The following is a 57,671-nucleotide window of genomic DNA, read 5'->3' on the forward strand; positions in this document are numbered from 1 at the left end:
CATCACCGCCGATGGATGTGCATTATAGATGAATTCCCATCGCTTGCAAGCCCTGTTTTTTGTTTTTAGCAAAAATAGCGCTTATATGAGCAATATTTAATCAACAATTCTAAACTTTGTCGTATTCTTAGCCAAAATTAGCAGTATGTTTATTTTTAAATTTTAGCTAAACTATTTTTTGATCTATTTTAATGTTGTGTTGAGATGACTCGAACTTTTAAAAAAAAAATAATTTTACTGTCATTCATAGCAATTTCAGCCCCTACTTTACATGCAGCACCACCTCCAAGTGTGTACAGCACCACATTTTCAATTTTGGCTTATGCTAAATGGCGACTAGACACGCCTAAACTCTGTGTTGTGGATAACACGAGTGTTGCACAACATTTTAAAAACTATGCATCTGCACATCATAAATACGATATTCATGCCATTCAAACGCATGCTATTAAGCAGAATGATTGTCAAATTTTGATCTTTTCAACTCTATCAGCCATTGAAGAACAGCAGATTTTAATTCATCAAGTCGATTTTCCTGCACTTTCGATTAGCTTGAATAATGTGGACTGTGAAACAGGCAGCGCTTTTTGTTTATATAAAAAGAATCAAAACTACGCTTTTAAAGTCAACTTAGAAAGCTTAACTCAGTCGAAAGTGCATATTGATCCACGAGTGTTATTACTTGCAAAACCAACGGAGCCTAACTCATGAAGCAGTTATACACTCCTATTACCTTGCATCAGTTATTTACGCGCTCTCAACTCACTATTTTTATACTGACCTTTTGTATTTGTTCTGGAATTTTTTTGGTCATTTCGACTTACACCATGAACACCTACGCTAAAAATAGTCTGCAAAATTTATCAACCACATTGAATGAACGTATTCAACCTGCAGTTGTATTTAACGATCAGATCACTTTGAATGAAATCTTAACTGAACATACACAGCGCCATCCTGTCCGCTCCATTGAAGTGCTTTCAGCCCAACAAAAGCGTATGGCATTTATTGAACAACAAGACCTTGACCGATTTTCAATTCAAGCCTTGTTAGATTATTTGTTTTTCCACGACCCTGTTCGTCTGAGTATTAATCACGATCAACAAAAATATGGCGAACTGCTAGTCTACGGTAATTCGAGCGACCTGATCAGCTTTTTGCTCAAAATTGTTCTTGGGCTAAGTTTTGGTTTTATTTTAATGTTGATGGCCGTGTTTTGGTCGATTAATTCAATTTATCAATATCTCATGCAATCCTTAACCTCAATTGTTGATTCTGCACGTGATATTAGCACGCAACAAAATTACAAAATGCGTATTTCTGGTTCAGATATTCAGGAATTGCACGAACTCAGTTATGCCTTTAATAGTCTATTAAAGGAAATTGAGCAATCGCATAAGAATTTAACTTCAGAAAACAACAAATTACAACATCAATTTCAATATGACAGTTTAACTCAACTGCCAAATCGACATTATTTTTATGAAACACTTTTCAAACTGTATAATGGTTCAACTACCAGTGCTGCAGTCTTATTTTTAGATATCAACAATTTCAACCAAATCAATAATCAATTTGGTCATTTAATTGGTGATGAAATTTTACGTGATTCTTCACACTGTCTTATCGATATTTTGCCCGAGCATGCTTTTGTTTCACGATTAGGCGGAGATGAATTCGCAGTGATTCTGACAGGTTCATATACACAGGCTGAATTGGAAAATTTCTGTGAAAAAATTCACAACTGTTATGCAGCCACATTTACATACGAACAGCAGCAAGTCTCATTAAATGTTAGTATTGGTGTGGCATTAACTGAATATGCCAAGACACCAGAAAATTTAATTGCTGATGTAGATCGTGCCATGCTTAAAGCGAAACGCGATAAAATAAAATGGTATATTTCACCTCAATCAAACATTGACTTCCTCACCTCCCTAAACGGAGGTGATTCCTACTGCTAGACGCTTAAGCCCAAGCGCAAGTATGTTCTTAGAACTATTTAAATCCCGATCATTGGTATTTAAACAGTTTTCACATTCCCATACTCTTATTCGCAAATCTGCTCTACCTTTCGGACTGCTTGCGGTGATCTCACCACAGCACGAACACATTTGGGTTGTGAAACTTTCGTTGACTTCCTCAAACAATACACTTGCGTTCTCGCATTTATACTTGAGCATTGTTTTGAATGCTGAAAAGCCTGTATCTAAAACAGATTTAGCCATTTTAGTTTTTACAAGTTTTTTTGCACTCAGGTCGCCAACAATAATCAGTGCATTTTCTTTTACAAGCATGGTGCTTGCTTTGTGCAAATGATCTTTACGACAATTTGCAATCTTGGCGTGTAATGCACGAATACGCTTTTTATTCTTCGCTCGTTGAGCTATACCTAGTTTTTGTTCATATTTACGATACAACTTTGGATTTGAAATCACAGTGCCATCAGAACAGGTGGCTATATCTTTTAAGCCTAGATCAATGCCAATGGCTTTAGTTGCAGTTGGTTTGTCTAACTTAGGTGAATCCACGACCAGGCACACATACCAACGCCCACGACTATCCTCAACAAATGAGCCTGTTCTAACACTATATTTGCTTAAACCGTAGCTATCCCATAAGCCGAATTTGGTTTTTCCATACTCAACCCATCCATCAGCATATTTCAGTCCTGATTTTTTGAATGGTATCCAACCAAGCGATCTTCTTGCTGATTTCTTGTTGCTAACACGCCATTTCAGCTTTGCTTTTTTATACTGTATTCTTCGGGTGACAAATTCTTCTCTAATTGCATCAATTGTCTGGCTATGCAATCCACAGAGCTTTGAAGTACCTTTGGTGTACTTTGCCATGTCGAATGCTGAAAAGAAGTGACCTGTTCTTTTTAGGTGTTTAAAACTCAAATCATTCACATAATTCCAAACAAAGTTCACCTCAGATGCTAATTGGTCTAGCACCTTGCAATGTTTGTCTTTTATGCGTAATTTAAGTGTTTTCATGGGCTTATTTTAGATCATGTTAAATTAAAGGTGTTGATTTTTGAAAAACCCAACGACATTTCATGTCGTGTCGCTTACATCTCTGCCCTGAAGGACAGAGTTTTACGCTCCATTTGATAAACAGGTTTCACATGCTTAAAAAGGTTCTGATCACTTCTCTCATTTTAGTTATGGTTTCGCTCAGCGCATGTATGAGCTTAGGCAATGTCAGCTATAAACAAGCACGTATGCTTAAAAATGAAGGGTTTATTTTGAGTGATGATGGCTGGACACTGGCTTTGCCTGAACGTTTATTATTTGGTTTTGATGAATATGCTATCCAAAAACCTCAGCAACAACGCCTGAATCAGCTGGCACAACAACTGCATAAATATGATCTAGATAAACTTAAATTTATTGGACATACCGACAATGTGGGGTTACCCAGCTACAATCAAACTCTTTCTGAAAAACGCGCCCAAAGTGTCGCTCAGATCTTTTTAGATCAAGGTTTTGAACGAAACAATATTCAGGTGATTGGTCGTGGAGCATCTCAACCGATGGTGAGCAACGATACACCAGCAAATCGCGCGATTAACCGTCGGGTAAATGTGACCATAGTACCTTAAAGCCCTACAGAAATTTCAACGGATCATCAAGCCTCAGTCATTGAGGCTTTTTTTATTTCACCTAAAAGATGTAATCAACAAAAGTATTTTTCTAAATTTCAGGCATAAAAAAACCGCTTAACGCGGTATCTTTATCTATTGACCATTTCTATTTTAGAAAATGGTCGGAGCAGTAGGATTCGAACCTACGACCCCCTGGTCCCAAACCAGGTGCACTACCAGGCTGTGCTATGCTCCGTTTATCTCTTAAAGAGATTGGGGTGAATGACGGGATTCGAACCCGCGACAACTGGAATCACAATCCAGGGCTCTACCAACTGAGCTACATCCACCATCATATTTGGTTCTTATATACCAAGCCACCCAAAAATGGCGCGCCTGACAGGATTCGAACCTGTGACCATCCGCTTAGAAGGCGGATGCTCTATCCAACTGAGCTACAGGCGCATGACCGATGATACATAATATCATGCGATACGTTGCCTTGAAGAATTGGTCGGAGCAGTAGGATTCGAACCTACGACCCCCTGGTCCCAAACCAGGTGCACTACCAGGCTGTGCTATGCTCCGATTCATCTCAGCTTTTTGTGTATCGCACATCGTGCGGTACGGTGTGCATTCTAGGCGTGACGCCCGAAGACGTCAACACCTATATTTAAAAAAAATTAAAAAAAAGCTTCAACCGTATATTTATCAAGCATTTTTGATATTTTTCAATCAATTTTAGCGTTTCAGACTCGCACTGAAATTCAACATACGATCTAACGGTAATTTAGCACGTTCTGCAAGCGCAGGCTCAACGAATATTTCTTGATCACCAGTTTGCAACACATGCAAAATTCCATCTAATTCATTCATTGCCATCCACGGGCAATGTGCACATGAGCGGCAAGTTGCCCCCTCACCTGCAGTTGGTGCTTCAATCAGAGTTTTATTGGGTACCGCTTGTTGCATCTTATAGAAAATGCCACGGTCAGTTGCCACAATAAGACGCTCGTTCGGCAAGTTTTTCGCAGCTTGAATTAGCTGTGAAGTACTGCCCACTGCATCAGCAATATCAACCACAGCTTCAGGTGATTCTGGATGTACCAAAACTGCAGCATCTGGATACAGCGCTTTCATGTTGGCAATACCGCGCGAACGGAATTCTTCATGCACAATACATGAACCATCCCACAGCAACATATCTGCCCCAGTTTTCTTTTGAATATAGCGACCTAAATGCTGGTCAGGCGCCCAAATGATTTTTTCACCCAAGCTATCTAAATGCTCGACAATTTCAACTGCGCAACTAGATGTCACGACCCAGTCTGCACGTGCTTTTACCGCAGCAGAAGTATTGGCATAAACCACAACAGTATGATCAGGATGTGCATCACAGAAGCGGCTAAACTCATCGACAGGGCAACCTAAGTCGAGTGAACAAGTCGCTTCCAAAGTTGGCATTAGAATAGTTTTTTCTGGTGATAAAATTTTGGCTGTTTCACCCATAAATTTCACCCCAGCCACCACCAATGTTGTTGCAGCATGATCACGACCAAAACGTGCCATTTCCAGAGAATCTGAAACACAACCGCCCGTGTACTCTGCCAATTCCTGTACTTCTGGATCGCAGTAATAATGGGCAACCAAGACAGCATTGCGCTTTTCGAGTTCTGCTTTAATTTGCGCAAATTTTTCCTGCTTGGCCTGCTCACTCAAATGGTGCTCTTTGGTTTCACCCAAGCGATCTAAATGCGCCTGCACAATCGATTTTGCTTCATTGGCAATTAAATTGGTCGCATCATTCATAACAACGTCTTCTCTATCTTCATGCTTGCCCTAACACAAGCGTACTCAAGTCACTGATGATATGGGGGCTATTTGCTCATTCACCAGCCCTTTGCCGATTAAATGCTAAAAAAGCCTCACAACGGAGGCTTTCTCACTCAATTTAAATTTTACGAACGGTAATCCGCGTTGATCTTGACATAATCATAAGATAAGTCACAAGTATAGACTGTATCTGAGGCCTGTCCGCGTCCTAAATCTACACGAATGGTCATTTCAGTTTGCGCCATGACGCCTGCACCTGCTTCTTCGGTATAGTCTGCGGCAGCGCCACCATCTTTACATATTTGCACATCATCTAACCAAACCTGAATTTTTTCAACGTCTAAATTAGGGACGCCTGCGTAACCAATCGCAGCAAGGATACGCCCCCAGTTTGGATCTGAGGCAAAAATAGCGGTTTTTACCAATGGCGAATGTGCAATGCTATAAGCAATATCACAACATTCCTGAGTATTAGCGCCACCTTCAACACGAACCGTAATGAATTTCGTTGCACCCTCGCCATCACGAACAATCAATTGCGCCAAACGCAGCATCACACGATTTAAAACATCCAATAGCACCGCATAACGTGGATCATTATTGCTACTAATTGTCGTACCGCCTGCCTGACCTGTCGCCACTAAAATGCATGAGTCATTGGTAGAAGTATCGCCATCTACGGTAATGCGGTTAAAAGATTGCTCTACACTTTGCTTGAGCAATTGTTGTAATACATCACGTTGAATCGGGGCATCGGTCGCAACATAGCTAAGCATAGTCGCCATATTCGGACGAATCATGCCTGCGCCTTTAGAAATACCAGTCATGCTGTATGTAATACCATCGAGCTCAAATTGCTCAGACGCACCTTTTGGTTTGGTATCTGTGGTCATAATGCCTGTGGCGGCATCATGCCATGCATCATCACGCAACGACGCCAAAGCTGGTGCTAAACCTGCGACCAAACGCTCAATAGGTAATTGTTCACCAATCACCCCTGTAGAAAATGGCAAAACTTCTTGTGCAGATACACCCGCCAATTCAGCCAATTTGGCACAGGTGGTTTCTGCATTTTGCATACCCAATTTACCCGTACCCGCATTGGCATTACCTGTATTAATCACCAAATAACGTGGATTAGTTTGTGCTAAATGTGCTTTAGAGACATGCACAGGCGCAGCACAGAATGCATTTTGGGTAAATACACCCGCAACATTTGAACCTTCTGCAAATTCAAAAATAACCAGGTCACGTCGGTTCTGATAGCGCACATAGGCTTCAGCTGAACCAATTTTTACACCTTTGACCACATGCATATGTGGCATAGAGACGTCACCAACTGCCATTTTGAAATTTCCAGTACAAATTTGAGAATGTCACAGCTTAGTGGAAAATGAAGAAAAAATCGAGCATCCGCCTGTGTCGTTTCGCTTTTTGTTTATGTAGGCTCTGAAATATAAAAACCAGCCGTTTAGACTGGTTTTTTTATATTTAAACGTACAGCTGAGCAAGCAGCATCGCTTGCCAGTCTGCTTTAAAACTTATTGTGGATTGGTTGCCACAACTGCTTCGCCCAACAATGCCTGTTTGGCACGTTCTTGGCTTGCTGCAGACAGTGCTGGATTTGAAGCCACAATACGATTTACATTAGCAGCATTCGCTGGTGCAATCGCAGCAGTATGCAACACAATTGGACGTTGATCAGGATTGGCAAAGGTATAGCGGATACCTGTACGTGGACTTGCCACTGTTACATGACCATTATCTACTTGAGCCTGTGCTGTAGTGGGTCCTACAGCAGCCTGAACTTTTGCAGCAGTGGTCGTTGTCGCTGTAGCATTCGCAAAGGTCAACGTTGGCAAGCTAAGTGCGACAATCATTAAAGGTTGTAATACTTTTTTCATTTTTTGTTCCACGTATGGATATATTGCATGTGCAACTAAATAGCATTTAATTCCAAAATCTGCAAATGCTATACACATCTTGCAAAACTATTGCTACAAAGTTTTAAGCCAAAATGCGATAAAAAAGCAGAACCGAAGTTCTGCTTTGCAAAGTTCATCAAACTTAAATTTTACCGTGACACTGCTTGTATTTCAGTCCTGAACCACATGGACATGGTGAGTTACGGCTTGCAGGTGGTACCACCGCTTGATCAGCAGCTACCGCTTGCGGTTCTGATTCAAAGGTTTCACCCGTTAAGCCGTCTACATCTGCATGAGAAAGGTTCAACTGCATGGCTTCGGCCTGTGCCTGTTGTTGCGCTTCCATGGCAGCCAATTCTTCAGGCGTTGGGACGTGTACACGTGATAAATCAGTGACCACATCAGCTTTAATCACACCCAGCATGTTCACAAATAAGTTAAATGCTTCTTTTTTGTATTCTTGCTCAGGGTTCTTTTGCGCATAGCCGCGTAAATGAATACCTTGACGTAAATAGTCCATTGCCGCCAAGTGATCTTTCCAGTGGCGATCTAATGAGCTGAGCATAAAGTGACGTTCTAACATGGCTGCAGATTCATCACCCATTTGCTCACGACGTGAACGGTAACGCGCCAAGATTTCATCAGAAATACGTTCAATCAACGCTTCTTCGTCTAGGCGACGATCTTCTTCCAACCATTGATTAATTGGCAAGTCGATGCCCAAGTCATCACGTAAGGCACGCTCAAGCCCGTCAATATCCCACTGATCGTGAATCGATTCAGGTGGAATATAATTGGCGATCATGCCTGTGACCACTTCACGATGCATTTCTTCAATATAATCTTGCAGGGTGTTTTCTGCTAACACGTCATCACGTTGTGAATAAATGATCTTACGCTGTTCATTATTCACATCATCGTATTTCAGCAAGTTTTTACGAATATCGAAGTTACGTGCCTCAACTTTGCGCTGTGCATTTTCGATGGAACGAGACACCATTTTGTGCTCAATCGCTTCATCTTCCTGCAAGCCCATAGCGCGCATCATTGCCACGACACGGTCACCTGCGAAAATACGCATCAAGTCATCTTCAAGTGAAAGATAGAAACGTGACACACCTGGGTCACCCTGACGACCTGCACGACCACGTAGCTGGTTATCAATACGGCGTGATTCATGGCGTTCAGAGCCAATAATATGCAAACCACCTGAACTTAACACCATGTCATGGTTTTGTTCCCACTCTGCTTTTAAGCGAGCTTCGTCTTCAGGGGTTGGATTTTCAATTTTGGCAAGCAAGGCTTTCCAGTTACCACCGAGCAAAATATCTGTACCACGACCCGCCATATTCGTCGCAATCGTCACCGCTCGTGGTGAACCTGCCTGTGCAATAATGTCGGCTTCACGTTCGTGTTGCTTCGCATTTAACACTTCGTGCTGAATACCCGCTTCACGCAGTTTGTCCGATAAAATTTCCGAAGCTTCAATGGTTGCGGTACCAATCAAAATTGGCGCTACACCCGCTTCATGCACACGCTGAATTTCTTGAATAATTGCGTTGTATTTGCCTGCACGGTTTAAATAAATCAAATCGTTCTGGTCATTACGAATCATTGGGCGGTGGGTTGGAATAATCACCACATCCAAACCATAAATTTCTTTCATTTCTGCAGCTTCAGTATCTGCAGTACCCGTCATACCCGATAATTTTTTGTATAAACGGAAATAGTTCTGGAAAGTTGTGGTCGCTAAAGTTTGGTTTTCAGGCTGAATTTCTAAGCCTTCTTTGGCTTCTACCGCTTGGTGCAAGCCTTCTGACCAGCGACGACCCGGCATGGTACGACCTGTATTTTCGTCAACAATAATCACTTCACCATCATGAATAATGTAGTGTACGTTGCGTTGATACAAGAAGTGCGCACGAATGGCAGCAGACACGTGATGCACCAAATTCAGGTTAGATGCAGAATAAAGACTTTCGCCCTCTGCCAGCAATCCCATTTGAATCAATTCATCTTCTACAGTTTCATAACCAATTTCGGTCATTTCCACCGTTCGTTGTTTTTCATCAATCCAGAAATGCCCACCATCTGCTACTTTTTCTTCTTTTTGCGCATGCAGTTTTGGTGGAATGGTATTGATTGCAGCATACAATTGAGATGAATCATCACTTTGACCCGAAATGATCAATGGTGTACGTGCTTCATCAATTAGGATCGAGTCCACTTCGTCAATGATGGCATAGGTCAAACCACGCTGTTTTTTCTCAGCGAGAGAAAACACCATGTTGTCACGCAAATAGTCGAAACCAAATTCGTTATTGGTACCGTAAGTGATGTCTGCGCGATAAGCTTGTGCTTTTTCAGTCGGGTCTTGCATCGAATAAATAATGCCAATACTTAAACCCAAAAACTCAAACAAAGGACGGTTGAGTTCAGCATCACGCTGTGCCAAGTAGTCATTCACAGTAATGACATGCACGCCCTGACCACTCAAAGCATTCAGATAACAAGCCAAAGTTCCCATTAGGGTTTTACCTTCACCTGTACGCATTTCTGCAATTTTACCTTCGTGCAAGGTAATACCACCAATCAACTGCACGTCATAGTGACGCATGCTCATGACGCGTTTGGCCGCTTCACGACATACCGCAAATGCTTCTGGTAATAATTTATCTAAACTTTCGCCTTTGTTATAACGTTGTTTGAATTCTTCGGTTTTTGCAGATAAGTCTGCATCGCTTAAGGCAGATATCGTCGGCTCGAGCGCATTAATCTTGTCTACGATTTTACGCATGCGTTTGAGTTCGCGCTCATTTTTAGTACCGAAGATTCCTCCGATCAGACTTGCCAACATGAATAAACTCTCTAAATCTTGCTTGTCAAATAAATAGGTTTTTCTTAGTGGTTATTATGGTGCTAGAAATTTGAAGTACAAGGGTTTTGCACAAAAACCTATTAAAAATTCCAATCTCTACTTGCCATTTCTCGCTGCTAAGTGGCAGTTAATGTAACAAATTTCGAGCGGCCGATATATAGCAATAGCACATGAATCTATTTTGAAAATGCAATAAAAACCACATCACTTATTCTATTTATTCATAAGGACATACAAAAACACTATTTATTTTTGCAAAAGAAATAACGCATAGTAGTGTTCATTCAACCTACAACACAAAACATTAGAGGCACAGCATGACCATTCGCTTAGGTGACACCGCACCCAACTTTACACAAGATTCAAATGAAGGCCAGATTGATTTTTATGAGTTTTTAGGTGACAGCTGGGGGATTTTATTTTCACACCCTGCCGACTATACCCCTGTCTGCACCACAGAATTGGGCTTTACCGCAAAACTTAAAGATGAGTTCAGCAAACGTAATGTTAAAGCGATTGCGCTTTCTGTAGATGATGCAGAATCTCACAAAGGCTGGATTCAAGATATTAACGAAACTCAAAATACGACAGTTAATTTCCCAATTCTTGCCGACCAAGACCGTAAAGTGTCTACTTTGTATGATTTTATTCACCCAAATGCCAGTGAAACACTGACTGTACGCTCACTGATCATTATTGATCCGAATAAAAAAGTACGTTTGATCATCACTTATCCTGCATCTACAGGGCGTAATTTCCATGAAATTTTACGTGTGATTGACTCATTGCAACTGACTGACAATTATAAAGTTGCAACCCCTGCTAACTGGCAAGATGGTGAAGACGTGGTGATTGTGCCATCTATTCAAGATGAAGCTGAACTTAAAGAACGCTTCCCAAGCGGATATAAAGCCATCAAACCGTATTTACGTTTGACCAAACAACCAAGTCGCTCTTAATTTTAGTTCTACACTGAATTCACAAGTTAGCAGAATGATTAAAAACGCCTATCTTCGGATAGGCGTTTTTAATGTCTAAATAAATAGCGTGTAAAAAGGATTTAACCAAATGATTAAATCCTGTTTAAAGACCACAACTTTATAAAAAGAATTAGTTGCGTTTCTCTAACGGCACCCAGTCAATTACCCATGCCGACTTCATATTCAAACTAGGGTCAGCCGTGATTTTTTTACGAGTGGCGTCTGCAGCATCACGATCTTTAGATGGCCCTACCATAATCCGCACACCTTTAGAGGTTGGACTTTGTGTGACTTTATAACCTTTGGCTTTTAATTTAGCTGCCAAAGCATCGGCATTGGCTTGGTTGGCTGCCAAAGCCACTTGTACCATCCACTGCTTATCGCCTTCTTCCAGAAGCTTACGTGCTTTTTCTGCTTCAGCCTTTTTCTTAGCGGCTTCTTCAGCTTTACGCTTTTCATCTGCTTTACGTTTTTCTTCAGCAGCCTTACGTTCTGCTTCTTTTTTCGCTTCTGCCGCTTTGCGCTCTTCTTCCGCTTTACGTTTTGCATCGGCTTGGCGTTTTTCTTCAGCCTTGCGCTTCTCTTCCGCAATTCGTTTTTCTTCAGCTAGTCGTTTTTCATCTGCAGCTTTTTTCTCTGCGGCACTACGCTCTTGTGCTGCTTTTTGCTCTGCAGCTTTCTTGGCATCTGCTGCCTTTTGCTGCTCTAACTTCTTTTGCTGAGCGGCTTTTTCATCAGCCAAACGTTTTTGCTTGGCCTGTTCATCTTCTACCAGTTCAGGTGGAATATTGTCTGAGCTTTGCTGCTGACCTGAACGCAGGGCATTTAAAGCTGCGTATTCTTCTGCTGCTTTACGTGCTGCTTCAGCTTCAGCCTGTTGCTGCATTGCCAAAAATTCGGCTGCACGCGCTTCTTGCTCTGCTACCGCTTTTTCACGTGCACGGCGCTGCTCTTCTAGCAAACGCTGCTCGGTTTCGACATCTACAGTTAAAGGCTGCAATTGCACCATTTCTGCTTGATTGGCATTTTTATTCTGAACTTGTTCAGCTTGGCTTGGGGTTTTGACATTATTTTGATGTATTTCTTCTTGCCCTTTTAAAAGCAATGCTGCCAATAAAACACCACCACCTAATAAAACAACGCCACCCATCCAGCGTTGTTTGTTATTCATTGACATTCTTCCAAATACTCCCATACCGCTTCTAAGGTATGAAATGATCCACATACCAAGATCAGCTGATTATTTTTTGTTTCATCCAGCGCTGATTTAAAAGCCAATTGCACACTGTCGAAGTGTTGTACTGTTTCGCCTTGCAAAGCTTGATCTAAAACCGTGATCTCTGCCGCACGTGGCACATTTAATGCGGCAATTTTCCACATTAACACCGCATCTTTCAATAACTCAACGACAGAATTTATATCTTTATCTGCCAGCATTGAAAAAACACCAACCACTTCTGTGTACTGTTTATTGTAATTTAAGAAATTGCGCAATTGCTTTAACAAAAATTCAACGCCATGCGGGTTATGCCCTGCATCAAAAATCACGGTTTTACCCTGAATTTGACGAATTTCAAAACGTCCTGCCAATTTAGCGGCTTGAATCCCTTCTGCAATTGCCGTTTGAGAAACCGCAAGGCCACTATTTAATACAGCTGCCACTGCGGTAGAAATATTATCTAATGCCAAGCTACCTGTCGGGAGTTTTAAGGTACAACCTGAAGATGCAAACATCCAAGATTCGCCATCGTCAGAATCACGATAAAAATAATCACGATTTAAGACCAATAACGGCGCATTGCACACTGTTGCTTTGTCTTGAATAGCTTGTGGTAAATCTTGCTGACCTGCAAAAATCACTGGAATGTTCGGACGAATAATCCCTGCTTTTTCATAAGCAATTTTTTCGATGCTATCGCCCAACCAATCCACATGATCCAACCCAATATTGGTAATCACTGCCACATCTGGGTTGACCACATTCACTACATCTAAACGTCCACCCAAACCGACTTCAAGCACCCAAACATCACAGTCACGTGCTTTAAAAATCACAAAGGCAGCCAACGTGGTCGCTTCAAAGAAAGATAAACTCAGATCACAGGCGCGTCGAGCTTGATCTACCTGCACAAAGGCATCAATCAAGCTTTGATCATCAACTTCGTTTCCTGCTAATTTGACCCGCTCATTAAAGCGGTAAATATGTGGCGATTGGTACAATCCTACCTTATAGCCTTGGGCATTTAAAATTGCTGCCAAAGTGGTAGTGGTTGAACCTTTGCCATTGGTTCCTGCAACCGTAATGACTTTGGCATTTGGCTGAGTCACACCCAGTTTTTCGGCAACGGGAATCACCCGCTCCAAACCTAAATCAATACCCGTAACGTGAACATGGCTCCAATAATTGAGCCATGTATTTAAATCATCGGTTGCAAGCGGTGCTATGTTCAAGGCAAATTCATCAGTTTCGACACAATGCGATAAACTGTATCACGTAATGCATGACGATGGACAATTTGATCGACCACGCCATGATCAAGCAAGTATTCTGCACGCTGGAACGGTTCTTCCAGTTTTTCACGTACAGTTTGCTCAATCACACGTTTACCTGCGAAACCAATCATCGCTTTAGGTTCAGCAATGTGTACATCGCCTAACATTGCCAATGATGCTGTTACACCGCCATATACAGGATGAGTCAACACCACGATGTATGGCAAGCCTGCTTCTTTCATACGCTGAATCGCTGCAGAGGTACGCGCCATTTGCATTAAAGACAGCATGCCTTCTTGCATACGTGCACCGCCAGATGCAGCAAAGCAAATTAGAGGTTGTTTCTGTTTAATAGCACGTTCAGCCGCTTGAACAAAACGGTCACCAACAACAGTACCCATTGAGCCGCCCATAAAGTCGAACTCAAATGCACAAGCAATTACTGGCATTTCTTTGAGTAAGCCTTGCATTACCACCAAAGCTTCAGTTTCCCCTGTTTTCTTTTGTGCTTCAGACATACGCTCAGGATAAGCCTTACTGTCTACAAAGTTCAGCGGGTCTTTGGCAGAAAATTCTTGACCTAATTCTTGTTGAACTTGATCTAGGAACCAAGTTAAACGCTCACGCGCTTTCATACGTAAATGTTCGTCACATTGTGGACATACATACGCATTAAAAGACATTGCGGTACGGGTGACTAACGCATGACATTCAGGACATTCAATTGTTGGTTCAGTGAAAATAGCTTTTAAGGCTTGTTGTTCATCTGGTGTTTCAATACCAGGCACACCACGTTCAGTCCACGGCGTCGATGGGCTTAGAATTTTCCCTGTTTTCACTTCTTGATTCATACTAACTCATCGAGCGCAGCTCGAAGCTCCTTCACTTTATTAACCGTTGCAATGACGGCTTGTTCTGGGGCAAGGCTCGCAAATTGTTTTACAAAAGCACTTCCGACAATGACTGCATCGGCAGCTGCACCCATTGCTTTGGCAGAGGCAGCATCGCTGATACCAAAACCTACGCCAACCGGCACATTTGTAACAGATTTAATTTGTTGTAAGCGTGTTGCTGCTTCTGCAACATCAAGTGTTGCTGCGCCTGTCACGCCCTTCAAGGAAACATAGTAAATAAAGCCACTGGCTTGATTTGCCACAAACTGAATACGCTCTGGTGTCGATGTTGGTGCCAACAAGAAAATTTGATCCATCTCATATTTCTTTAAGATGTTGTCAAAATCTTGAGCTTCCTCTGGTGGTAAATCCACCAAAAGCACACCATCTACACCACAATCGTTAGCATATTCAACAAACTTTTCATAACCAATCACTTCTACAGGGTTTAAGTATCCCATCAACACAACAGGGGTTTCCTGATCTTTTTGACGAAATTCTTTGACCATGTCTAAAGCCTTTAGCGTACTGGTACCACCTGCCAAAGCACGCTCTGCTGCAAGGGCAATCACTGGACCATCGGCCATTGGGTCTGAAAACGGCAAACCTAATTCAACGACATCTACCCCTGCCTCGACCATTTGATGTAACAACGGAACTGTGACTTCTGGATGAGGGTCACCTGCCATAACATAAGAAACCAAGGCCTTACGCTGTTGAGATTCAAGCTGTGCAAATCGTGTGGCTAAACGTGACATAGGGTTGTATTTTCCTTGAATGATTAAAACTGAGACATTTGCTATTGTAGAAATACAAATCGACCCATTGTAACGCTATTTTTTACACAATGAATAGCGCACTGGCATGGGTTGCTGTATTTCTGTTTGCAAAACGATTTATTCAGAACAACCGCGAGGCTACATTTACTAATATTTGCGCTTTTTTCTCAATGATCAAAGATGCCTAATTTGGCCTGCTTATCGGTTTGTACATTTTGCCCAATTTTGCATTTAAAGTTTTAAAAAATGATATAAACAAAACACTTAGCTTCTAAATCATTCATTTCACAACCTTGCAAAAGCTGATTTAAATCGATTGATCAGCGCTATTTTTCCAATGCTATTGTTCCGTGATGCTATGACACATCGGGCTGAAATACAGTGCTTCTTCAGGCTAGAACTTGAATGAATGTCTATCTATTTCTTTTCATACTCGCCCTGCTGTAAAGCCTGTTTGGCTTTAAGCAAAGTTTGCCCAGTGTAGGCCTTATAAGCCCGCGCCAAAGCAGATTGATCTGAATACCCCAATTGTTGTGCAATTTCAGACAGCCCCAGATTTTGTATAAGCAACTGCTCACAGCGCTGCATGCGCTCTTTTTCAATAATCTGTTTAAAGCCTGTGCCCTCTTGTTTAATCTGTCGCTGCAACGTGCGCACCGAACAACACAACACCTGCGCCACAAACTCAATACTGGGGATGTTTTCTTCCTGACGTAAATATTGCGCCACCATTTCCTGAACCTGCTGCAATACGCTATCGACATTCGGTTTTAATGCAATCGCATCTTCAGCTTGCTTGGTTAGCAAATGAATTAAAGAAGGGTCTGCCTGTCGTGGTTGAATCGTTAAACTATCTAAATTTAAAACAATTTGATATTCCGCTTGTTTAAACAAGATTTTACAGCGATAAAAATTTTCATACTGTCGCACAGGCATGCGTGCGGCGTGGGCAAAGTGGATTTCCCGAATGGGTGAATGTTGAAAGTCAAAAATTTGAGTGGCCAGTTGCACCATACAAGCAAAGGTCATTTCATGGATCAAACTATATTTTTCATCGACCAAGGGCCAAGACAAATACAAAGCATCCTGTTGTTGATATAAACGCATGGGTACAGCAGCCGAACCATCCACCACCAAACGGCTAAAGCGCATCATGTACTGAATGGCTTCTGCGACACTGTTACTACGCGAGGCCATATAACCGAGTACACCAAAATGTTCAGGCTGAATATGAGCTGCCAACTCAAAAATCAGCTGGGGACAATTCAAAAAATGGATGCTGTGCTGAATAACCTCAGTAAACAATACATAAGATGACTGTGTATCTAAGGGCAATGACAGGACATGCTGTAACTGTTGCAATTGTGCCGCAGAAAACCCTAGCTGTTCAGGCATTAGACCACGCTCAGAAAGGTAGCGCAGCCATAACTGATAATAGCCATTTGGAATTTGAATTTCGTGAATGTGTGTGCTCATGTTGACATGAATCATTTTCTTTTGTCGTTTAATGTATAAAAACTGGCAAGTTCTGTCAAAACAAATCCGCGAAAGCCCGACATACTGCAAACATGATCGACTCTGCTTAGTAAAATAAAATGAATGCACTTGTCCAATATCATGCTGCGCCTATTGTCCGCAGCAATCTTGATTTTCAGTTAAGCGAAATTCCACGTTACTGGTTTGCGGGTGACCCTTTTCTGACACGTATGTTTGATGCGCTTAGCCTGACCTTTCCTGACGGAGAGCGTTACTTTATTCAATCTGTACGTTTGTTTCGCGATCAAATTCAAGACCCAGACCTTAAACAACGCGTTGCAGATTTTATTCGGCAGGAAGCGCAACACGGCATTGCACATGACAAAATGAATCAGGTCATGAAAGATCAAGGTATGCCGGTAGATCAATTTATTCAGCGTCTGAACAAGATTTTTAAGTTTGAACTGAAATATCGCTCACCTCAATACAACATTGCCATGACGGCGGCGGCTGAACATTTAACAGCACTTATGGCAGAAACATTTTATGGCGAAAAAGACACCCTGAAAGATGCACATCCGTATGTCCGTGCTTTATTTGCGTGGCATGCGATTGAAGAAATGGAGCATCGTGATGTGGCTTTTGATGTGATGCAACAGGTGGGCAATGTGCCTGAACTGACCCGAAAAATGGCATTGGTACTCACCACAGGCTTGATGTTTGGGTTTACCCTTTACCGTGCCAATGTCATGCTCAGATACGATGGTTTTAGCCGCATACAACGCTTAAAGATGAATGCACGCGGGTTGAAATGGCTATTGGGTAAAAATGGAAAATTACGCAAAATGAAACCACAATTTCAAGACTGGTTTAAGCCTGATTTTCACCCTAGCCAACACCCGATTATCGCGCAATACGATGTTTGGCTGCACACCTTAGCTGAAACCAATGATCCAATTCAGGCGGGTGAAGCTTTTTGGCAAGCTGCGAAGTAGTCGTTAAGCAGCACCATGAAAACGCATTTGCTTAAATTATCTCTTAGATTAAAAAATCGCTGCTCTACTCTCAATATTTTAAATATCTGTTCAGTAGCTCAGCGATTGTGATTAAAATTCTACAGGGTTGTGTTTAGTCTAAGCATTACCATTTGGCATAATGCTGTTCAAGCAAACCATATTCATTCAGCAAAATGATCTCGGTATCGCCTTGCTGAATCGTACCACTAATTTTGGCTTGCCATTGGCTAAACTGGCTACCCACCAAACGCAAATTCAGATTTTCATAACGGCGCCAACCTGTACTGACGGTTAAATTCAGCTGATGATCCAATGAGCGAATACTCCACAAATCCTCATCTTCATGTTGGAACAGCACATCTGTTAAGGGGTACAGCACGCCATTGATCCACAAACAGTTTTCATTGCCAAAACTTTCATTCACACCAGAGGCTAAATTCAGCCCCACACGGCGGTTTTCGGTATCCCAAAAATTACACGATAACCAAAACCATGCTGTTTCAGGGCGCAAAAAACCACAGGTATCATCTAGTGAGGCAAAAGTCCGTTCATGGAATTGAATAGTTTGTCCTGTTTTATTGACAAAATACCCTTCACAACCCAACGTGGTCAGTTTTTGGGTATAAGTCCAACCATTAATGCCTGTCGGGCTACACATACTTAATGGGTCTGTACCTGCACAAAAAATACGAGCACTGAGTTTAATTTCGCCATATTTGGTCACACGGATATAGCGCACACCATTGGCATGTTGAATTTCAATTTGAAATGGAGATTTATCAAAATAACTTTGATTGAATAAAGGCTGTTCATCCAACACGGTATTGCGGGATAAAAAATTAATCGCATTCCATTCCTGCACTTCACTCGTCATGTGATTATAAATATAGACAAAGCCATGACCTGCCCATGCAATATCTGCAATAGCTAAACCAATGGTATAGTGCTCATGTTGAATGCTACAAAATTTAAACTTTTTATATTTTAATCGCTTACGCCAACCCGACAGTACTTCACCATACGGTGTTTTGTATTGGTAGGCTTGGTAATCAATCTTTTTGGGAAGTTCACTAAAACGTCCATAATGCGGTTGTCCATTCGCCTGAATTAAATCCATTGAAGACATTCCCTATTGTCTAAAACAATTCATCTTTGGTCGTATTATGCCTACAAATGCATGTACAAAAAACCCGCAGCTTATGATTTTGTTGAAAAACTTATAAAAACATAGATTGTTTTCTTTTTTCGCCACTCAAGTGACTATAAAATCAACAATGCTTGTAAGTACATTCATCAGACTTCGCTCGCGAGTTCAACATTAGTGACTCAACGTGAGTGGTGGCAGTAGCTAAAACTGCCCATAAAAGACAATCTATTTTAAAGTAAAAGCTAATCTAAGAAGATTTAAACATCTGAATCCAAAGTCAGATACGTATTTTCCCAGCGATTAGCTGAAAATGAACCTTCAACCAGTTGCACATAGCGACCGTACACCTGATCAATTACCAAACAATCATCTACCTCTAAAACCCGATCGGTATGCTGTTTTTGCCAGTGCTGGGCAAAATAAGCTTTTCCACATTGCTTTGCCACCATTGGATTTTGCGCCACCACCAACACATAACGATGCAATTCTCCAAATTCACGCGGATCATAGCCACCCAAATTAATTAAATACAGGCGATTTTCAGATTGATTCGGCTGTGCATCTGTGAATTTTAAATAGTAGGATTTGCCTTCAAACTCCACACCGTTGATTTGCGCCCACGCATCAATATGTAAGCCTTTGGGTTCTGCAAACCAAGCCTGCTTGAGTTGAGGATAGGTTTCTTCTAAAGCATCACCCACTGCAAGTACCACATCATGTACTTCGGTATTGGCCCGTGCATGACGCCCACCCAACATGACGATAAATAAACTAGGCATACCCGCCCCCTACATAATTTTTAGCTTTAATGGTTTTAAAGTAGCGAGAATTTTTAAATGAACCAATTAAAAAATCGTGCCGAATTGCTTCAGCACGATTGAATAAAAATTTAGCCTGCTCTATTTCGAGCATGTGGCAATTTACATATCTACCATTTCTACGCCATCTAAACGTGCAACAGTCATTAAGTCTTTATCACCACGACCTGAAACAGTCGCAATAATGATTTGGTCTTTATCCATAGTTGGCGCAAGCTTGGTGACATACGCCATCGCATGTGAACTTTCCAATGCAGGAATGATCCCTTCAATACGGGTTAGGTCACGGAAACCTTGCAAAGCTTCTTGGTCATTGATTGGCACATAATCGACACGGTGCATATCTTTTAAGAAGCTATGCTCTGGCCCTACACCTGGGTAATCTAGACCTGCAGAAATAGAATGGGTTTCAATAATCTGACCTTGCGCATCCGACATTAAATAAGTACGGTTACCGTGCAATACGCCTACGTGTCCTGCATTCAATGGCGCAGAGTGTTTGCCTGTTTCAATGCCCAAGCCCGCAGCCTCAACACCGTACATTTTCACTTCGGCATCATTCAAGAATGGATAGAACAAGCCCATCGCATTAGAACCACCACCAACACAAGCCACAAGTGCGTCAGGTAAACGACCTGCCTGCTCTTGAATTTGACGACGTGCTTCACGACCAATAATAGATTGGAAATCACGTACCAATTGTGGATACGGATGTGGGCCTGCCACAGTACCAATCACATAATACGTTGAATCGACATTGGTCACCCAGTCACGCATAGCTTCGTTCATGGCATCTTTTAAGGTTTTAGAGCCACTTTCTACAGGTACAACAGTTGCCCCGAGTAAGCGCATGCGGTACACGTTCATGGCCTGACGTTTGACGTCTTCTGCACCCATGAACACTACGCACTCTAAACCTAAGCGGGCTGCAATCGTTGCGGTTGCCACACCATGCTGACCAGCGCCTGTTTCAGCAATAATGCGTTTTTTACCAGACAACTTTGCCAGTAATGCCTGACCAATGGTGTTATTCACTTTATGTGAGCCTGTATGGTTCAGGTCTTCACGCTTTAAGTAAATTTGCGCACCACCTAACTCTTTAGACCATCGCTCAGCATAATACAAAGGACTAGGACGACCTACATAGTAGGCGAGATCGCGGTCGAATTCTGCCAAAAACTGCGGATCATCTTTCATGCGGAAATACAATTTTTCTAAGTCTTGTAAAGCCGCCATCAGCGTTTCTGACACAAAACGTCCGCCATGGATCCCAAAATGCCCTTTTGCATCTGGGAACTGGGTATAGTCAATCACTGGATTATTGTGATTTGTACTTTGCTGATCCACGTTGGACTCCTTGCATGAAGTGTTCTATGAGTTGTTGGTCTTTAATACCTTTTGCAGACTCTACCCCGCCACTAACATCAACGGCATAGGCTTGGGTGGTCTGAATTGCATCTTCAATATTGGCAGGGTTTAAACCACCCGCCAATATTAAAGGAATATCGAGTTTGGGGAATTTTGACCAGTCAAAACTGTGTCCTGTTCCACCTTTCAGCTCAGGATGCCACGCATCTAATAATACTGCGCTTGCACCTGCTTGTTGATAGCTTTTTATCGCATCCAACACATTTAAATCAGGTTTGACCTGTATGGCTTTGTACCATCTGCGTCCGACTTGCTGTGCTATTTGCTGACATTGCAATGGTGTTTCATCACCATGAAATTGCAGAATATCTAAAGGCACTTGTTTTAGTACTGCGGCTATGTCGTCTGCACTGGCATTTACAAACAAGCCAACCACTTGCACATAAGCGGGTATGTGTTGCACAAGGTTTTCTGCTTCAGCAATGCTGACATTACGAGGACTCAGTGGATAAAACACCAAGCCAATTGCATCTGCACCCGCATGCACAACACTGTTTATATCTTGAATTCGCGTGATTCCGCAAATTTTGGCACGGGTACGCATCGTTTTGGACTCTAATCCTGATTTTCAATTTTCATTTTGCTGATCTTGCTGTGCGTGACTTTTAAATTGTCTGTTCACACTAACAAAATCAGATATTGGGGCGAATCATTGTAATGCAATTTTAAGGGGTTGAGTGAAGTTCAGGCGGATTATTCTGCATTTCCGTTGTTTAAATGGCATACAGACTTTATACTTCGCGCAAATGCAACGAGTCCTAGCTTTGAGCTTTAGGGAAGTTGGTGAAAGTCCAACACTGCCCCCGCAACGGTAACCATGAAACGTATATCAATTTAAATCTTATGATTTACACCACTGTATGAACAATATGGGAAGGTGGATATACAGCGAAGCAATCATAAATTAGAAGATGCTTGGCACATTGAAGTCCGGAGACCTGCTTGTTGTGCCCTTAACTCAATCATTCACGTGGGGTGAATGTACGGAGCAAAGTCATGTCTACTCTTTTTCAGCCTACTGCTTTAGTGGGCGCAATTGCGCTTGCAATGGGTTTTTCAACTTCAGTTTTTGCTGCAGAATCGCAAGATCAGCGTGTGGTGAATGCTGCTTTAGATACGCTTGTGGTCACGGCAACTCGTTCTGAAGAAAAAATTGGTAATGTGCCTGCGCGGATTAATATTATCGAGCCAAAGATTTTGGAACAGTCGCCAATTGCGTCTTTTCCTGATTTGCTAAAATATGATGCTGCCATCAACATGGTTCAAAGTGGTGGTATGGGGCAACTTGCCGATATTTATTTACGTGGTACTGAATCAGACCATACTTTGATTTTACGTGATGGCATACGATTAAATAATGCATCTTCTGGTACAGCAAATCTTGCTTTTATTGACACTACAGATATCAAACAAATCGAAATTCTAAAAGGTTCTGCGTCTGTTTTATATGGTACGGATGCTATTGGCGGTGTAGTCCAATTGATTTCAAAAAAACCTGAAAAAACAAGTGCTTTTATTACTGGTGAAGTAGGCGAAAATAGAACCTATAAATCTGTCATCGGCGCTGATTTATATGAAGACGGTTTTTATGCTCAAATTCGTGGCCAACGATTAGAATCTGATGCAACAAAAGTAAACAACCAAAAAACCTATAGCAATGAAACTGCTTCTTTTGATCAAAAAGGCTTTAGTACCAAACTTGGTGTAGAAAAAGAAAACTTTGCAACATCAATTGACTACACCACAAATAAAGGCACTAACTTATATGATGCTTATACATTTAATGGTGCATTGCTGAAACAAGACTTTGAAAATGAAATTATCAATCTTCGTGGTCGTATAAACCTGACTGATCAATTTGAACTGAATGCACGTTTATCTCAATTTACGGATGAAGTCGACCAAAAAGATTCAACCGACTTTGCACATAGCAAAACTCAAGAAGCAGAACTCTATAGTAAATGGAACTTCACGCCTCAGCAGACTTTACTTACAGGTGTGACTCATCGCAATCTCGATGGCGATATTCTGTCTTATGGCACACCCTATAACGAAGATGTAGACTCAACTGGATATTATATTCAGCATCAACTTAACGGAAGTAGACTTAACACCCAACTGGGCGTGCGTGTAGAAGATAATGAAAAATATGGGGTGCATACTGTAGGTCAAATTGCTGCTCGTTACCAATTACTGCCTTCAACTAGCGCATATGTAAATGTAGGCACAGCATTTAAATCACCAACATTGAATGAACTTTATAATTCATGGAATGGTAACCCTGATCTGAACCCCGAAGAAAGTACATCTTATGAAATTGGTTTTGACCAAAATCTAGCATATGGCTTGCAAACAGGTTTATCTGCTTACTACACACAAGTTGAAGATTTAATCGCCTTAGACAAAAATGGCAAACTGACAAATATTCAAAAGGCAACTTACCAAGGTGGTGAAGCTTATTTAGGCTGGCAGCAAGATGATTTATTTGCTAAAGCAACCTATAGTTACGTTAAACCTCAAAATGAAGCAACTCATCAAGATTTAAATCGTCGTCCACGTCAGGGGTTTACTTTAACAACTGGCTTACAAAATGAAATATATGGTATTAGCGCATCTTTGGTCGCTAAATCCAAATCTAAAGATTGGGATAAAAACTATAAGAACCCGGGTTATGCAACTGTTGATGTAAATGCGTTTTGGAATGTAAACCCAAATGTCAAACTCTTTACCAATATTCAAAATATCGGGGATGTTGAATACAAGACCGCATACCAAGATAAAGGTTATTACTACATCAACGGCGGCCGCCTCACTTCCGCAGGGGTAACTTTCCGCTACTAAACCTGCATCACAACAAAAACTTTAAAACAGCGCAGTTTATGGATAATGTAATGACCGACATTATCCTTTTTTTATTGCGCCAGCTTTTATTTCTTACGACCAAGTAAACGCAACTTTCACTTTCAAACAAGGAACGATCATGGGCCACCGTTTAAGCAAAATCTACACTCGCACAGGCGACTCAGGCACAACAGGATTGGGCGATGGCTCACGTGTTGCCAAAGATGACTTACGCATTCATGCACTGGGCGATGTCGATGAACTAAATGCCTGTATTGGCGTACTGCGCTCACAAATTACACATAGCAACATTCAAGACAAAAACACTTGGGACAAATCGCTCAGCCTGATTCAGCACTGGCTATTCGATTTAGGCGGTGAAGTCTGTATCCCCAATTACCACCTCGTACAACCGCTTGCGATCGAATACTTAGAACAAGACATTGACCGCATGAATGAAAGCCTGCCAATGCTCAAAGAGTTTATTTTGCCTGCAGGTACATTGGCATGTAGTTATGCACATCAAGCTCGTGCCGTATGCCGTCGTGCAGAACGCAGTTTAATGACCGTACACAACCGTGATCAAAATATCCAGGCACCGTCTTTGCAACTACTGAACCGACTGTCTGACTGGCTATTTGTGGCATCTCGCAGCTTGCAACGTGCCGAAGGAGGCAGCGAAGTATTATGGCAAAAGAACATCAATGACAGTATTGGTAACTAACATTACAAGCTAAAATCGGAAACTAAAATAAAGCCCTGATTTTGCATCTAAAAAATCACGTCGGATGCTGCTTGAAATTTTACATCATCCGACCAAAATAAGAGATGTCATCTCTTTGTCACGTCGTACTTGCAAAATGAAAGCAAACTTTCAATTCATGGGCACATTATGCGCATAATTGGTCATCGAGGTGCGCGTGGCGAAGCGCCTGAAAACACGCTTGGTGGTTTTGAATATATTCAAAATATTGGCATTCGTGCGGTTGAGTTTGATGTGCGTCAACTCAAAGACAATGCCTTAGTGGTTATGCATGATGATCAATTCATTCGTACCACAGGACAAGACAAAGCGCTGTATGAATGTAGTCTGGAAGATTTAAACCATTATAACCACGCAGTGATGTGGTCGGACTGGAATAAAGTTGAAACCACGCCCCTGCTTAATCAAACCATGACCATTATTCAAAATTTTGATCATATTGAGGTTGAGGTTAAAGCAGTTAATTCACATGCCGATGCCGAAAAAATCACTCAAAGCCTAGAGCAACATTTACAGGGCTTTGAACACAACGCCATCATCACCAGTTTTGATCCTAAAATTCATTGGGCATTACAACAACAAAAATCACGCTTTAAACGTGGTTTGTTGGTAGAAGATGATTTGCAATACCAAGCCATTGATCAAGCTTTAGTATTAGGTTGTTGCCAAATTGGCTGGATGAACGAACTCGCCACAGATGCCCTCATTCAAGCGACACAACAGGCCAAACTGAATATTAGTGTTTGGACAGTCAACCAAATTGAACGCGCCAAACAACTTAAAGATTTGGGTGTTCAGGGGTTAATTACCGATTATCCAAAACTGATGATGCAACACTTGTAAAGTGCAGGCTAAGCGCATATATATGTTTAAATAACAGATTTTCTGTGCTGGTTTGGCTGTCATACCGCACATTTTCGTAAAAACCTACAAATACCATTATATTCTGTTACCACCCAGTACAATACAACTGTACAATAATGCTGTGATCGTGAATACGCTCATGCTAATATGCGAAAAAATTAATCCCTATAAACTTTAATACTATGATCATTTCCTTCGGGCAGATCATGATTTTATAACGGATTAAGCGTCTACTTATACCTCCCAAAGGTTCTAGGAGTGCTGTTGGAGATGAATGCTCCCTTACCCAAAGCCCCAATCAACTGGATTGCCATCTTTGCACTGGTTTTCTTACCTATTGTTGCCGTGATTGCAATTCCTTGGTATGCCTATCACCATGATTTTAGCTTAGCCGCTTGGATCAGTATGTTTGTATTACTTGGCGTAAGTAGCTTGGGTATTACAGCAGGTTATCACCGTTTATGGGCACACCGTGCCTACGAAGCTACGCTTCCTTTAAAAATTCTTTTGATGATTATGGGGACTTTTGCCGTTCAGAACAGTATTTTGTTCTGGGGTTCAGGTCACCGTACCCATCACCGCCATGTTGATGATGTCGAAAAAGACCCGTATTCAATCAACAATGGTTTTTGGTTTGCGCACATGGGCTGGATGCTACGTGACTATCCTGCTGCAGAGCCAAACTTTAAAAATGCGCCAGATTTGTTAAATGACAAATTGGTGATGTTCCAGCACAAATATTACGTGCCAATGGTAATTGCAGTGCATGTTGGCATTTTAGTGCCAATTGGCTGGGCTGTTGGCGATATGTGGGGTGTGTTGCTATTGGGCGGTTTAATGCGTCTGATTTTAAGCCACCATGTCACTTTCTTTATTAACTCGCTGTGCCACATGTGGGGTTCACGTCCATACACTGACGAAAACACTGCGCGTGACAACTTCTGGTTAGCCATTGCCACTTGGGGCGAGGGTTATCATAACTATCACCATATTTTCCAATACGATTATCGTAATGGCGTAAAATGGTGGCAATATGACCCAACTAAATGGTTAATTTGGACATGCTCTAAGTTAGGTTTGGCTAAAAATTTACGTCGTATTCCAAGCTTTAATATTAAAAAAGCAGAATTGGCAATGCGCTTTAAATACGCAGAGCAAGACTTGGCAGTTTATGGTCACAATGTGAATGATGACATTGTGCAAGTGAAAAGTCGTATTGCGCAAGAATATGATGCATTTACCCAAACTTTAAATGATTGGGCAAAATTAAAAGAGCAAGAAATTCAAGCGAAAAAAGCGTCAATGGCTGAAAAAATCCACCAAATGGATGACAAACTCAAAGTTGAATTCCAGTTGGTTGAGCAGCGTCTTTCACACCATCGTGAAACATTGAATTTGCTAATGCGTAACTTGAAAAAGAATCCAGTATCACAATAAGAACTGTGTTCTTATACACCGCTAAAGCCCTGACCTGTTCAGGGCTTTATGCATTTTTAGACTACAGTTTTTAAAGCCCAAGTTTGCTATAGTGAACCTCACTTTGTGCCAAACACTCCCCCACTATGCAATTTAATTCACGTTATCCCACACTGCCCGCTCGCCTTTATCATCAACAGCAGCCCCTACCCTTAAAAGGTGCTAAAGCTGGACACTTTAATGCAGCATTGGCAAAAGAGCTGCAATGGAGTAGCGAGGAACAGCAGCACTGGGTAGAGATTTGCAGCGGCCAAACCACATTTCCGGAATTTCCACCTTTGGCAATGGTGTATGCAGGACATCAATTTGGGCAATGGGCTGGTCAACTGGGAGATGGACGAGGCTTACTGATTGCACAAGTGCTAGACACGCAACAGCGTACCATTGACCTACATTTAAAAGGTGCTGGCTCAACGCCTTATTCACGTATGGGTGATGGCCGTGCGGTTTTGCGTTCTGTGATTCGTGAGTATTTGGCAGGCCATGCTTTAAATGCACTTGGTGTACCTTCAAGCAATGCGGTGGGATTCACTTCATCTACACAAGGCGTACAACGTGAAAAACTAGAACTGGGCGCCATGTTATTACGCACCTCTGACTGTCATATTCGTTTAGGTCATTTCGAATGGATCAATCAGTATCAACCTGAACTACTACCTGAATTTGTGCAAAAATGTATTGAATGGCACTACCCTGAATGCTTGACTGCCGAACAGCCTGTACTCGCCTTTGCCACCCAAGTCATTCAGCGTACAGCAGTGATGATTGCGAAATGGCAATTGGTCGGTTTTGCGCATGGCGTGATGAATACCGATAATTTAAATATCACTGGCTCTACTTTAGATTTTGGCCCTTATGGTTTTATGGAGCGTTTTCGCCCGAACTGGATCAATAACCATTCGGACTACCAAGGGCGCTATACCTACCAACAACAACCGAGCGTAGCGCACTGGAACTTATGGGTCTGGCTAAATAATTTAATTCCACTTGAGCAAAACCAAGATCAGAAAGAACACTGGAAACAAGCACTGGCAGCATGTTTAGAACATTTTGAACCAACTTTTTTAGAACATTACAAACTCGGCTTGTGTGAAAAAATGGGACTGCCAAGCTTCCATAAAGACAGTTTTGACTGCGCAACCCACTTCTTACGCATTTTGCAAAGTGAGCAACTGGATTACACTCAAAGTTTTATCCGCCTACAAAATAAACAATACACAGAAATATTGGATGATTGTTTAGATCGTCGTCAGTGGGAAAGCTTTTTGGCACAGTATTTACAGATTCGTGAACATCAAGATACTGAAACTTTAGATGCCGCCATGCAACAGGCCAACCCGCACTATATTTTACGCAATCACATGGCACAAAAGGCAATTGAGCAGGCAGAACGCGATGATTTTTCAGAAGTTGAGCGTTTATTTACCCTACTCAGCCAACCGTATAGCAAACAGCCCGAGTTGGAACGGCCTGAAGATTTAGCACCCTTGCCAAGTGATGTACCTGAAGTGATGGTGAGTTGCTCATCTTAATGCTATTTTTAAGCAACAGGACGTTTAAAACTCCAGCAAAGTTATACACATTTTCTGTGGATAAAGATGTGGTTATCCACAGGATAAACTTTTAAGGCGAAGATGAATGGCACAAACACAGAAATCACTGCATCAACTTGCAGCCAATGCCGCAGAAAAATTACCAGAAGTGAGCTTGAGCGAACCTTTTGGCGATGGCTGTTTGGTGCATAAGGTATTTGATAAAGTGTTTATGCTGAGTCTGTATTTAAATGGTCATGCCATAATCAATCTAAAAGTTCAGCCTGAACATGGCGCCATGTTACGTGATTTTTATCCCTATATCCGTGCAGGTTGGCACATGAACAAACAGCACTGGATTTCAATTTTTGCAGATGAGGACTTAAATGCACAACTGGTACAAGATTTGGTTTTAAATTCTTATGAACTGGTGGTCGCAAAATTAAAGAAAGTAGAAAGACAACGGATTGAGCTTTTGCGTAGCGCAACTTGAGTCAATAAAACATTTAAAAGCTATTTGCTCTGCACTTTTTCAACATAATATCTAACTAAGAAAAACAAAAGCGAATCTTCCAAGATTCGCTTATTGAATTTTTAAACTTATTCTTCTGGATACTCAAAACGATAGCCCACGCCATACACTGCTTGAATCCATTCATGCCGATTACCTGTTTCTGCTGCGTCAGAAATTTTACGGCGTAAGTTTTTAATGTGGCTATCAATCACACGGTCAGCCACTTCAAAACTGTCAGGGTTAATATGATCTAGCAATTGCGCTCTTGAATACACCTGCCCCACATGCTCTAAAAACAGTTCCAATAAGCGGAATTCTGTCGGGGTCAAATTCAAGGTTTTTTGCTGATACCAAATACGCTGCTGCGCTTTATCCATGCGGAATAAATCATTGCTTTCAGGCCCAACTTTGCGTTCTAAGCGACGCAAAACCGCCTGCACGCGCGCGACCAATTCTTTTGGGCTAAAAGGCTTACAAACATAATCATCTGCCCCCATGTTTAAACCCAGCACCCGATCTATTTCTTCTGTTCGAGCGGTAACCATAATAATTGGCACATCGGACTGTTCACGTACTTTTCGGCAAATGGTCAGGCCGTCCATGCGTGGTACCATCAAATCCAAAATCATCAGGCTTGGTTTACGCTGCAAAAAGCTGTCATAAGCTTCTTGCCCATCATGAAACATACTGACTTCAAAACCAGCAGCTTCTAAATAATCTCGCACCAATTGGGCCAGTTCAATTTCATCTTCAACCAGTAAGATATGTTTCATGCACGATTCCTTAAAGTCCATTAAGATTTGATTTTTGGAAAACTTAATTTGCAGCGTAAACCACCCAACGGTGAATGAGCAAAACTTAACTCTCCGCCCAATGCTTTGGCAATTTTGACCGATAAGGCCAAACCTAAACCTGTACCACCTGTCGCCCGAGTGCGTGAATCATCGGCACGATAAAAACGTTCACCCAAACGGGCCAGTTGTTCATCACTTAGGCCAAACGGGCTGTCGTCTACATACACGGTCCACTCGGTTGCGCTTTGACTGGTGTGAATATGCACCTGCCCACCTGCTTCGGTATAGCGAATACTGTTACTCAATAAGTTGAGCATAATTTGTTTAAAACGGTCTATATCTAATTGTAATTGCGTGCCTTCACCAGACACGATCAAGTCCAATTGCGCCTGCTCAAATTTCGGCTTGAAGCTTTCAATTTCCTGTTCAATCACTTGCCAAGGGTCTATGCTTGCAAAATAGCACTTCAATTGCATGGCTTCAGCTTGAGCCAAGTCAGACAAATCCTGCGTCAGTTTTTTCAGACTATTGACCTGATGCATCATGGCTGCCAAATGCTCTGGCGTGGCTTTGCGGATACCATCTTGCATGGCTTCAATTTGTGCCTGCAACACCGCCAATGGGGTTTTCAATTCATGCGAAGTATCTGCCACCCACTGACGGCGTGAGTTTTCATGTTGATCTAAAATCACCGCCAAATGGTTCAGTTCTGTCGATAAATCACCCAACTCATCATTACGATTGACCGTGACCTGATGCTGATAATGGCCTTTGGTCAATTCGCGTGTGCCATTTAATAAACGCTGAATTGGCTTTTTAAAATAGGTCGCCAACAGTAAGGCAGCAATCAAACTGGCCAAAATACTTAAGGCATAAACCAATAATAAATAACGAGTTTGCTTACTAAAGAAGTTAATGCTTAACGCATCTTCCTGCTCAAGCACAGGTTTTAACCCCAAATAGCCCACGATTTTTTCACCGACCATAATTGGACGATAGGAAATCTGAGTTTCCGCAGGCTCACCCACAACAAACTGACGCTGCGCATCATATAAAGATAAACGTGAACTCAACCCCAAACGGTCAGGCATCGAAATAAACTGTTTTTTACCCGAAGCGTCTGTTGTATTGTTCTGCCCTTCGTTTTTACGATCTGAACGGAATGCATTTTGATTGGCGCTTAAAGGAAATACTAACCCCTCAAAAGGCTGAAACTGCGAAGGTAAATTTAGCTCTAACCAACGTAACTCTTCTGCATTGGCTTGACGCTTCATTGGGTCCGGCTCAACCACACTCGGATTTACATTGGCTAAGCTATGTTCCTGAAAATAGCGCTGCTGCAAGGCAATATCATACTGACGACGCAACCACCAACGCGATAAACGGTCATAATCATCGGGTGCGGCTTCGCCTTCTATTTGTAAAATTTGCGCCTGAATGGCATTGCCCCAGTCATGGTACACCGCATACACTTCTGCCAAGTTTTGGATGACCAAATCCAGCTTCTGCATTTCTACGTCGGCCACGTATTTACTGAAGTTACGCTGCATATTGACATGCAATACCCCCAAACTAACCGTGGTGATTAGCAAGGTCGTCAGTAGCACTGTTAAAAACAGGCGTAAGGCGATGGGAATGCGGCGAATTTTCAATAGAACAGTCTCAGAATTTTTTCTTAATTTTGAGCATTGTAACCAACAGCGCTTCAAAAAACTCTCCATTGTTTCTTCATCTTTATTATTTAATCTTAACTTAAGCAAAGTCGGATTCCAGTTAAGGAGATGTAAGATGAAACAGATGACAAAAATCGCGTTACTTGGGGCGAGTGTTTTGGGGATGGGTGCTTTAACGGCTTGTCAAACCAGCAATGACTTAACGGATCGACAACAGACACGTATGATGAAGCATCATGCTGTAGCCGACTCACGTTTTAGCCCAGAACAACGTGAACAGTATCGTGCGAAGCGCGCAGAACACCGTGCTTTCCGTAGCCAGATGCAACAAGCATGTGACAATAAGGCAGCAGGTACAAAGCTGCAACTCAAACTCAGCGAAAAAACAGTTTCGGGCACCTGTACTATGCGCTTTCAGCCAGACCGTCAATCGTTTAAACAACAACGTCAATATATGATGAAACAGCATCAAGCTATGCATGCCAATATGCAGCGCCCGCAACGTGGTGAAGTACTGACCGATGCACAACGTGCTGAAATGACCAAACAGTACGATCAACGATTGGCACAGCGTCAAGCTCATCAACAAGCAATGCGCACAGCTTGTGAAGGTAAAACCCATGGTCAAAAAGTTCAGGTTAAACTAGGCGACCAACAACTCAATGGTCAATGTTTAGTACGTTTTCAGCCAAATCAGCCTATTCAACCTTTAAAAATCAAGCAATCTGCATCACGTTAAGCAATCGTACCAGTCAATTCACACTGTTTTAAAGGCGCTCATTGAGCGCCTTTTTATTGATCTTTTTATCCACTGCACTCAGACATGTCTCTTTACGCTTTTTGACTATTTGTGTCATTTCAAACTCAGTAAAACTGTTTACACTCAAACAACTTAGCCATTTCAAGATAAAAATCTTTGACTTTGCAGTCACTAAGAAATGCTATTTAGATGCTTGTACCGAATCAGAAGATGTTGCACGATTACAACCATTCCAACAGGTCATGTCTGAGAAGGCATGCTTTGAAATCCATTTAAAATATAACGCTGGTCAAACCAGTATTGAGGAAACCGATATGCCACAATACAAAGCGCCTTTACGTGATATGCAATTCGTTTTGCATGAATTATTAAATGCTGAAGAACACTATGCAAAATTACCTGCATTCCAAGAAAACGTAAGCCGTGAATTGGTTGACCAATATTTGGAAGCTGCAGCAGATTTCTGTGAAAATGAATTATCTCCATTGAACCAAGTGGGCGACCGTGAAGGTTGTACTTGGAATGATGGCGTGGTGACCACACCAACAGGCTTTAAAGAAGCGTATCAAAAATATATCGAACTGGGCTTCCCTTCGCTTTCTGCAGAAGAACAATACGGCGGTCAAGGCTTACCAAACTCTTTAGGTATTACCATTTCAGAAATGGTGGGTACAGCGAACTGGTCATGGGGCATGTACCCTGGTCTTTCTCATGGTGCGGTACGTACCTTAGAACACCACGGTTCACAAGAACAAAAAGATGCTTATTTGCCAAAATTAGTATCGGGTGAGTGGACGGGCACCATGTGCTTAACCGAATCTCACGCAGGTTCTGACTTGGGTATTATCCGTACCAAAGCTGAGCCACAAGCAGACGGTAGCTATGCAATCTCTGGCGAGAAAATCTTTATCTCTGCTGGCGAACACGACATGGCAGAGAATATCGTACACATCGTATTGGCACGCTTACCAGGCGCACCTAAAGGTACTAAAGGTATTTCTTTGTTCATCGTACCTAAGTTCAACCTCAATGCAGATGGTTCTGTAGGCGAGCGTAATGGTGTACGTTGTGGCTCAATCGAACACAAAATGGGTATTCATGGCAACGCAACTTGCGTCATCAACTTTGATAACGCTAAAGGTTTCTTGATTGGCCCTGAAAACCGTGGTCTAAACTGTATGTTCACGTTCATGAACACTGCACGTATTGGTACAGCGGTACAAGGTCTTGCAGCATCTGAAGGTTCTTTCCAAGGTGCATTAACTTATGCCAAAGACCGTTTGGCAATGCGTTCACTTTCTGGCCCGAAAGCACCTGAAAAAGAAGCAGACCCAATTATTGTGCATCCAGCTGTACGCAACATGCTTTTAACTCAAAAAGCGTATGCTGAAGGTGGTCGTGCGTTGGTGTACTTGCTTGCACAACATGCAGACATCGTTGAACAAGGTGCAACTGAAGAAGAGCGTAAATTCTCTGACAACATCTTGTCTTTACTGACTCCAATTGCAAAAGCATTCTTAACTGAAACAGGTTCTGAATCTGCAAAACACGGTGTTCAAGTCTTTGGTGGTCATGGCTTCATTTCTGAGCATGGCATGGAACAAATTGTGCGTGACACACGTATTTCTTGCTTGTACGAAGGTACAACTGAAATCCAGTCTATTGACTTGTTAGGCCGTAAAGTATTGGGTACACAAGGTGCAATGTTGAAAGACTTCACCAAAATTATTCACAAATTTGCAGAAGCCAACAAAGACAACGCTGCGATGCAAGAATTTGTTGAACCGCTTGCGGCACTTAACAAAGAATGGGGCGACTTGACCATGCAACTTGGTATGCGTGCAATGCAAAACCCTGAAGAAGTTGGTGCTGCGGCAGTAGACTACCTCTACTTCTCTGGTTATGTAACGCTTGCTTACCTATGGGCTCGTATGGCTTTGGTTGCACAAGAAGCACTAGCTGCAGGTACAACCGATGTAGACTTCTACAATGCTAAAGTAACTACAGCACGTTTCTACTTCAAAAAAATCTTGCCACGTGTTCGTTCACACGTTGATGTGATTGCAACAGGTGTAGAGCCTTTACTTGCATTAGATGCTGAACACTTTGCTTTCTAAGCTAAATATTGAGAATATTTAACTAGATATTCAAAATGTTGTACTCTTGAGTACAGAAATTGAGAAAGGACGGTCATAGCATTGGCAGTCCTTTTTCTTTATAAATAAAGCATTCTTTCGTTTGAGCCACCTACAACATTCATAATTGTAGATTACACTGAACTCAGCGAATCAAGATTCAAACAATAAACAGGTGAAACCACATGCCAATTTATAATGCTCCTCTTGCCGATATGAAATTCATCTTAAATGATGTTTTTAATGCAGAACAATTCTGGCAAAACAATGAAAATTTAGCTCACCTAGATGCTGCAACGGCCGAAGCAATTTTGGAAGAAATGGCAAAGTTTGCCCAAAACGTGACCCTGCCTATTAACCGTAGTGGTGATGAAGAAGGCGCAACGTACAACAATGGTGAAGTGACTACCCCTGCTGGCTTTAAAGAAGCATTTAAACAATATGCCGAAGGCGGTTGGATTGGTTTGGGCGCAGATGAAGAATGGGGCGGTCAGGGCATGCCAAAAATGCTGACTGTTTTGTCAGATGAAATGCTATTTGCTACTAACCCATCATTTATGTTGTATCCATTGCTGTCTGTAGGCGCAGGTATGGCTTTAAACAGCTATGCATCACAAGAGCAAAAAGAAACCTATTTACCTAAAATTTACTCAGGTGAGTGGTCAGGTACCATGTGTTTAACTGAGCCACATGCAGGGACTGACTTGGGTATTATTAAAACCAAAGCTGAACCAAATGCAGATGGTACTTACAACATCACTGGTACCAAAATCTTTATTACAGGTGGTGACCACGACCTTGCAGAAAACATCATTCACTTGGTTTTGGCTAAAACACCAGATGCTCCTGCAGGTTCACGTGGTATTTCTTTATTCATCGTACCGAAATTCTTGGTCAATGAAGATGGTTCATTAGGTGAACGCAACCCAGTTGGCCCAGGTTCAATTGAACACAAAATGGGGATCAAAGCCTCTGCAACTTGTGTGATGAACTTTGATGGTGCCAAAGGCTACTTAGTGGGTAAAGAAAATGAAGGCTTAGCAGCCATGTTCGTCATGATGAACTACGAACGTCTGTCTATGGGTATTCAAGGCTTAGGCGCATCTGAGTTTGCCTATCAAAATGCTGCACAATATGCGACTGACCGTATTCAGGGTCGCAGTGCATCAGGCGTTAAGTCACCGAACAAAGCAGCTGACAGCATTTTGGTGCATGGTGATGTACGTCGTATGCTATTAAATGCGCGTGCCAATAACGAAGCATCTCGTGCATTTGCGGTTTATGTAGGTCAACAGCTCGATATCACTAAATTCTCTACCGATGCAGAAGCGGTGCAGAAAGCCAATAACCGTGTTGCCCTGCTCACACCAATTGCAAAAGCCTATTTAACCGATACCGCATTCCAAGCGACTTTAGATGCTCAAATGTGCTTCGGTGGCCATGGTTATATCCGCGAATGGGGCATGGAGCAATGTGTACGTGATTTACGTATTGCCCAAATTTATGAAGGCACCAACGGCGTACAATCACAAGACTTGATTGGTCGTAAAACCATTAAATGCAATGGTGAATTTATTGCAGAATACATTGCAGAAATCCGTGATTTTGCCAATGGTTTAGACGCAGACCTGAACTTCATTAAAGATGCAACTTTGGATGCAGCGACTGAGGTTGAATCAGTTACTCAATACATTCTTAATGCGGCCAAAGAAAATGTAGACTTCCCGAATGCTGCAGCAGTAGATTATTTGCATGCAGTAGGTTTGCTCAGCTTTGCTTATATGTTCGCGCGCATTGCCAATGCCGCTAAGCAAAAAGATGGCGAGTTCTATCAAAACAAATTGTCATTGGCACTCTACTTTGTACAACGTGTTTTACCAGAACTTGCATTACGCATTACCAAAGTAAAAGCGGGTGCAGAAGTGATTATGAACTTCAGCGAAGATTACTTCACTAATCAAGCTTAACTCGATTGTCTCTAAAAAACGCCTGCATTGTCAGGCGTTTTTTATACCTCTTATTTTTACTATGTTTACGCAGCTTTTCCTGTAGTTGTGCACAGTTTTTGCATGAGTTTTTATCATTCATCAACATCATCAGGAGGAGCAAATGAAAGCACAACATTCCAAAGTAGAAAAAATAGAAACCCTCCTCGACCGACTTGGCAATCTAGCCGTTGAAAGTTTTCACTATATTGCCCTGTTCATCATTGGCTGTATGGTGATCTGGTCTGCTGGTCATACCGTGATCGATATTCTAACCGTCAAACAATATGCCACGATTGATGATATTTTACTGCTTTTCATTTATTTAGAACTTGGTGCCATGGTTGGAATTTACTTTAAAACCAATCACATGCCAGTACGCTTTCTGATTTATATTGCCATTACCGCCCTAACCCGACTGCTGATTTCCGATATTCAACATGATCATAAGGCAGATATGGACTTGGTGATTATTACGGGTTCAATTCTAATTCTAGCCTTTGCAATTCTGGTGGTGCGTTTTGCTTCGTGGAATTATCCATCGGTGATTCGAGATAAACACAGTGAAAAACCATTACCACAGGGCAAGACACCACGCCCAGAAGATGATGAGCTGGCCTAAACTGAAATTGCTTAATTCACTCAAAGCCACTCAAACTTCTGCTATAAAAAAGCGCGTCAGGATAAACCATGACGCGCTTTTTTTTGAAGATTCACCTAATGATATGTTTGGCTCAAATGCTTTTCTTGAACACTTAAGATGATCTAACGATTTTCCACCAAAACATAACGGCCGTGCTCAAAAACCCAATACATACCACGTGGCGGTGCAGGCAAGCCTAAATGCTGCCAATTGGTCACAACCCGATAAGTCGAACTTTCAATATGAGCAGTGCTCGGTTCACCATTCACCCAACTATAGCTTTGGTGGTTATATTGCACCGTACTTGGTGCATTGTATTGAATATTAATACCACTCCGAATAGTTGGCTGCCCCCACTGCGGTGCAGAACGTGGGTGATGCTGCGGGTAATGTCGTGGATAGTACTGCGGTTGAGGATGCTGTGAATAATATGGTCGATGTTGTGGATATGCAGGATGATGCTGCGAAGTATAAGGATGATGATGATAACGCTGAGTATCGACACCTGTATAACCTGCCCAACGATTCGTTTCTGCAAATGCTGGCAGCGTAGTACCCATAAGTAGCATGCCACTCAATGCAGTTAAAATTGCTACCTTCATATCCAACACTCCTCTGGTTATCTTTTGATTTTAACCTCAAATTAAGGATAAACAATGAATAAAAAAACAGCAATTTTATTCATTCCAACTCCGCTCTTACAGAAACAAAGCTGCAGCATACCTGTTTCATTTTCACATTATGCTAAGATACATTTTTTTTGAAATTGGATGAAACCTCGTGCCTGAATTAAATTTTGACCGCCTTCATCAGTTTTTCTGTAAAGTTCCAAGTGTGCAGCAAGCCCGTGTGGATTCTTATGGTTCAGACGGTCAGCATGCATGGTGGTTTAAATTTCAAATAGATGTAGAACACCCACTGGCATGGCAAACTGTACAAGAATTGGGGCATGTCCTGAATTATATTTCCAGAGATGAGCGTTTACCGACCCAATTCTTGCCTGTATCTCCACCGCCATATATGAATGGTGATGCTAAAGATTTTTTATCATGGGTGATTCAATGCAACCATCCAGAATTTAGCCCAGATGTGGTCTGTGACTGGCTAGAAGCCCGTTTGCCGAATCCTGTTGATGATGAAGCACAGTGGAAAATCAAGACTGATATTTCTGAGTTAGATCAGCTGAGTGATAAAGATTTGGATGAAATGGTGCCGCCAAATCCTGAAAAATAATTTTAGAGCTTCATTGTTGTTTTCTAAAAATCCCTCTTTAAACAAGAGGGATTTTTCTAGGAATATTACATCTGACTGAAAAAGTTTAAAGTCAGAATGTCGATAAACCACTCCACTCCATAAAGCGATAAACCACATATTTCCACTTCGACTCATCGGCATACATAGCATAATCCACACTCATATTTTTACCCTCAAGGTTTGACCATGCGGTATTAAAATAATGTTGTGCATCCTGAAATACAGGGGCTTGTACCTGTCCAACCACACGCAAATTGGTTTCTAAATTATAATTTTTAAAATTACGTGCGGTGAAATTTGCAGAACCTAGTGTCAATTCTGCCTGTGTGGCATTAGATTTGATCATCATTTTATTATGACATTGCTCGCCTTGCGTATTACACCAACGCACGCTCACCCCTGCCGCATTCAGTTCGGATGCTACTTGTCGGTTTGGAATACCATTTTTTTCACGACCAAAGGCATCTTTATTCGGGTCTAACAGCACCCGTACCTGTACACCACGTTGTTGTGCAGCAATTAAAGCCTGAATCACTTTACGTTCTGACAAATAAAACATCGCCAAATCAAGATGCTCTTGCTCCTTAGCATTTTCAATCATTGCTAAACTAGCATCCCAAATTGCCTGTTCCGTTAAAACCTGCACTTGAGGGTAAGAATGATCTGCCTCAAACTCACCCACAATCACCCCAGACACATTGCCTTGTGACATACGTGCTACAGCTTGTTCTGTCTGCAAAATATCAACCGCTGTATTGCCTGTGACCACTAAGGCAATATTAGAATGACGCGAACTACCATCATGCGGATTCAATGAGGTCACCAACGCTTTCCAACCTTCGGTGGTATCGACCACAATGGTTTTACGATGGTTGGCTTTAAAATTAAACAGGCTGAAATAACTGCGCAGGGTAATTTTATCTTGCCCGAAAGGACTTGGCAGCCAACCTTTTTCTGCATTATTTGGAATACCCTGACAGCAGAGATACCAAAAACCTGACCACAATGGATTCGATGCCCGTAAAGGCGTTAAATCGGTTTCAATCACATCAATGCCTGCTTGACGTAATTGACGATAATGCTCAGGTGCAATACCGCCATATACTGAGTTAATTGGGTCTGTAATGACCTTAATTTCAATATTTGGCTGCATCTGACGTTTATGAATTAAAGCTTCGGTCAATTGCTGTGTCAGTGGTTGATGCTGTTGTTTAGACGTCCCCACCTCTGCATTAAACAAAAACATATCCAACACAATGGTGGTTTGCGCAGCATCAATTAAACCTAAAATCTCCTTAAAAATTTGGTGTTGCTGCTGCTGAACACCTTGCGCATCAATATAGGTCTGATCAGCAATAAATTTGACAGGTGCATGGCGTAATTTTCCGGTATAATTCAGACCATCTGGTAACGGTTTAAGACTGTGGTAAATAGCCGAGGACAAATAACCCAAAGCCAGTAAACCTAAAACCAGTCCCAAATAAGCCCGAGGCGACCAATTCAATTTTTGGTGAATTCGCTGAAAAATACGCATAACAAAAAACCTAGTCCGATGCGCTCAGACTAGGTTTTATTGTTTGGATTTTCAAGAGGATTTCTGTGTTTTCACACAGACATCCTATAAAGCCCAAATTGAATTTTAGAAACCAAATTCAACGCCCACAGTAAAGTTACGTCCCACTTGTGGAATATGTGACAAGAAAGATGCATGTGAATAGACTTCATCATCTAACAAGTTGTTGGCTTTAAAATACACACGGTAATCTTGTTTATTGGCATAGTTTCCTGCATAAGCTACGCCAACATTGACCATGTTATAGCCTTCTGTTTCTTGTTCATACGCTGCAATTTTGTCTTGCTTAAATACACGATAGTATTCCGCCATACCCGACCAACCATCGGCAAAGTTAGCATCTAGTTTAGTTCCCAAACGGCCTGCAGGTACACGTGGTGCATTTTGGTTATCTATTTCGCCACGAACATAATCACCAAACACACTAAGTTTATAATCAGGGCTAATCTGATACCCTAGCTTAGCTTCTGTACCATAAAACTTGGCTTTGTCTTGTTGATAATCAATTAAACGGAAAGTTTCTATATGGTCGGTGGTTGCACCATAAATATAGTTATCAAACCAGTTATGATAGACATGCAACGAATAATCCAGTTTGTCAGCTTCATAGTGCAAACCAAGTTCTAAATTATTCGATTTTTCCACATCTAAATTTGCATTGCCACGCTCATAAGTGTTTGTTGCAAAGTGGATGCCATTTGCATAAAGCTCTTGTGCCAACGGTAAACGCTGTTGGTGTGAGCCTGTAAAGGATAGTTTATAGTTCGGTGCAAACTGCCAGTTGGCTGCTGCAGAAGCAGATACGCCCGTATCTGAATAATCTTTTTGCTTCGCATCGACATCAATTTTTTGATGTTCAACCCGTGCGCCGAGTTCAACATGCACATCGCCAAATTGTTTATGCTCTAAACCGAACAAACTATATTTTTGCGTTTTCGTATCTGGCATAGGTACGCTTTCATGAAAATGATCGCCATGTTTTTCTTTCTGTCCGGTCAAATCAATTTTTTGCTGGCTATACTGGGTACCAAACACACCTTCCCAACCCGCAATAGGTTGATGCACCAACTCTAAACGTGCATCATAGCCTTTGCTTTTAAAGTTACTGATAACTTTATTTTCTTCCAGTTCATCATGTTCATAATCTGTAAAACTGGCATGCGCACGTAGTTTATCAAAACCTGCAAAAGGCTGATCAAGCTCGGTACGTAAATCATAACGGTGTGATTCTAGATCAACCCATGGACCGCCATGCGCATGTTCATCGTCGTCTCCCTCATGAGGAAGACATTTAATCGTATTTCGATTGTCATGATCTGGTCCACAACCATGATATTCATGGCTATGCCCTGGCAACCCATATTTATCCTGACGATTACTATATGACACGCCCACAAAACCACGATCATGAATCCATGAGCCACCAATATTCACCGTTTGCCCTTCAGCAAAGGTATTCTCTACACGACGTGCTTTATCTAAATGTGTGCCTTCATCATCATGATCATGACCTGGATCATTATGTCCGTGATCATGGTCGTCATGTCCTGCTTCATCATTATGATGTTCTACCCAATAGTTTGGGGTAATGTAATCATTAGCCTTACGCTTAGAACCTTCTATACGCAGCGCAAACTGATCACCAATTGCTGCGGTCACACCTGCGCTGGCCAGTTTTTCATCACTGCCTGTGTTATAACGCAGACCGACTTGTCCTTCTAAACCATTATTTGGCATTTGCGTTGGAATTTTTTGGTCAGTGACATTGACCAAACCACCTACGGTACCCGCACCATAAAGTAAAGTTGATGGCCCACGAATAATTTCAACTTGCTTGGCCAAAATTGGATCTACCGTTACCGCATGGTCAGGTGAAAGTGTAGAAACATCTGCCGTTTCTGAAGCATGTTGCAGCACTTTAACACGTGGACCATCTTGTCCACGAATGACAGGTCGGCTAGAACCTGAACCATATTGGTTAGAATAAACACCTAGCTCATCTGCCATTGCATCACCTATAGTGGTGCCGCGCTCTGCCAACGTTTTCTGATCAATCACATGATCTGCTACAGCGAAATCTGCCGCAGTTTGTACCAAAGGATGTGCTTGTAGCTGAATCGTTTCCAATTGTGTATTTGTAGCATCTGTATTGGCAAATGCTGCTGGACTAAGTACTGCAAAAATTGAAACTGTTATTAAATTCTTATGGAACGCCATGACCCATGCTCAAAGTAGCAAAAAACAATTGTTGTTATAATATAACATTTCAATAGTATTGCAATAAAAAACATTCTCATTCTGTATTTTCAGTTAAGCTACGCCTTCAATTCTGCTGACGTTTATTCTTCTTTTTATTGGTATGCCCTTTACCTTATCTCATGCTGTACTTGCGCCTCCGCTAGCTAAACTCTCAGGACAACGGCTACCCATTGCTGCACTTGCAATTGGCTGTATGCTGCCAGATTTACATCGCCTGTTTACCCTACGCCAAGACCCAACGCCACATTTATGGTCAGCCTTGTTTTATCCAAACTTATTCTTGGGCCTTATGTTCTGTGCACTTTGGTATCTGGTATATCGCCCTGCGTTGTATCGCTTTGTGGGAATACACCACCCGCTAAATTTGAATCATGCAACATCCGTATTGGGCTTTGTTTTGGTGATTATCTTCAGCTTATTACTGGGGAATGCCACACATTTAATTTGGGATGGTTTAACCCATCACGACTTTCGCAGTTTTGCCTTTCAGGATTTTTTAGCACAATCGGTGCAATGGGGTACTCAGACTTACCCGATGCACCGCATCTTGCAAATTGGTAGCTCTATTTTGGCCCTACCTTTTTTATTGTGGATGAGCCTGCATTATTATAAGAAGCATCGGCAAATCAAACCTGTAAGCATCAAAGTTCTGGGCTATGCAGTTGGTCTTATTACACTATCTTTCGCTTTGGGCTGTTTCTCGCTTTGGGATTATGCACGGCATATTCCCGATGCACTTTGGCAGGAGGAACTGTATTACTTTACAGGGCGTGCCATCAATGAGTTTAGCCAAGGGGCATTACTCATGTTCAGTTTAGGTTGTCTGTTATTTTTGTTTTTGGATCGGCAAGGGTAGATAAAATAAAGTCGAAGCTCATCACTTTATCCTGAATCTGGCTGCATTATCCTATTTCAGACACATTCCTTGTAAAAACCCACTGTTTTTACAGCAGGTTCTTGTAGCCACATGCCCAAAGAGGCATAATCCTACCTTTGCTAAAGGCGGTGCGCTGTTTACGTATTCGCTTCCTTAACCCATATAGTTGGATTTTTAACGCTATGATGCGAACTCATTATTGCGGTTCTTTAACCGAAGCTCAAATTGATCAAACTGTTACCCTATGTGGCTGGGTGCACCGTCGTCGTGACCACGGTGGTGTGATCTTCCTAGATATGCGTGACCGTGATGGTCTTGTGCAAGTCGTGATCGACCCAGACACTCCAGAAGCATTTGCAACTGCAGACAAAGCACGTTCAGAATTTGTATTAAAAATTACAGGTCGTGTACGTCGTCGCTATGCAGGCACAGAAAATGCCAATATGGTCAGTGGACAAATTGAAGTTTTAGGCAAGGAAATTGAAGTTCTTGCAGCATCTGAAACGCCTCCGTTCCCATTGAACGACGAAAATACCAACATTTCAGAAGAAATTCGTTTGAAATACCGTTTCTTGGACATCCGTCGTCCAGAAATGTTAGATCGCTTACGTTTCCGTTCTAAAGTCACCAACCTAATTCGTAACTATTTAGACGACCATGGTTTCTTGGATGTTGAAACGCCAATTTTGACACGTGCTACCCCAGAAGGCGCACGTGACTATTTAGTGCCAAGCCGTGTATCTAACGGTAGCTTCTATGCACTGCCACAATCGCCACAATTATTTAAACAATTGTTGATGGTGGGTGGTATTGACCGTTATTACCAAATCGCAAAATGTTTCCGTGATGAAGACTTGCGTGCAGACCGTCAGCCTGAATTTACTCAAATCGACATTGAAACATCGTTCATGAGTGACGATGACATTATGGATTTGATGGAAGGCATGACCGTGAAGATGTTCGATGAACTTCTGGGCGTGAAATTCGACAAATTCCAACGTATGCCATATTCAGAAGCAATGCGTGATTATGCATCTGACAAACCAGACTTACGTATTCCACTAAAACTGGTAGACGTTGCTGACTTGATGCAAGACGTTGAGTTCAAAGTATTTGCAGGCCCTGCGAAAGACCCTAAAGGTCGTATTGTTGCGCTTCGTGTACCTGGCGCGGGTTCATTACCACGTAGCGCGATTGATGAATACACCAAATATGTTGGCATCTACGGTGCAAAAGGTTTGGCTTACATTAAAGTCAATGAACTTGAAAAAGGTATTGAAGGCTTACAATCTCCAATCGTGAAATTTATTGAGCCAATCGTGCTTGATCTATTAAAACGTGTAGGCGCTGAAAATGGCGACATCGTATTCTTTGGTGCAGATAAAGCCAAAGTGGTAAACGATGCGATGGGTGCACTTCGTGTGAAAATTGGTCACGATTTGAACCTTGCAACCTGCGAATGGGCACCGCTTTGGGTAGTTGACTTCCCAATGTTTGAAGAAACAGATGAGGGTAAATGGACCTCTGTGCATCATCCATTCACCTTGCCAAAATCAAGCGTTGAAGATGTGAAAAGCAATCCAGGTGAAGCATTATCTGTTGCCTATGACATGGTCTTGAACGGTACTGAAATTGGTGGTGGTTCACTGCGTATTTATACTTTAGAAATGCAAAAAGCGATTTTTGAAGCTTTAGGTATTGAAGAAGAAGAAGCCGAAGAGAAATTCAGCTTCTTACTGAATGCGTTGAAATACGGTGCGCCTCCGCACGGTGGTTTGGCATTTGGTTTAGACCGTTTGGTGATGTTGATGACAGGTGCATCGTCTATTCGTGATGTAATTGCCTTCCCGAAAACCAAGACAGCTGAATGTCCATTGACTCAAGCACCTGCACCAGTTGAAGCGACTCAATTGCGTGATTTGGGTATTCGTTTACGTGAAAAACCAAAAGCAGAATCTCAAGAATAAGTTTTGAGGATGTGAGAAGAACCCTGCAAATTTGCAGGGTTTTTTTATGAATTGAGATAAAGCCAAGCTAGTGGCATAATAGCGCTTCGTTTTGAATTTTGAGTTGAGCGTTACTATGGCTATGCGTCCTGCAGTTCGTAATCGTGGCATTATGCTAATTGTATTTGCTGTCGCTCAATGGTTATTCATGCGTTATATTCTGGCTAATAACCTGTTTGCCTTAGACACCAATGACCGTATTTTATACTTTAGCTTAAGTAGTATTGGTGGTGCGTTTGTGATTTTTGTGGGGCTGATTTATATGGTGTTGGCGGGGAATGCGGATAAACAATAATTTAAATTAGCCTACTCATTCAAAATATTGGTGTTCCCCTTGAACTTGACTTATTTAAGACTAATTAAAAAAGCCCCCAAATTATTTAAGAAACTTGGGTTAAATTCTTTAGAAAAATCAGCTCAAAAATACTATCAAAAGTCGTTACTTCAATATTTATATGAACAGAATGGATACCTATTTGTAGACGCTATAAATCAGTCTACAAACTCATCTTCAGATATAGTCTGGGTATGTTGGCTCCAAGGTATAGAAAGTGCCCCTCCACTTGTCAAAACATGTATTAATTCTATAAAGCAATACAATAGCAATGTATGCCTAATAGATATTAATAATTATAAAAAATATGTAGATATTCCTAATTTTATTATTGATAAGCTCAATAAGAAAATTATCACTCCAACTCATTTTTCAGATATTTTAAGATTTGCATTATTAGCTAAACATGGTGGCACATGGATAGATGCTACCTATTTAATTCTAAACAAAGTACCTAAACAAATGTTAATGAATGATTTCTTTACCCTTTCTAGTAATCATTCTACATTTAAACAGTGGATTCCAGAGGGAAAATGGTCTGGTAATTTTATAAAATTTAGTCCTGGTGACTCAACGCCAAAAATCATTTTTCAATGTTTTTTAAACTATTGGGAAAACAATGATTATTTAATTGACTATTTTTTAATTGATTATTTAATAAAACTCAATTATTTAAACAATCTCACATTTAAACAACAAGTCGATAATAACGCTCCTGAGGCCGATAACATCTTCTTACTTGCAGAAATACTTTTCGAACCTATCACGCCTACAAATAATTATCGATTAGAACAAGACAGTATAAAAATTTATAAGCTTTCTCATAGAGTTGATACCCTATCACAGAGTATCAACAGCACATATTACGAGAAATATATATTAAATAAATAACATTATTTCATTACGACATCAATTTCACTTACTTTTATTTCATTATTATGATGTAATAAAAACACATTAAATAATCGCTCAGACAAAAAACCAAATATTCTTTTTTGATATGAATTATAAGAAGAAATATCTAATTCTTTTTCAAGCTCAAATAAAATTTTAAACATCCAATTACAGTATTTGTCTAACCAAATTTTATGCATGACAAACATATTGAATAAAGATATTCCTTTAATCGAATTACTCAAACAATCAAATGCCTTAATATATTCAGGACTATTCTTCTCAATTATTTGACGTAATAAAATAAAGTCAGCTAGATAGTGATCTTTTGCATAATGTTCTTTAACACTAATAGCTTTTTTTGCAAAACGTAATCCTAAAACTTTTTTAACTTTAAAGAACTGATTTCTCTTTGCGACCCAAATATGATTTTCAGCTAATTCGCTAATATCATTTGTTGTTAGTAACTCACCTTGTTTATTCACAAAATAACGTCGATAGTGAACTAATCCTAATATTTTTGCCTCAGAATTTTTCCACATCCAATACAAAGCTGTTAATTCACAAAATGAAGAATTAAGGTTAGATATATGATCTCCAGTATTATCACCGATAATACCTAGATCTAATAATGAATTTTCCTTTCCAACATGAATCGGAATATAAGGCTCTATACATGGAAAGTCATATGCTTTATGCGTTGCGACGTAGATCTCATGTTTCATCAGGAAATACCCTCCTGATGATAAAAACTTTCAATCAGTTTTCCTTGAGCGATATCTTCAAGCATTTTTTTTGACAAATCTAAAGCCTCTCTTATTGTTACATCCATATCCATATAACGATAAGTTGCTAAACGTCCTGCAAATGTTACTCCTCGCTCATCCCGAGCAAGCTTTATATATTCATCTAAGATTTTTTTGTCATCAACTAATCTAATAGGATAATAAGGAATATCTTTTTCTGTGCATGCTCGACTATATTCTTTAAAATAAATAGTTCGATGATGTTCTTCCCAAGGTGTAAAGTGCTTGTGCTCTGAAATACGTGTAAATGGAACCTCTTCATTTCCATAATTCATTACTGCAGTACCTTGAAAATCTCCTTCCGCCTCAAACTTAATAAAATCTAGAGTTCTATAACCTAAATGACCTTTTTTGTAATCAAACCACTCATCAAGCTTGCCCGTCCAAATGATATGATCAAATTCATTTTTTAATAAAGCATCGAATTTTGTAGTAAGTTTAATAGCAATATTTTCATGCGATAAAATATTTTGCACTAAATAAGTATAACCATCTCGAGGCATACCCTGATATTTATGTGAAAAGTAATTATCATCATAATTAAAACGAATAGGCAAACGCTTTAGAATACTGGCAGGCAAACTACTCGGTTCACATCCCCATTGTTTTTTAGTATAACCTTTAAAAAAAGACTCATATAAATCTTTACCAATAAACTTTAAAGCTTGCTCCTCAAAGTTTTTTGGTTCTTGAATATCATCTGATGCAATTGATTTAATCCAATCCTTTGCCTCTTGAGGGTTCATACTTTTTTTATAAAATTGATTAATCGTATGTAAATTAATTGGTAACGAATATACTTCATTATTATATGTTGTTTTCACACGATTAATGTAAGGAACAAATTCACCAAACTTATTAATATATTTCCATATTAGTTCATCACTTGTATGGAAAATATGTGGCCCATAGACATGCTCCATGATCCCTGTATTATCGTCTCGTAAAGTATGACAATTTCCAGCAATATGAGAACGCTGATCAATCACCGTGATTTGATGTCCGTGTTGGGCCAACTCTCTGGCAATAACAGCACCTGTAAAACCAGCTCCAACTATAAGAAAATTCATTATTTACTCTATCAATCTAAAGGTTTACGCAACTCTATATTTAAAAAACAGTTGAAATTTAAGACTTTGCTCTTAAAATATTAAAATACTCAACCACTTCTGAAATAAACTTATTATGATCTTTCGCAATTTGTTCAAAGCAATAAATATTTAATGCTTCTTGTTTTGCATTTTGTGCAATTTCTAATGCTTCATCTGGATGATTTATCAGATATTCAATACCATTAGCCAAGTCTTCAGGATCTCCAACTTTACTAACCCAAGCATTTTGACGATGCTTACATACTTGCATAGGTCCAATATGATCACTACTCAATACGATCTTTCCCCAGCCAAATGCATCTAAAATACCGAGGGGTTGAATATCAGTTAATGAGGTAATCGCCATCATATCTGCTTGATGATAAATCTCGACTTTTTGTTGAGCATCTACCCAGCCAGGAAATTTTACTATATGTTCAATTCCGAAGCTCTTTACCATTTCTTGATATTCTTGTTTATTCTCGCCATCACCAGCAAGAATAGCATTTATAGATATTCCTCTTTTATTAAGTATATGAATAGCTTCAATTACAACATGAACTCCCTTATTTGGAATCATTCGTGTCAGCATGCCAATAGTTGGTGGAGATTTCAAAGGAGATGGAAGTGCTGGCTCATCAGGTAAATGCATAAGATTTGAAATGACACGATGCATTTTATGTTCATTTTGCTCCTTAGTGAGCCTTGATTTAACTAAATCCTGAATATAAGGAGTAATGTGAATAAATGCATCTGCACGCACTGTCCGTTTCACATTATGACTATGATTAACTGCAATAACAGGAATTTTCTTTTCCATACCAATCATAGCATTCTTGAATAACCATACCGCTTTTCCACTATGAGCGATTACAGCATCCGGTTGTTGCTGTTGGATAAAATTTCGAACCTTCATGGCAGCAATAATGCTATAGAATCCAGTATTTGGAATTACATGAATAGGACGTTGACCACTGCTTAAATGTTTATTTTCCTCACCACGCAATAGAACAACTTCATGTCCTCCTATCTGCTCTAAGGTATCGGCAATATTCAACATAGCTTGCCATCTACCGCCAGTTGCATCACCATATACAGTATTAATAATCTTCAATTTTTTCAAAATATAACCTTAAAACAATTTAAGCAGTGACCCTTTATCTCAATATTCTAATATTTTAAACTTATTTAATCTATTCCCCTTTCTTAAATTCCACACCCTTAGCTCATAAGTAGCAGTTCTGACAAATTTAATGAATTTTGCTACCATACCAAATAGATAGATCAAACTTTCAAATATTATGAAAAGCAAACCTAGCCTTGCAGTTCTCCTGATTCATGACCAACGTGCTGGACATTTAAATCCTAGCTTAGGAGTTTACGACAATCTAGAAACCGCTTATTCAACCGCTTTATATAAAACAGTTACACCCACCTTAAAAAAGTGGCAAATCAGCCTCTTAAAAAAAATTAGTTGGTATCCGCGTTTATTCGATTTATTTACTGCTTTATTTTTTAAAAAAAATTATTTAAATCAAAATATTAACTGCATTATTTGCTCTGGAATGCCCAACTTAATCTATGGCATTTTTGTAAGCCGTAGTTTAAAAGTTCCTCTATTTTATGCAGGTGACTTACGTAAGGTAAACAGCAAACTAGTCAGCTGCACAATTACTGCACTCCCACAAAACACGCTATCAGACCAAGTTGTACTAACAACACCACCTGTTAAAAAAGAGTTTTTTAACATGCAACATGATCAACTCGATCAAACAACGGCTTTACTCGTTTTAGGAGGGGCTACAGATGAACATCCTTTTACTTATAGAGATTTTGAAAAAATCATAAGTAACTTCATTCTATTTTGTAGAAACAATCAACTTAAAGGCTTAATTACCAACTCACGTCGCACACCAAATCTAAGTGCATTTTTGAATAAAACTGATATTCCAAAAAATATCCAATTACATTTTATTCATACTGAAAAAGCTTTGTCACTAATTCAACTAATTCAACAAGCTACTTATATTTTCGTCACAGAAGATAGTACTTCCATGCTTGCCGAAACTATCCAAAGTGGACGTTTTGTCAGCTCAATATATAGCCCCAAGTCTATTTTAGAACCTTTAAATGAGAAATATCTTCAAGCTCAACTCATGCAGAGACAAATGCTCGAAGATATTTTTCAGTATCCAAATGTCAGAAATACCCAAAATTTAAACTCATCAAGCCCAATTACCCAAGCTTTTAAACGTAATTTAGGATATTAAAATGATTTCAGTCATCCTCACTCATTACAATAAAGGCCTATTACTGAATAGAACCATTGAATCACTACAACCTCAAGATGAAAATTTGCACGAAATTATTGTGGTAGATGACTGCTCTACAGACCCAGAATGGTGCAAAAACAGTAAATATCTAATAGAAACTTACCCAAAAATCAAAATCATTCAAAATGCAGACAATAAAGGTCCAGCTGTTCGCTTAAATCAAGGTGCATTTTCTGCAACTGGCGATTATCTATTTTTCATGGATGCTGATGATATTTTAGCACCTAATCGTCTCAAGATGTTTTTAGCAGAAATGCAAAAGCAAAATGCCGATTTATGTTATGCAGAAAAGGTGAAAATTCACGATCTAAATGAAATTCAGAGGCATACTCTTGCAACATGGCAATCTAGCACAACACCTTTAAATTATGTACTTGAAAATAATATTATGCAGATGTGCGTTATGTGTACACGTGAATTATTTCAAAAGTCTAAAGGTTGCAATGAAAATATATTTATTCAAGATGAATCATTAGCTTTGAACTTATCCAAATATTCAAAAAAAATAATCTCTAGTGACTTACATAGTGTTTTTGTTATTTTAGATGAGACTGAAACAAAATCTATTCGTGGGGAAAACCGCCTATCCCGCCATCTAGAACAACAACACCATGATATGTTCTTCACAATTGATGATTTTATCCGAGACTATCCAGATATTGCTGAACAAAATAAAAAACTATTGATCAAAAAAGCAATTTCAACCTATTGGAAAAGTATACGCCATACACCCCAGCGAAAATTTACAGACTTTATTATTTACCTAACAGGTCGTCTTCATCCAATTCAAACATGGAACAAACACAGGATGAAGCTTACAACTTACTTCAATCAATTAAATCATGTAAGGAAAATTAATAGCAGAGAAAGCAACTAAGCTCTTTTCCCCAATTTCATTCGCAATTTAAAAGCAAATAATGAGTCTTTACCACTCACTTTAATACGTTGCAATTGCATAAAATCAGGCATTTTCCCATCTATGCCTTCTTGCGTTGTTACTGCATTGGTATATCCTGCCTGCTGTGCCAAACTTACATCACGCGCGGCATAAATACCAAATGGATATGCAAAACTATTTACAGAGCGATGAATCAAACCTTCAAGTGATTGCTTGGATTGAGTTAACTCATCTAAGCATTCAATATCATCCAACTTTGCAAGATTCGCATGGGTCATTGTATGTGAACCAATTTCTATCAAACCGGAATTTGATAACAATTTGACTTGTTCATCATTTAATTTAGGCTCACGGGCAAGTTCACCACTATTATGATGCACTTTTTTGTAGGTTGACCAATCTCGATCATGTCGGTCTACCACTACATAAATCGTCGCTTTGGCTTGGTATTTTTCTAAAATTGCAAAAGCATTTTCCAAGTTATCTAAATAACCATCATCAAAAGTGATTGCAACAGTTTTTGCAGGATGCTCCCCCCAATGGTCTTGTAATTCCTGCATAGTTACAAAGTTAAAACCTTCTGCTTTTAACCATGCTATTTGCTTTTCAAACTCAGTAGGCTTAACTCGTAATTTATTAAACTTTGCACCATCTATATGCTCACGTACCATGTGATACATTAAAATTCGTGGTCTATCCCAATCTACTGCTGGCTTCCACCATGCGTACTTATAACTGAATGCGAACAACAAGATAAATAAAACAATCAGAATATAAATCACGATTAAATCACAGCTACTTGATTAAAAGATATGTTGCCACACGCTCTGCTTCTTTAAAAGCAGGCGTAGAATATAATTCAGCAATTTGTCTGGCATTCGATACAAGTTTTTGATCAACCAAATGCTGTACCGAACGCGTAATCCGATCCTCTTTCACTCGATCTATCTGAATAAGCCCTACTTTACAACCTGCGGTGAGTGCCTCGTATATCATAGACACACTATCTTCAGTCACCCATACTGCTTCCGCTTTTTGCATCTCTTCAAAAATCCAACCCTGCGGCGTTTCTTCAACTGGGAAAATTTGCAATTGTGAAGCAAAACTTTGCTGAGCCAATGTCGCTAAAAAATCAGCAGGTGTACGCCTAGAACTCGTCAAAATAATCTCACACTGCATATTCTGCTGCACAATCTGCCCAATCGCAGACAACACCTTATCTGCATTCCAAACATGCCGTTTAGATGAACCACCTAATGCAATCAAAATACGGTTTGCTATGTGTCGCTGCTCATTTTCAATTGGATTCAGCGCACCTTGTGTAACAATCACATTTGCCTGCTCTGGTACACCATCATGTTCAGGAATAACCACATAATTAAACCAAGACAATGGAAAATTTGGCTTCATTAAAATGACAGTTTTTGCTTGCGGAAAAACCTTGCCCATCAAAAAAACACGGAATTGAGTATGACTGCCTACCCCAAAAATATAATCTGGTAGCTGCGATACTGCTGCATGTTTTTGTTTTTTATATGCAGTCACCAAACTCAACAGTGGTAAATGATCAATCGAAATTTCTTCAAAAGTGAACTCAATATGTGTTTGCTTTTGCATTGCCTTAAAAAGACCTAATGCCTGAGAGCGATGACCAGCCTTGCCATCACTCACATATACAATATGCATATTCACCCACCAGATCTAAAGCACGAATCGCATTATTTTACCCGATCAAAGCATTTAAAGTAAGCAAAGCGATCTATCCCCAATGATTCGACATATAACCTTCACCAAACCGTCATCGAGCTTGAATAAATTTTCATCACATTAAAAACATATAAATAATAAGAAATTTGATTGAATATGAAAATCGCAATTGCAGGTACAGGTTACGTCGGTTTATCTAATGCCATGATTTTTGCTCAACATCATCAGGTCGTGGCCTACGATCTTCAAGCAGAAAAAATTAAACTACTCAATCAACGCATCTCACCCATTCGCGACCAAGAAATTTCTGAATTTTTAACAAAATCAGAATTAAATTTTCAAGCCACCCATTGCAAAATCGATGCCTATCAACATGCAGATTTTGTAATTATTGCCACCCCTACCGATTATGACCCAGAAACCAATTACTTCAATACACAAAGCGTTGAAGCAGTCATTCAAGATGTATTGGCGATTAATCCTTTGGCAACCATGGTGATTAAATCCACTGTACCTGTAGGTTTTACCCAACACATCAAACAAAAATATCACACCGAAAATATTATTTTTTCACCTGAATTTTTGCGCGAAGGTAAAGCGTTACATGACAACCTTTATCCTTCGCGGATTATTGTGGGTGAAAAATCAGAACGTGCCAAACTTTTTGCGAATATGCTGTTAGAAGGCTCAATCATAAAAGACTGTCCAGTGCTGTTTACCGAAGCTACCGAAGCCGAAGCGATTAAGCTATTCGCCAATACTTTTCTGGCGATGCGTGTCGCTTATTTCAATGAGTTAGATACCTATGCTCAAATCTACAACCTAGACACACGTCAAATTATTGATGGTGTCTGTTTAGACTCACGTATTGGTCAGTTTTACAATAACCCATCCTTCGGTTATGGCGGATATTGCTTACCCAAAGACACCAAACAATTACTGGCAAACTATGCTCAAGTTCCAAGCAACTTGATTAAAGCCGTGGTAGATGCCAATCAAACCCGTCAAGAATTTATTGCAGAATCCATTCGCAAACAGCAACCCAAAGTGGTTGGGATTTATCGCCTGACCATGAAAAGTGGTTCAGATAATTTTCGCGCCTCGGCAATACAAGGTGTAATGCAATATCTCAAAGCCTACGGGATTAAAGTGATTATTTATGAACCTGGACTACAACAGAAAAAATTTCTCAACTCTAAAATCATTCATGATTTAGCCGAGTTTAAACAACGTGCCGATTTAATTGTCTGTAACCGTAAATGCTCATTGCTGCAAGATGTACAAAATAAGGTTTATACGCGTGATGTATTTGGAATGGATGATTAAAAACACTCATACAACTCATCCCTCAGCACACGAATTTTAAATATAAGGTACGCTCCAGCTATTATGTCTTGTCCTGAAATAGATTGACAGTATTCCACTTCAAACCGAGTTAAGCAATTAGCTCGGTTTTAGTTTGCTCATACGTCTGATTCGGGGTGTTCATATTTAAACTTAAATGTGGTCTATAGCAATTATAAATCATGATAGATTCCGCAATTAAGTGATCTAACTCCTTCATGGTTTGACATCGCGTGGTTAAAAACTCCTGCTTTAATATTCCATTAATCCGCTCTGCTAATGCATTCTGGTAACAGTCTCCTCCATCTGTCATAGAAGGACATACCCCATAATGGCGTAATGCCGATTGATATAGTTCAGAGCAATACTGAGAGCCTCTGTCTGAATGGTGAATCATCCTGGCTGCCCGATCTGTCACATGCTGCATCGCCATATGTAGTGCCTGCACAACATTCTCTGCACGCATATCATTCGATAACTTATAACCTTTAATCTGGCGGGTATAAGCATCTGTCACTAAGGATAAATAATGTACGCCTTCAGCACTCTCAACATAGGTAATATCACTGACAAAGACTTCATTGGCTTGCACCGCTGAATAATCCTTTAATAAATTTGGATGCTTCTTCATCCAATGCTTGCTATCCGTAGTTTTTGTATAACGACGCTTGGGGCGAATCAATAAATTATTTTCTTTCAATATTTTAAATAACTGATCCCGTCCACACTTTAAACCACGCTGCAACAATTTGCCTTTAATAAGCCAATACAGCTTACGTGTTCCGATACTTGGCATGAGACAGCGATACTCCATAACCAACTCGAGTATTTGTTCTGTTACTTGTGCAGTAAGCGTCCGCTGAATCCCATGCCTATTTTTTAATTTTGGTCGGATTTCCAGCGGTGTGGCAGTAATTCTTCTATTTGGGTCACTTTATGTGTCGGCAACCTTTTCAGAACATCACTTAAATAGGCATACGGATCCAGCCCATTCAGCTTTGCTGACTGGATTAATGTCATGATATTGGCTGCTCGCTGACCGCTGCGCAGCGAACCTGCAAATAGCCAATTCTTACGTCCCAACGCCCAAGGTCGCATCTGGTTGTCGGGTAGTCAGACGCAGTTACCTACGTCCAACCCCCTAAGAACCGTGCATGCGAGTTTCCCAGCACACGGCTCAAGCCTCTGCTAAGGCGCCATTCGGCACCCGGTTATACATCGTTGACATTGGCAAACTGAACACTCCTCGGACAATACAGATGGTAAATCTCAAGATTAGCAACTGCATCCGTTCCACCATGACTTAGCTTCACAATATGACGGCTGTGCCATGGTGTATCTTTGGTGACTGGTTTAAGACAGGCGCAGCAGCGACCACCTTGTTTTAGCCACACCCGATACAGCTTGGCTCGCCCCTTTGCGGAGACCAGCATTCTTTTACCCCATCGGGATTCGAAGTACTCATCCCATGCGGGGTCATGAGGGTTAGCAGCAGCCTTGATCTTGATATGTCGCACAATTGGCGTGTCCGAGGCAGACACTAATGTGTATTGTCGCTTCCGACCATCAGCGGACTGTTCATCACATGAGAACACCCATCGACGCGCTCCTTGTACTTTGAAATACCGATCTTTGACCCATCGGAGTGTCTTGCGAGGGTGGCGACGTACAGCCCATCGCCAGAGCATTTCCCACACTGCGTTGTCTACCTGGTTGAAAACCTTCTTGGCAACGACATGACTATGATAGTTGGCCCAACCCCTTAGAATCGGGTTGAGCAAACCGATCAAAGTGGCCTGTCGTGTCGCTTTGTTTGCATTGATTAATGCTCGCAGCTTGTCAAGATGAGCGCTGATGTTTGCCTTTGACGGCTTGATCAGTAGCTTGCCGTTGTACTTACGTACGTTCCAGCCAAGAAAATCGAACCCGTTCCCTATGTGCGTGATTTTGGTCTTTTCCTGAGAGAGCACGAGACCGCGCTCCGCCAGAAATTCAACCACGGCAGGGCGAACTTCATTTTCGAGCCACTCTTTAGAATACCCCGTGATGATGAAATCATCCGCATACCGTACCAGTTGCAGCTTTTTGCCTGTCCATTTGGCGTTAGGGAACCTCTTCGCCAGCATCGTTTCCAGTCCGTCCAAGGTCATGTTGGCCAACACCGGGGAGATAATACCTCCTTGCGGTGTTCCGGAAAGACTGGGAAACAGCTTGCTTTGGTAGACGTAACCGGCTTTGAGCCATTTCCGTAGAATCACCTTGTCCATTGGGAGGTTGGCGATCATCCAGTCATGGCTGATATTGTCGAAACAGCCTTGAATGTCACCCTCTAGCACCCACTCCGCACTTACTTTTCTTGACAGCACACCAAAGCACTGTGCTGCAGCATCCGCGGTTGAGCGTTGTGGTCTGAATCCATAAGAGTTCCGATCAGCGGTGGTCTCCGCGATGGGTTCCAAAGCCAGCAGATGGAGCGCCTGCATGGCCCGGCATTTCATCGTGGGTATCCCGAGAGGTCTCATCTTGCCATTTTTCTTCGGAATAAGGACTCTCCGAAGCGGAAGGGGCGTGTAACCTCGCCTCTTCAACGACATCATCGCACCGGTCTTGGCCTTGGGTGTATTCCAAGTCACCTTGTCGACCCCAGCCGTGTTTTTGCCTTTGTTTTCAGACACTCGTTTTACGGCCAATGCTTTGCCACTAAACGAGTGAGTCAGCAGCCATTGCAGAGCTTTCGCCTTGTTATACCTGCCGTCTTGTACCGCCTTCACAATACGCGCTTGCAGCCCTCTGACATGACGCTGTACAGCAATCCAATCGATGCTGTCCCACGATGTGCTGGAAGGCGCACACGCTGATACTGCTGCGTTCATTTGCTCTCCCTCCATTAAAAGGGTTCTACACACTCTCTTGTGATGAGAGACCATAAGGACGTCAGCCCGCTTTCGCGTGAGGTAATGTTTCAACCTCTATCCAACCCATTACAGACTGGCATTCGCTTTTTCCTCGTTCCTTCGCCCGCATCACCATGGGCAGTTTTTGCAAACTGCTTTCCCAATG

The 57,671-nt window shown here is 41.0% G+C and carries 48 protein-coding genes, 4 tRNA genes, 2 pseudogenes and 1 riboswitch; of the genes and pseudogenes, 23 read left to right on the forward strand and 31 right to left on the reverse strand.

The window, feature by feature from the left end; translation table 11 throughout:
- Positions 1–204 precede the first annotated feature (204 nt).
- Both HHA43_RS08215 and HHA43_RS08220 read left to right on the forward strand, forming a co-directional pair.
- The gene (locus tag HHA43_RS08215; protein ID WP_168542336.1) at positions 205–711 is read left to right on the forward strand and encodes a YfiR family protein; all 507 of its coding nucleotides are present in this window, start codon (positions 205–207) and stop codon (positions 709–711) included.
- Positions 708–1,964, forward strand: coding sequence for a diguanylate cyclase domain-containing protein (locus HHA43_RS08220; RefSeq protein ID WP_168418589.1), 1,257 nt, complete (start codon positions 708–710; stop codon positions 1,962–1,964). The genes HHA43_RS08215 and HHA43_RS08220 overlap by 4 nt, the downstream gene beginning before the upstream one ends.
- Here HHA43_RS08220 and HHA43_RS08225 read toward each other — a convergent pair.
- The gene (locus HHA43_RS08225; protein ID WP_168542338.1) at positions 1,938–2,999 is read right to left on the reverse strand and encodes an RNA-guided endonuclease InsQ/TnpB family protein; all 1,062 of its coding nucleotides are present in this window, start codon (positions 2,997–2,999) and stop codon (positions 1,938–1,940) included. The two genes, HHA43_RS08220 and HHA43_RS08225, sit on opposite strands and share 27 nt — an antisense overlap.
- A 131-nt stretch (positions 3,000–3,130) precedes the next feature.
- On the opposite strand from HHA43_RS08225, the gene HHA43_RS08230 reads away from it, so the two are divergent.
- Positions 3,131–3,607, forward strand: coding sequence for an OmpA family protein (locus HHA43_RS08230; RefSeq protein ID WP_168418587.1), 477 nt, complete (start codon positions 3,131–3,133; stop codon positions 3,605–3,607).
- Between the two features lie 161 nt (positions 3,608–3,768).
- On the opposite strand, the gene HHA43_RS08235 is transcribed toward HHA43_RS08230, so the two are convergent.
- The 8 genes from HHA43_RS08235 to secA form a co-directional block, all read right to left on the reverse strand.
- Positions 3,769–3,845 (reverse strand) — tRNA-Pro (locus HHA43_RS08235).
- An 18-nt stretch (positions 3,846–3,863) separates the two neighbouring features.
- Positions 3,864–3,939, reverse strand: a tRNA-His gene (locus HHA43_RS08240).
- Positions 3,940–3,977: 38 nt separating this feature from the next.
- Positions 3,978–4,054, reverse strand: a tRNA-Arg gene (locus tag HHA43_RS08245).
- Between the two features lie 46 nt (positions 4,055–4,100).
- Positions 4,101–4,177, reverse strand: a tRNA-Pro gene (locus HHA43_RS08250).
- A 153-nt stretch (positions 4,178–4,330) separates the two neighbouring features.
- Positions 4,331–5,398 (reverse strand): quinolinate synthase NadA, encoded by a 1,068-nt coding sequence (nadA, locus tag HHA43_RS08255; RefSeq protein WP_168461653.1) that lies wholly within the window; start codon positions 5,396–5,398, stop codon positions 4,331–4,333.
- Positions 5,399–5,547: 149 nt separating this feature from the next.
- Positions 5,548–6,768, reverse strand: coding sequence for a bifunctional glutamate N-acetyltransferase/amino-acid acetyltransferase ArgJ (argJ, locus tag HHA43_RS08260; protein WP_168461651.1), 1,221 nt, complete (start codon positions 6,766–6,768; stop codon positions 5,548–5,550).
- Positions 6,769–6,963: 195 nt separating this feature from the next.
- The gene (locus HHA43_RS08265; RefSeq protein ID WP_168418584.1) at positions 6,964–7,326 is read right to left on the reverse strand and encodes a hypothetical protein; all 363 of its coding nucleotides are present in this window, start codon (positions 7,324–7,326) and stop codon (positions 6,964–6,966) included.
- 163 nt (positions 7,327–7,489) lie between these two features.
- Positions 7,490–10,204 carry a preprotein translocase subunit SecA gene (secA, locus tag HHA43_RS08270; RefSeq protein ID WP_168418583.1) on the reverse strand — a complete coding sequence of 905 codons (2,715 nt, stop codon included), beginning with the start codon at positions 10,202–10,204 and terminating at the stop codon, positions 7,490–7,492.
- A 338-nt stretch (positions 10,205–10,542) separates the two neighbouring features.
- Between secA and HHA43_RS08275 the strand changes: the two genes are divergently transcribed.
- Positions 10,543–11,184, forward strand: coding sequence for a peroxiredoxin (locus HHA43_RS08275; RefSeq protein ID WP_168542340.1), 642 nt, complete (start codon positions 10,543–10,545; stop codon positions 11,182–11,184).
- 151 nt (positions 11,185–11,335) lie between these two features.
- Here the strand turns inward: HHA43_RS08275 and HHA43_RS08280 are convergent, their stop codons facing one another.
- The 5 genes from HHA43_RS08280 to HHA43_RS08300 form a co-directional block, all read right to left on the reverse strand.
- On the reverse strand, positions 11,336–12,376 hold the full coding sequence (locus HHA43_RS08280; protein ID WP_168461650.1) for an SPOR domain-containing protein: 1,041 nt from the start codon (positions 12,374–12,376) through the stop codon (positions 11,336–11,338).
- The gene (folC, locus tag HHA43_RS08285; RefSeq protein WP_168542342.1) at positions 12,373–13,656 is read right to left on the reverse strand and encodes a bifunctional tetrahydrofolate synthase/dihydrofolate synthase; all 1,284 of its coding nucleotides are present in this window, start codon (positions 13,654–13,656) and stop codon (positions 12,373–12,375) included. The genes HHA43_RS08280 and folC overlap by 4 nt, the downstream gene beginning before the upstream one ends.
- The gene (gene accD, locus HHA43_RS08290; protein WP_168418579.1) at positions 13,653–14,549 is read right to left on the reverse strand and encodes an acetyl-CoA carboxylase, carboxyltransferase subunit beta; all 897 of its coding nucleotides are present in this window, start codon (positions 14,547–14,549) and stop codon (positions 13,653–13,655) included. Before accD ends, folC begins: the two co-directional genes overlap by 4 nt.
- The gene (gene trpA, locus HHA43_RS08295; RefSeq protein ID WP_168418578.1) at positions 14,546–15,349 is read right to left on the reverse strand and encodes a tryptophan synthase subunit alpha; all 804 of its coding nucleotides are present in this window, start codon (positions 15,347–15,349) and stop codon (positions 14,546–14,548) included. Before trpA ends, accD begins: the two co-directional genes overlap by 4 nt.
- Before the next feature lie 438 nt (positions 15,350–15,787).
- Positions 15,788–16,834 (reverse strand): helix-turn-helix transcriptional regulator, encoded by a 1,047-nt coding sequence (locus HHA43_RS08300; RefSeq protein WP_323126717.1) that lies wholly within the window; start codon positions 16,832–16,834, stop codon positions 15,788–15,790.
- 131 nt (positions 16,835–16,965) lie between these two features.
- Between HHA43_RS08300 and HHA43_RS08305 the strand changes: the two genes are divergently transcribed.
- Positions 16,966–17,841 carry a metal-dependent hydrolase gene (locus HHA43_RS08305; protein ID WP_168542346.1) on the forward strand — a complete coding sequence of 292 codons (876 nt, stop codon included), beginning with the start codon at positions 16,966–16,968 and terminating at the stop codon, positions 17,839–17,841.
- Between the two features lie 145 nt (positions 17,842–17,986).
- Here HHA43_RS08305 and HHA43_RS08310 read toward each other — a convergent pair whose 3' ends face one another.
- The 4 genes from HHA43_RS08310 to HHA43_RS08325 form a co-directional block, all read right to left on the reverse strand.
- A complete protein-coding gene (locus HHA43_RS08310) occupies positions 17,987–18,979 on the reverse strand; it encodes a DUF2804 domain-containing protein (RefSeq protein ID WP_168542348.1) in 993 nt (330 codons plus the stop codon).
- 287 nt (positions 18,980–19,266) lie between these two features.
- Entirely contained in the window at positions 19,267–19,788 is a 522-nt protein-coding gene (locus HHA43_RS08315) for a DUF1543 domain-containing protein (protein WP_168542350.1), read from the reverse strand.
- A 141-nt stretch (positions 19,789–19,929) separates the two neighbouring features.
- Positions 19,930–21,174 carry a tryptophan synthase subunit beta gene (gene trpB / locus HHA43_RS08320; RefSeq protein WP_168418573.1) on the reverse strand — a complete coding sequence of 415 codons (1,245 nt, stop codon included), beginning with the start codon at positions 21,172–21,174 and terminating at the stop codon, positions 19,930–19,932.
- Positions 21,146–21,799 (reverse strand): phosphoribosylanthranilate isomerase, encoded by a 654-nt coding sequence (locus HHA43_RS08325; protein ID WP_168418572.1) that lies wholly within the window; start codon positions 21,797–21,799, stop codon positions 21,146–21,148. The genes trpB and HHA43_RS08325 overlap by 29 nt, the downstream gene beginning before the upstream one ends.
- Before the next feature lie 192 nt (positions 21,800–21,991).
- A riboswitch (cobalamin riboswitch) is annotated at positions 21,992–22,216 on the forward strand.
- A 35-nt stretch (positions 22,217–22,251) separates the two neighbouring features.
- Between HHA43_RS08325 and HHA43_RS08330 the strand changes: the two genes are divergently transcribed.
- From HHA43_RS08330 to HHA43_RS08355, 6 genes are all read left to right on the forward strand, one after another.
- Complete coding sequence (locus HHA43_RS08330) at positions 22,252–24,096, forward strand: TonB-dependent receptor plug domain-containing protein (RefSeq protein WP_168542352.1); 1,845 nt, start codon at positions 22,252–22,254, stop codon at positions 24,094–24,096.
- A gap of 139 nt (positions 24,097–24,235) precedes the next feature.
- Positions 24,236–24,820: a cob(I)yrinic acid a,c-diamide adenosyltransferase gene (locus HHA43_RS08335; protein WP_168542354.1), complete on the forward strand. Its 585-nt coding sequence runs from the start codon at positions 24,236–24,238 to the stop codon at positions 24,818–24,820.
- A gap of 168 nt (positions 24,821–24,988) precedes the next feature.
- Positions 24,989–25,702, forward strand: a complete 714-nt coding sequence (locus tag HHA43_RS08340) for a glycerophosphodiester phosphodiesterase (protein ID WP_167846257.1) — start codon at positions 24,989–24,991, stop codon at positions 25,700–25,702.
- Positions 25,703–25,993: 291 nt separating this feature from the next.
- Positions 25,994–27,160: an acyl-CoA desaturase gene (locus HHA43_RS08345; protein ID WP_168418568.1), complete on the forward strand. Its 1,167-nt coding sequence runs from the start codon at positions 25,994–25,996 to the stop codon at positions 27,158–27,160.
- 125 nt (positions 27,161–27,285) lie between these two features.
- Positions 27,286–28,731 carry a protein adenylyltransferase SelO gene (locus HHA43_RS08350; protein WP_168542356.1) on the forward strand — a complete coding sequence of 482 codons (1,446 nt, stop codon included), beginning with the start codon at positions 27,286–27,288 and terminating at the stop codon, positions 28,729–28,731.
- Positions 28,732–28,837: 106 nt separating this feature from the next.
- Positions 28,838–29,224: an MmcQ/YjbR family DNA-binding protein gene (locus tag HHA43_RS08355; protein WP_168542358.1), complete on the forward strand. Its 387-nt coding sequence runs from the start codon at positions 28,838–28,840 to the stop codon at positions 29,222–29,224.
- Positions 29,225–29,331: 107 nt separating this feature from the next.
- Here the strand turns inward: HHA43_RS08355 and HHA43_RS08360 are convergent, their stop codons facing one another.
- Positions 29,332–30,018, reverse strand: a complete 687-nt coding sequence (locus HHA43_RS08360) for a response regulator (protein WP_168542360.1) — start codon at positions 30,016–30,018, stop codon at positions 29,332–29,334.
- Between the two features lie 20 nt (positions 30,019–30,038).
- Positions 30,039–31,691 (reverse strand): sensor histidine kinase efflux regulator BaeS, encoded by a 1,653-nt coding sequence (baeS, locus tag HHA43_RS08365; RefSeq protein ID WP_168542362.1) that lies wholly within the window; start codon positions 31,689–31,691, stop codon positions 30,039–30,041.
- Between the two features lie 136 nt (positions 31,692–31,827).
- Here baeS and HHA43_RS08370 point away from each other — a divergent pair, with 136 nt between their 5' ends.
- The 4 genes from HHA43_RS08370 (at position 31,828) to HHA43_RS08385 (ending at position 37,214) form a co-directional block, all read left to right on the forward strand.
- A complete protein-coding gene (locus HHA43_RS08370) occupies positions 31,828–32,451 on the forward strand; it encodes a hypothetical protein (protein WP_168542364.1) in 624 nt (207 codons plus the stop codon).
- 335 nt (positions 32,452–32,786) lie between these two features.
- Positions 32,787–34,589 carry an acyl-CoA dehydrogenase C-terminal domain-containing protein gene (locus HHA43_RS08375; protein WP_168418591.1) on the forward strand — a complete coding sequence of 601 codons (1,803 nt, stop codon included), beginning with the start codon at positions 32,787–32,789 and terminating at the stop codon, positions 34,587–34,589.
- 203 nt (positions 34,590–34,792) lie between these two features.
- Positions 34,793–36,574 (forward strand): acyl-CoA dehydrogenase C-terminal domain-containing protein, encoded by a 1,782-nt coding sequence (locus tag HHA43_RS08380; RefSeq protein WP_168542366.1) that lies wholly within the window; start codon positions 34,793–34,795, stop codon positions 36,572–36,574.
- A 142-nt stretch (positions 36,575–36,716) separates the two neighbouring features.
- A complete protein-coding gene (locus tag HHA43_RS08385) occupies positions 36,717–37,214 on the forward strand; it encodes a phosphate-starvation-inducible protein PsiE (protein WP_168418561.1) in 498 nt (165 codons plus the stop codon).
- A 143-nt stretch (positions 37,215–37,357) separates the two neighbouring features.
- Here the strand turns inward: HHA43_RS08385 and HHA43_RS08390 are convergent, their stop codons facing one another.
- Positions 37,358–37,837: an RcnB family protein gene (locus HHA43_RS08390; protein ID WP_168542368.1), complete on the reverse strand. Its 480-nt coding sequence runs from the start codon at positions 37,835–37,837 to the stop codon at positions 37,358–37,360.
- Between the two features lie 178 nt (positions 37,838–38,015).
- On the opposite strand from HHA43_RS08390, the gene HHA43_RS08395 reads away from it, so the two are divergent.
- The gene (locus tag HHA43_RS08395; RefSeq protein WP_168397761.1) at positions 38,016–38,468 is read left to right on the forward strand and encodes a hypothetical protein; all 453 of its coding nucleotides are present in this window, start codon (positions 38,016–38,018) and stop codon (positions 38,466–38,468) included.
- 91 nt (positions 38,469–38,559) lie between these two features.
- Here HHA43_RS08395 and HHA43_RS08400 read toward each other — a convergent pair whose 3' ends face one another.
- Together HHA43_RS08400 and znuD are read right to left on the reverse strand one after the other, a co-directional pair.
- Entirely contained in the window at positions 38,560–40,023 is a 1,464-nt protein-coding gene (locus tag HHA43_RS08400) for a phospholipase D family protein (protein ID WP_168542370.1), read from the reverse strand.
- 105 nt (positions 40,024–40,128) lie between these two features.
- Positions 40,129–42,279 (reverse strand): zinc piracy TonB-dependent receptor ZnuD, encoded by a 2,151-nt coding sequence (znuD, locus tag HHA43_RS08405; protein WP_168542372.1) that lies wholly within the window; start codon positions 42,277–42,279, stop codon positions 40,129–40,131.
- 142 nt (positions 42,280–42,421) lie between these two features.
- Here znuD and HHA43_RS08410 point away from each other — a divergent pair, with 142 nt between their 5' ends.
- From HHA43_RS08410 to HHA43_RS08425, 4 genes are all read left to right on the forward strand, one after another.
- The gene (locus HHA43_RS08410) at positions 42,422–43,177 is read left to right on the forward strand and encodes a DUF4184 family protein (protein WP_168542374.1); all 756 of its coding nucleotides are present in this window, start codon (positions 42,422–42,424) and stop codon (positions 43,175–43,177) included.
- 203 nt (positions 43,178–43,380) lie between these two features.
- Complete coding sequence (aspS, locus tag HHA43_RS08415; RefSeq protein WP_168542376.1) at positions 43,381–45,165, forward strand: aspartate--tRNA ligase; 1,785 nt, start codon at positions 43,381–43,383, stop codon at positions 45,163–45,165.
- A 115-nt stretch (positions 45,166–45,280) separates the two neighbouring features.
- Positions 45,281–45,499 carry a hypothetical protein gene (locus HHA43_RS08420; protein ID WP_034686420.1) on the forward strand — a complete coding sequence of 73 codons (219 nt, stop codon included), beginning with the start codon at positions 45,281–45,283 and terminating at the stop codon, positions 45,497–45,499.
- Positions 45,500–45,538: 39 nt separating this feature from the next.
- On the forward strand, positions 45,539–46,429 hold the full coding sequence (locus HHA43_RS08425) for a capsular polysaccharide synthesis protein (protein WP_168542378.1): 891 nt from the start codon (positions 45,539–45,541) through the stop codon (positions 46,427–46,429).
- 2 nt (positions 46,430–46,431) lie between these two features.
- Here the strand turns inward: HHA43_RS08425 and HHA43_RS08430 are convergent, their stop codons facing one another.
- Genes HHA43_RS08430 through HHA43_RS08440 form a run of 3 tightly spaced genes read right to left on the reverse strand, consistent with a single transcriptional unit; the run spans position 46,432 to position 49,452 of the window.
- Complete coding sequence (locus tag HHA43_RS08430; protein ID WP_228284169.1) at positions 46,432–47,157, reverse strand: DUF4422 domain-containing protein; 726 nt, start codon at positions 47,155–47,157, stop codon at positions 46,432–46,434.
- Positions 47,157–48,308, reverse strand: coding sequence for a UDP-galactopyranose mutase (gene glf, locus HHA43_RS08435; RefSeq protein WP_168542380.1), 1,152 nt, complete (start codon positions 48,306–48,308; stop codon positions 47,157–47,159). The genes HHA43_RS08430 and glf overlap by 1 nt, the downstream gene beginning before the upstream one ends.
- Before the next feature lie 58 nt (positions 48,309–48,366).
- Positions 48,367–49,452: a glycosyltransferase family 4 protein gene (locus HHA43_RS08440; protein WP_168542382.1), complete on the reverse strand. Its 1,086-nt coding sequence runs from the start codon at positions 49,450–49,452 to the stop codon at positions 48,367–48,369.
- Between the two features lie 178 nt (positions 49,453–49,630).
- On the opposite strand from HHA43_RS08440, the gene HHA43_RS08445 reads away from it, so the two are divergent.
- Together HHA43_RS08445 and HHA43_RS08450 are read left to right on the forward strand one after the other, a co-directional pair.
- Positions 49,631–50,599, forward strand: a complete 969-nt coding sequence (locus HHA43_RS08445; RefSeq protein WP_168542384.1) for an ELM1/GtrOC1 family putative glycosyltransferase — start codon at positions 49,631–49,633, stop codon at positions 50,597–50,599.
- A 1-nt stretch (position 50,600) separates the two neighbouring features.
- Positions 50,601–51,539, forward strand: coding sequence for a glycosyltransferase family 2 protein (locus HHA43_RS08450; protein WP_168542386.1), 939 nt, complete (start codon positions 50,601–50,603; stop codon positions 51,537–51,539).
- Here the strand turns inward: HHA43_RS08450 and HHA43_RS08455 are convergent.
- Both HHA43_RS08455 and HHA43_RS08460 read right to left on the reverse strand, forming a co-directional pair.
- Entirely contained in the window at positions 51,536–52,342 is an 807-nt protein-coding gene (locus tag HHA43_RS08455) for a polysaccharide deacetylase family protein (RefSeq protein WP_168542388.1), read from the reverse strand. The two genes, HHA43_RS08450 and HHA43_RS08455, sit on opposite strands and share 4 nt — an antisense overlap.
- Positions 52,343–52,355: 13 nt before the next feature.
- Entirely contained in the window at positions 52,356–53,246 is an 891-nt protein-coding gene (locus tag HHA43_RS08460) for a mitochondrial fission ELM1 family protein (protein WP_168542390.1), read from the reverse strand.
- 177 nt (positions 53,247–53,423) lie between these two features.
- On the opposite strand from HHA43_RS08460, the gene HHA43_RS08465 reads away from it, so the two are divergent.
- Positions 53,424–54,593: a nucleotide sugar dehydrogenase gene (locus tag HHA43_RS08465; RefSeq protein ID WP_168542397.1), complete on the forward strand. Its 1,170-nt coding sequence runs from the start codon at positions 53,424–53,426 to the stop codon at positions 54,591–54,593.
- A 109-nt stretch (positions 54,594–54,702) separates the two neighbouring features.
- Here the strand turns inward: HHA43_RS08465 and HHA43_RS08470 are convergent.
- The 3 genes and pseudogenes from HHA43_RS08470 to ltrA all read right to left on the reverse strand — a co-directional run.
- A pseudogene (locus tag HHA43_RS08470) lies at positions 54,703–55,449 on the reverse strand (IS3 family transposase); the annotation flags it as partial.
- A gap of 41 nt (positions 55,450–55,490) precedes the next feature.
- Positions 55,491–55,718: pseudogene (locus tag HHA43_RS08475) on the reverse strand (transposase domain-containing protein); the annotation flags it as partial.
- A gap of 104 nt (positions 55,719–55,822) precedes the next feature.
- Positions 55,823–57,484 carry a group II intron reverse transcriptase/maturase gene (gene ltrA / locus HHA43_RS08480; protein WP_087537482.1) on the reverse strand — a complete coding sequence of 554 codons (1,662 nt, stop codon included), beginning with the start codon at positions 57,482–57,484 and terminating at the stop codon, positions 55,823–55,825.
- Between the last annotated feature and the right edge of the window lie 187 nt (positions 57,485–57,671).

Origin of the sequence: Acinetobacter sp. A2, from assembly GCF_012371325.1 — a bacterium.
GTDB lineage: Bacteria > Pseudomonadota > Gammaproteobacteria > Pseudomonadales > Moraxellaceae > Acinetobacter.

Coding starts and splice junctions, on each gene's coding strand:
- HHA43_RS08215 (WP_168542336.1), top strand. CDS start 205: ATGACTCGAACTTTTAAAAAAAAAATAATTTTACTGTCATTCATAGCA.
- HHA43_RS08220 (WP_168418589.1), top strand. CDS start 708: ATGAAGCAGTTATACACTCCTATTACCTTGCATCAGTTATTTACGCGC.
- HHA43_RS08225 (WP_168542338.1), bottom strand. CDS start 2,999: ATGAAAACACTTAAATTACGCATAAAAGACAAACATTGCAAGGTGCTA.
- HHA43_RS08230 (WP_168418587.1), top strand. CDS start 3,131: ATGCTTAAAAAGGTTCTGATCACTTCTCTCATTTTAGTTATGGTTTCG.
- nadA (WP_168461653.1), bottom strand. CDS start 5,398: ATGAATGATGCGACCAATTTAATTGCCAATGAAGCAAAATCGATTGTG.
- argJ (WP_168461651.1), bottom strand. CDS start 6,768: ATGGCAGTTGGTGACGTCTCTATGCCACATATGCATGTGGTCAAAGGT.
- HHA43_RS08265 (WP_168418584.1), bottom strand. CDS start 7,326: ATGAAAAAAGTATTACAACCTTTAATGATTGTCGCACTTAGCTTGCCA.
- secA (WP_168418583.1), bottom strand. CDS start 10,204: ATGTTGGCAAGTCTGATCGGAGGAATCTTCGGTACTAAAAATGAGCGC.
- HHA43_RS08275 (WP_168542340.1), top strand. CDS start 10,543: ATGACCATTCGCTTAGGTGACACCGCACCCAACTTTACACAAGATTCA.
- HHA43_RS08280 (WP_168461650.1), bottom strand. CDS start 12,376: ATGAATAACAAACAACGCTGGATGGGTGGCGTTGTTTTATTAGGTGGT.
- accD (WP_168418579.1), bottom strand. CDS start 14,549: ATGAATCAAGAAGTGAAAACAGGGAAAATTCTAAGCCCATCGACGCCG.
- trpA (WP_168418578.1), bottom strand. CDS start 15,349: ATGTCACGTTTAGCCACACGATTTGCACAGCTTGAATCTCAACAGCGT.
- HHA43_RS08305 (WP_168542346.1), top strand. CDS start 16,966: ATGAATGCACTTGTCCAATATCATGCTGCGCCTATTGTCCGCAGCAAT.
- HHA43_RS08310 (WP_168542348.1), bottom strand. CDS start 18,979: ATGGATTTAATTCAGGCGAATGGACAACCGCATTATGGACGTTTTAGT.
- HHA43_RS08315 (WP_168542350.1), bottom strand. CDS start 19,788: ATGCCTAGTTTATTTATCGTCATGTTGGGTGGGCGTCATGCACGGGCC.
- HHA43_RS08325 (WP_168418572.1), bottom strand. CDS start 21,799: ATGCGTACCCGTGCCAAAATTTGCGGAATCACGCGAATTCAAGATATA.
- HHA43_RS08330 (WP_168542352.1), top strand. CDS start 22,252: ATGTCTACTCTTTTTCAGCCTACTGCTTTAGTGGGCGCAATTGCGCTT.
- HHA43_RS08335 (WP_168542354.1), top strand. CDS start 24,236: ATGGGCCACCGTTTAAGCAAAATCTACACTCGCACAGGCGACTCAGGC.
- HHA43_RS08340 (WP_167846257.1), top strand. CDS start 24,989: ATGCGCATAATTGGTCATCGAGGTGCGCGTGGCGAAGCGCCTGAAAAC.
- HHA43_RS08345 (WP_168418568.1), top strand. CDS start 25,994: ATGAATGCTCCCTTACCCAAAGCCCCAATCAACTGGATTGCCATCTTT.
- HHA43_RS08350 (WP_168542356.1), top strand. CDS start 27,286: ATGCAATTTAATTCACGTTATCCCACACTGCCCGCTCGCCTTTATCAT.
- HHA43_RS08355 (WP_168542358.1), top strand. CDS start 28,838: ATGGCACAAACACAGAAATCACTGCATCAACTTGCAGCCAATGCCGCA.
- HHA43_RS08360 (WP_168542360.1), bottom strand. CDS start 30,018: ATGAAACATATCTTACTGGTTGAAGATGAAATTGAACTGGCCCAATTG.
- HHA43_RS08370 (WP_168542364.1), top strand. CDS start 31,828: ATGAAACAGATGACAAAAATCGCGTTACTTGGGGCGAGTGTTTTGGGG.
- HHA43_RS08375 (WP_168418591.1), top strand. CDS start 32,787: ATGCCACAATACAAAGCGCCTTTACGTGATATGCAATTCGTTTTGCAT.
- HHA43_RS08380 (WP_168542366.1), top strand. CDS start 34,793: ATGCCAATTTATAATGCTCCTCTTGCCGATATGAAATTCATCTTAAAT.
- HHA43_RS08385 (WP_168418561.1), top strand. CDS start 36,717: ATGAAAGCACAACATTCCAAAGTAGAAAAAATAGAAACCCTCCTCGAC.
- HHA43_RS08390 (WP_168542368.1), bottom strand. CDS start 37,837: ATGAAGGTAGCAATTTTAACTGCATTGAGTGGCATGCTACTTATGGGT.
- HHA43_RS08400 (WP_168542370.1), bottom strand. CDS start 40,023: ATGCGTATTTTTCAGCGAATTCACCAAAAATTGAATTGGTCGCCTCGG.
- znuD (WP_168542372.1), bottom strand. CDS start 42,279: ATGGCGTTCCATAAGAATTTAATAACAGTTTCAATTTTTGCAGTACTT.
- HHA43_RS08410 (WP_168542374.1), top strand. CDS start 42,422: ATGCCCTTTACCTTATCTCATGCTGTACTTGCGCCTCCGCTAGCTAAA.
- aspS (WP_168542376.1), top strand. CDS start 43,381: ATGATGCGAACTCATTATTGCGGTTCTTTAACCGAAGCTCAAATTGAT.
- HHA43_RS08420 (WP_034686420.1), top strand. CDS start 45,281: ATGGCTATGCGTCCTGCAGTTCGTAATCGTGGCATTATGCTAATTGTA.
- HHA43_RS08430 (WP_228284169.1), bottom strand. CDS start 47,157: ATGAAACATGAGATCTACGTCGCAACGCATAAAGCATATGACTTTCCA.
- glf (WP_168542380.1), bottom strand. CDS start 48,308: ATGAATTTTCTTATAGTTGGAGCTGGTTTTACAGGTGCTGTTATTGCC.
- HHA43_RS08445 (WP_168542384.1), top strand. CDS start 49,631: ATGAAAAGCAAACCTAGCCTTGCAGTTCTCCTGATTCATGACCAACGT.
- HHA43_RS08450 (WP_168542386.1), top strand. CDS start 50,601: ATGATTTCAGTCATCCTCACTCATTACAATAAAGGCCTATTACTGAAT.
- HHA43_RS08460 (WP_168542390.1), bottom strand. CDS start 53,246: ATGCATATTGTATATGTGAGTGATGGCAAGGCTGGTCATCGCTCTCAG.
- HHA43_RS08465 (WP_168542397.1), top strand. CDS start 53,424: ATGAAAATCGCAATTGCAGGTACAGGTTACGTCGGTTTATCTAATGCC.
- ltrA (WP_087537482.1), bottom strand. CDS start 57,484: ATGAACGCAGCAGTATCAGCGTGTGCGCCTTCCAGCACATCGTGGGAC.